50 protein-coding genes and 1 tRNA gene (1 of these 51 running past the window's edge) are annotated in these 57,671 nt (G+C 55.2%); 23 read left to right on the top strand and 28 right to left on the bottom strand.

The window, feature by feature from the left end; all coding sequences use genetic code 11:
- A protein-coding gene (locus Y017_RS08325; protein ID WP_035460286.1) for a PepSY domain-containing protein crosses the window boundary here: on the top strand, positions 1-744 show its final stretch. 879 nt of this gene lie to the left of the window's left edge; the window shows 744 of its 1,623 coding nt (coding positions 880-1,623); its start codon lies beyond the left edge, outside the window; its stop codon occupies positions 742-744.
- Positions 741-1,091 (top strand): DUF3325 domain-containing protein, encoded by a 351-nt coding sequence (locus tag Y017_RS08320; protein WP_011588838.1) that lies wholly within the window; start codon positions 741-743, stop codon positions 1,089-1,091. Before Y017_RS08325 ends, Y017_RS08320 begins: the two co-directional genes overlap by 4 nt.
- Here the strand turns inward: Y017_RS08320 and Y017_RS08315 are convergent.
- Positions 1,088-1,576, bottom strand: coding sequence for a gamma-glutamylcyclotransferase family protein (locus Y017_RS08315; RefSeq protein ID WP_011588839.1), 489 nt, complete (start codon positions 1,574-1,576; stop codon positions 1,088-1,090). The two genes, Y017_RS08320 and Y017_RS08315, sit on opposite strands and share 4 nt — an antisense overlap.
- A gap of 426 nt (positions 1,577-2,002) precedes the next feature.
- On the opposite strand from Y017_RS08315, the gene Y017_RS08310 reads away from it, so the two are divergent.
- Complete coding sequence (locus Y017_RS08310) at positions 2,003-2,689, top strand: hypothetical protein (RefSeq protein ID WP_011588840.1); 687 nt, start codon at positions 2,003-2,005, stop codon at positions 2,687-2,689.
- Between the two features lie 73 nt (positions 2,690-2,762).
- On the opposite strand, the gene tusA is transcribed toward Y017_RS08310, so the two are convergent.
- From tusA to Y017_RS08285, 5 genes are all read right to left on the bottom strand, one after another.
- Positions 2,763-3,002, bottom strand: coding sequence for a sulfurtransferase TusA (gene tusA / locus Y017_RS08305; protein WP_011588841.1), 240 nt, complete (start codon positions 3,000-3,002; stop codon positions 2,763-2,765).
- Positions 3,002-4,261, bottom strand: a complete 1,260-nt coding sequence (locus Y017_RS08300) for an MFS transporter (RefSeq protein WP_011588842.1) — start codon at positions 4,259-4,261, stop codon at positions 3,002-3,004. The genes tusA and Y017_RS08300 overlap by 1 nt, the downstream gene beginning before the upstream one ends.
- 2 nt (positions 4,262-4,263) lie before the next feature.
- The gene (gene rlmM, locus Y017_RS08295; protein WP_011588843.1) at positions 4,264-5,325 is read right to left on the bottom strand and encodes a 23S rRNA (cytidine(2498)-2'-O)-methyltransferase RlmM; all 1,062 of its coding nucleotides are present in this window, start codon (positions 5,323-5,325) and stop codon (positions 4,264-4,266) included.
- A 341-nt stretch (positions 5,326-5,666) separates the two neighbouring features.
- A complete protein-coding gene (purU, locus tag Y017_RS08290; RefSeq protein WP_011588844.1) occupies positions 5,667-6,539 on the bottom strand; it encodes a formyltetrahydrofolate deformylase in 873 nt (290 codons plus the stop codon).
- Between the two features lie 47 nt (positions 6,540-6,586).
- Positions 6,587-7,606, bottom strand: a complete 1,020-nt coding sequence (locus Y017_RS08285) for an AraC family transcriptional regulator (protein ID WP_011588845.1) — start codon at positions 7,604-7,606, stop codon at positions 6,587-6,589.
- Between the two features lie 250 nt (positions 7,607-7,856).
- Between Y017_RS08285 and Y017_RS08280 the strand changes: the two genes are divergently transcribed.
- Positions 7,857-8,249 carry a response regulator gene (locus Y017_RS08280; RefSeq protein WP_035460282.1) on the top strand — a complete coding sequence of 131 codons (393 nt, stop codon included), beginning with the start codon at positions 7,857-7,859 and terminating at the stop codon, positions 8,247-8,249.
- Positions 8,250-8,390: 141 nt separating this feature from the next.
- On the opposite strand, the gene Y017_RS08275 is transcribed toward Y017_RS08280, so the two are convergent.
- Entirely contained in the window at positions 8,391-10,556 is a 2,166-nt protein-coding gene (locus Y017_RS08275; protein ID WP_011588847.1) for a 3-hydroxyacyl-CoA dehydrogenase NAD-binding domain-containing protein, read from the bottom strand.
- 29 nt (positions 10,557-10,585) lie between these two features.
- Positions 10,586-11,797, bottom strand: a complete 1,212-nt coding sequence (locus Y017_RS08270) for an acetyl-CoA C-acetyltransferase (protein WP_011588848.1) — start codon at positions 11,795-11,797, stop codon at positions 10,586-10,588.
- 244 nt (positions 11,798-12,041) lie between these two features.
- On the opposite strand from Y017_RS08270, the gene Y017_RS08265 reads away from it, so the two are divergent.
- Together Y017_RS08265 and Y017_RS15210 are read left to right on the top strand one after the other, a co-directional pair.
- Positions 12,042-12,797, top strand: coding sequence for a glutathione S-transferase N-terminal domain-containing protein (locus Y017_RS08265; RefSeq protein WP_011588849.1), 756 nt, complete (start codon positions 12,042-12,044; stop codon positions 12,795-12,797).
- Positions 12,798-12,966: 169 nt separating this feature from the next.
- Positions 12,967-13,125 carry a hypothetical protein gene (locus Y017_RS15210; RefSeq protein WP_155849252.1) on the top strand — a complete coding sequence of 53 codons (159 nt, stop codon included), beginning with the start codon at positions 12,967-12,969 and terminating at the stop codon, positions 13,123-13,125.
- Positions 13,126-13,232: 107 nt separating this feature from the next.
- Here the strand turns inward: Y017_RS15210 and Y017_RS08260 are convergent, their stop codons facing one another.
- Complete coding sequence (locus Y017_RS08260) at positions 13,233-13,430, bottom strand: hypothetical protein (RefSeq protein ID WP_035460280.1); 198 nt, start codon at positions 13,428-13,430, stop codon at positions 13,233-13,235.
- Positions 13,431-13,647: 217 nt separating this feature from the next.
- Here Y017_RS08260 and smrA point away from each other — a divergent pair, with 217 nt between their 5' ends.
- On the top strand, positions 13,648-14,238 hold the full coding sequence (gene smrA / locus Y017_RS08255; RefSeq protein ID WP_011588850.1) for a DNA endonuclease SmrA: 591 nt from the start codon (positions 13,648-13,650) through the stop codon (positions 14,236-14,238).
- A 135-nt stretch (positions 14,239-14,373) separates the two neighbouring features.
- Here the strand turns inward: smrA and sthA are convergent, their stop codons facing one another.
- From sthA to Y017_RS08240, 3 genes are all read right to left on the bottom strand, one after another.
- On the bottom strand, positions 14,374-15,771 hold the full coding sequence (sthA, locus tag Y017_RS08250) for a Si-specific NAD(P)(+) transhydrogenase (protein ID WP_011588851.1): 1,398 nt from the start codon (positions 15,769-15,771) through the stop codon (positions 14,374-14,376).
- Positions 15,772-16,096: 325 nt separating this feature from the next.
- Complete coding sequence (gene hda, locus Y017_RS08245; protein WP_035460277.1) at positions 16,097-16,786, bottom strand: DnaA regulatory inactivator Hda; 690 nt, start codon at positions 16,784-16,786, stop codon at positions 16,097-16,099.
- A 4-nt stretch (positions 16,787-16,790) separates the two neighbouring features.
- Positions 16,791-17,801: a DUF2066 domain-containing protein gene (locus tag Y017_RS08240; RefSeq protein ID WP_081737595.1), complete on the bottom strand. Its 1,011-nt coding sequence runs from the start codon at positions 17,799-17,801 to the stop codon at positions 16,791-16,793.
- A 217-nt stretch (positions 17,802-18,018) separates the two neighbouring features.
- On the opposite strand from Y017_RS08240, the gene purM reads away from it, so the two are divergent.
- The 4 genes from purM to Y017_RS08220 are packed head-to-tail and all read left to right on the top strand — an operon-like array spanning position 18,019 to position 21,119.
- A complete protein-coding gene (gene purM, locus Y017_RS08235; protein ID WP_035460274.1) occupies positions 18,019-19,062 on the top strand; it encodes a phosphoribosylformylglycinamidine cyclo-ligase in 1,044 nt (347 codons plus the stop codon).
- Positions 19,059-19,700: a phosphoribosylglycinamide formyltransferase gene (gene purN, locus Y017_RS08230; protein ID WP_035460271.1), complete on the top strand. Its 642-nt coding sequence runs from the start codon at positions 19,059-19,061 to the stop codon at positions 19,698-19,700. Before purM ends, purN begins: the two co-directional genes overlap by 4 nt.
- Positions 19,660-20,397, top strand: a complete 738-nt coding sequence (locus Y017_RS08225) for a DUF3108 domain-containing protein (RefSeq protein WP_035460268.1) — start codon at positions 19,660-19,662, stop codon at positions 20,395-20,397. The genes purN and Y017_RS08225 overlap by 41 nt, the downstream gene beginning before the upstream one ends.
- Before the next feature lie 2 nt (positions 20,398-20,399).
- Positions 20,400-21,119 (top strand): DUF3108 domain-containing protein, encoded by a 720-nt coding sequence (locus Y017_RS08220; protein WP_011588857.1) that lies wholly within the window; start codon positions 20,400-20,402, stop codon positions 21,117-21,119.
- Here the strand turns inward: Y017_RS08220 and dcd are convergent.
- Both dcd and apbC read right to left on the bottom strand, forming a co-directional pair.
- Positions 21,116-21,685: a dCTP deaminase gene (gene dcd / locus Y017_RS08215; protein ID WP_011588858.1), complete on the bottom strand. Its 570-nt coding sequence runs from the start codon at positions 21,683-21,685 to the stop codon at positions 21,116-21,118. The two genes, Y017_RS08220 and dcd, sit on opposite strands and share 4 nt — an antisense overlap.
- 196 nt (positions 21,686-21,881) lie before the next feature.
- Positions 21,882-22,967 (bottom strand): iron-sulfur cluster carrier protein ApbC, encoded by a 1,086-nt coding sequence (gene apbC, locus Y017_RS08210; RefSeq protein WP_167521330.1) that lies wholly within the window; start codon positions 22,965-22,967, stop codon positions 21,882-21,884.
- Positions 22,968-23,167: 200 nt separating this feature from the next.
- Here apbC and Y017_RS08205 point away from each other — a divergent pair, with 200 nt between their 5' ends.
- The 3 genes from Y017_RS08205 (at position 23,168) to Y017_RS08195 (ending at position 26,501) form a co-directional block, all read left to right on the top strand.
- A complete protein-coding gene (locus Y017_RS08205; RefSeq protein WP_011588860.1) occupies positions 23,168-23,863 on the top strand; it encodes an SIMPL domain-containing protein in 696 nt (231 codons plus the stop codon).
- Between the two features lie 12 nt (positions 23,864-23,875).
- Entirely contained in the window at positions 23,876-24,913 is a 1,038-nt protein-coding gene (locus tag Y017_RS08200) for an AraC family transcriptional regulator (RefSeq protein ID WP_011588861.1), read from the top strand.
- A 118-nt stretch (positions 24,914-25,031) separates the two neighbouring features.
- Positions 25,032-26,501: a DUF3336 domain-containing protein gene (locus Y017_RS08195; RefSeq protein WP_011588862.1), complete on the top strand. Its 1,470-nt coding sequence runs from the start codon at positions 25,032-25,034 to the stop codon at positions 26,499-26,501.
- A 264-nt stretch (positions 26,502-26,765) separates the two neighbouring features.
- On the opposite strand, the gene umuC is transcribed toward Y017_RS08195, so the two are convergent.
- Positions 26,766-28,052, bottom strand: a complete 1,287-nt coding sequence (gene umuC / locus Y017_RS08190) for a translesion error-prone DNA polymerase V subunit UmuC (RefSeq protein ID WP_011588863.1) — start codon at positions 28,050-28,052, stop codon at positions 26,766-26,768.
- A gap of 5 nt (positions 28,053-28,057) precedes the next feature.
- Positions 28,058-28,549, bottom strand: coding sequence for a translesion error-prone DNA polymerase V autoproteolytic subunit (gene umuD, locus Y017_RS08185; RefSeq protein ID WP_011588864.1), 492 nt, complete (start codon positions 28,547-28,549; stop codon positions 28,058-28,060).
- Between the two features lie 117 nt (positions 28,550-28,666).
- Here umuD and Y017_RS08180 point away from each other — a divergent pair, with 117 nt between their 5' ends.
- Complete coding sequence (locus tag Y017_RS08180) at positions 28,667-28,963, top strand: hypothetical protein (RefSeq protein ID WP_011588865.1); 297 nt, start codon at positions 28,667-28,669, stop codon at positions 28,961-28,963.
- Positions 28,964-29,062: 99 nt separating this feature from the next.
- Here Y017_RS08180 and Y017_RS08175 read toward each other — a convergent pair.
- Positions 29,063-29,136, bottom strand: a tRNA-Gly gene (locus tag Y017_RS08175).
- Positions 29,137-29,329: 193 nt separating this feature from the next.
- Between Y017_RS08175 and Y017_RS08170 the strand changes: the two genes are divergently transcribed.
- Entirely contained in the window at positions 29,330-30,313 is a 984-nt protein-coding gene (locus Y017_RS08170; RefSeq protein WP_011588866.1) for an NAD-dependent epimerase/dehydratase family protein, read from the top strand.
- Positions 30,314-30,329: 16 nt separating this feature from the next.
- Here the strand turns inward: Y017_RS08170 and Y017_RS08165 are convergent, their stop codons facing one another.
- Positions 30,330-31,307 (bottom strand): methyltransferase, encoded by a 978-nt coding sequence (locus tag Y017_RS08165; RefSeq protein ID WP_011588867.1) that lies wholly within the window; start codon positions 31,305-31,307, stop codon positions 30,330-30,332.
- A gap of 194 nt (positions 31,308-31,501) precedes the next feature.
- Between Y017_RS08165 and Y017_RS08160 the strand changes: the two genes are divergently transcribed.
- Positions 31,502-33,445 (top strand): transglycosylase SLT domain-containing protein, encoded by a 1,944-nt coding sequence (locus Y017_RS08160; RefSeq protein WP_035460265.1) that lies wholly within the window; start codon positions 31,502-31,504, stop codon positions 33,443-33,445.
- Positions 33,446-33,458: 13 nt separating this feature from the next.
- Here Y017_RS08160 and Y017_RS08155 read toward each other — a convergent pair whose 3' ends face one another.
- Both Y017_RS08155 and Y017_RS08150 read right to left on the bottom strand, forming a co-directional pair.
- Positions 33,459-34,205, bottom strand: a complete 747-nt coding sequence (locus Y017_RS08155; RefSeq protein ID WP_011588869.1) for a hypothetical protein — start codon at positions 34,203-34,205, stop codon at positions 33,459-33,461.
- 3 nt (positions 34,206-34,208) lie between these two features.
- Complete coding sequence (locus Y017_RS08150; RefSeq protein ID WP_035460262.1) at positions 34,209-37,142, bottom strand: DUF748 domain-containing protein; 2,934 nt, start codon at positions 37,140-37,142, stop codon at positions 34,209-34,211.
- 130 nt (positions 37,143-37,272) lie between these two features.
- On the opposite strand from Y017_RS08150, the gene Y017_RS08145 reads away from it, so the two are divergent.
- Entirely contained in the window at positions 37,273-37,740 is a 468-nt protein-coding gene (locus Y017_RS08145; RefSeq protein WP_011588871.1) for a hotdog fold domain-containing protein, read from the top strand.
- Between the two features lie 128 nt (positions 37,741-37,868).
- Here Y017_RS08145 and Y017_RS08140 read toward each other — a convergent pair whose 3' ends face one another.
- From Y017_RS08140 to Y017_RS08110, 6 genes are all read right to left on the bottom strand, one after another.
- Positions 37,869-38,549: an alpha/beta family hydrolase gene (locus Y017_RS08140; RefSeq protein ID WP_035460259.1), complete on the bottom strand. Its 681-nt coding sequence runs from the start codon at positions 38,547-38,549 to the stop codon at positions 37,869-37,871.
- A gap of 15 nt (positions 38,550-38,564) precedes the next feature.
- Positions 38,565-39,182 carry a TetR/AcrR family transcriptional regulator gene (locus Y017_RS08135; RefSeq protein ID WP_035460256.1) on the bottom strand — a complete coding sequence of 206 codons (618 nt, stop codon included), beginning with the start codon at positions 39,180-39,182 and terminating at the stop codon, positions 38,565-38,567.
- Positions 39,183-39,595: 413 nt separating this feature from the next.
- Positions 39,596-40,639: a PA0069 family radical SAM protein gene (locus Y017_RS08125; protein WP_035460254.1), complete on the bottom strand. Its 1,044-nt coding sequence runs from the start codon at positions 40,637-40,639 to the stop codon at positions 39,596-39,598.
- Between the two features lie 91 nt (positions 40,640-40,730).
- Positions 40,731-45,572: an NAD-glutamate dehydrogenase gene (locus Y017_RS08120; protein WP_035460252.1), complete on the bottom strand. Its 4,842-nt coding sequence runs from the start codon at positions 45,570-45,572 to the stop codon at positions 40,731-40,733.
- Positions 45,573-45,921: 349 nt separating this feature from the next.
- Positions 45,922-46,236: a DUF2288 domain-containing protein gene (locus tag Y017_RS08115; protein ID WP_011588877.1), complete on the bottom strand. Its 315-nt coding sequence runs from the start codon at positions 46,234-46,236 to the stop codon at positions 45,922-45,924.
- 260 nt (positions 46,237-46,496) lie between these two features.
- Entirely contained in the window at positions 46,497-47,906 is a 1,410-nt protein-coding gene (locus tag Y017_RS08110; RefSeq protein ID WP_011588878.1) for an alkaline phosphatase D family protein, read from the bottom strand.
- Positions 47,907-47,990: 84 nt separating this feature from the next.
- Between Y017_RS08110 and Y017_RS08105 the strand changes: the two genes are divergently transcribed.
- On the top strand, positions 47,991-50,795 hold the full coding sequence (locus tag Y017_RS08105) for a hybrid sensor histidine kinase/response regulator (RefSeq protein ID WP_231483454.1): 2,805 nt from the start codon (positions 47,991-47,993) through the stop codon (positions 50,793-50,795).
- 223 nt (positions 50,796-51,018) lie between these two features.
- On the top strand, positions 51,019-53,058 hold the full coding sequence (gene metG / locus Y017_RS08100) for a methionine--tRNA ligase (protein WP_035460249.1): 2,040 nt from the start codon (positions 51,019-51,021) through the stop codon (positions 53,056-53,058).
- A gap of 202 nt (positions 53,059-53,260) precedes the next feature.
- Here metG and Y017_RS08095 read toward each other — a convergent pair whose 3' ends face one another.
- Complete coding sequence (locus Y017_RS08095) at positions 53,261-53,953, bottom strand: Crp/Fnr family transcriptional regulator (protein WP_035460245.1); 693 nt, start codon at positions 53,951-53,953, stop codon at positions 53,261-53,263.
- Positions 53,954-54,079: 126 nt separating this feature from the next.
- On the opposite strand from Y017_RS08095, the gene Y017_RS08090 reads away from it, so the two are divergent.
- From Y017_RS08090 to Y017_RS08080, 3 genes are all read left to right on the top strand, one after another.
- Positions 54,080-54,865, top strand: coding sequence for a class II aldolase/adducin family protein (locus Y017_RS08090; protein WP_011588882.1), 786 nt, complete (start codon positions 54,080-54,082; stop codon positions 54,863-54,865).
- A 19-nt stretch (positions 54,866-54,884) separates the two neighbouring features.
- Entirely contained in the window at positions 54,885-55,472 is a 588-nt protein-coding gene (locus Y017_RS08085) for an HD domain-containing protein (RefSeq protein ID WP_062810732.1), read from the top strand.
- Between the two features lie 269 nt (positions 55,473-55,741).
- Complete coding sequence (locus Y017_RS08080; RefSeq protein WP_035460233.1) at positions 55,742-57,097, top strand: oxygenase MpaB family protein; 1,356 nt, start codon at positions 55,742-55,744, stop codon at positions 57,095-57,097.
- A 147-nt stretch (positions 57,098-57,244) separates the two neighbouring features.
- On the opposite strand, the gene Y017_RS08075 is transcribed toward Y017_RS08080, so the two are convergent.
- On the bottom strand, positions 57,245-57,671 hold a 427-nt coding region (locus tag Y017_RS08075), incomplete at its 5' end, for an IS3 family transposase (RefSeq protein ID WP_035460230.1).

The following is a 57,671-nucleotide window of genomic DNA, read 5'->3' as shown; positions in this document are numbered from 1 at the left end:
GTCACCGATCGCCAGCGCGGTGGCGATCCAACGCAAGTATTCCAGGGTAATACCGGTGACCTGATCGACACGCGTATCCCCGCCAATGATCCGGTGTCACCGGGCTGGCGGATCTATAATTTCTTTACCAATGTGCACATGGCTCGCTTCGCCGACCCGCTAACCCGCTGGCTGTTCTTTCTGTTCGGGGTCGCCGGCTCCGCCATGACCGTGACCGGCATGCTGCTGTGGGTGAGCAAACGCACCCAGCAATTACGCCGGGATCAGCAGCCCGATCGGGCTCTGAAAATGGTGAGCGGACTGAACATGACCTCCATCACCGGGTTGATGCTGGCCATCGCCGCCTACTTCCTGGCCAACCGTTTGTTACCGGTCACGCTGACTGCTCGCGAAGACCGCGAGATTCAGATCTTCTTCATTGTTTGGCTGATGTCACTGGTGCATGGTCTGCTGCGTCCTAACCGCCAGGGCTGGATTGAGCAGGTCGCTGGCGCCTCGCTACTCTGGCTTGCCATACCCGTAGTCAACATCTTCACCACGGCGTCGCACCTGTTTACGCCTCTGGCCTGGCAACATGCAGCCATCGCCAGTTTCGATCTGGTCTGCCTGATCCTTGCTGCTTTGGGCGGGTATACCCTGTGGCGCTTGCAACACAAACCGCTGCCGGCAAAAGCTCGCCGTACCCGTACGCCGCGCGCCGCCAACACGGCCAGCAGTAAGCAACCTGCCGGAGACACCCCATGACGATGGTCCCGCCACTGTTTCTTGCCCTCGCTCTGGCCTATGCCGGCTTGACCAGCCTGTCTCTGGCCATGAAACGCCACCATGACCAGGTCATGGGTCGCAAGTTGCAACCGGAACGCGTGCGCTATTACCGATGGCCCGGCTGGTTGCTGTTGTCGTTATCGTTGTGGGTTACGTTGACGATCTGGCCCCTGGGATTGGCGCTTTTTATGTCCGTGGGGCTGGTGGCAATAGCCGGCCTGCCACTGGTGTTTTTACTGCCGTATCGCGCACAGTTAGCAGGACGACTGGCTATCGCCTTGCCCGTGTTGGCCATGCTGACCTGGTCGACGGCGGTGCTGGCTTAGGGCGTAGCCAGGGTGGGTGGAAAATCATCCACACAGCTTGTGGCCAGCAAGTGCCGGTAATAATCGGCACTAAGCCAGGGGCGTCCACTGAGCAGGTGATTCAGATACCAGCGCTCCGGACGAAGATCATCGGCTTGCCACTCGGTATTAGCGATATAAACCCAGGTGTGCCGCTCGCCCTCATCAGTCTGCACCAACAGTCGCTCACGGCAATAACGAGTCGGGTGGCCCTCGAACGGGTCCATACGCTCGATTTCCCGGTGGTCCCATAATTGGTACAAGACGCCCTGCACTTCCGCCCCGTCATGGTCCGCATTCACGATGTTCGCGTAGGCAATCCCTTCTTTACCATGGGCGCGCTTATTGAATGCCAGTTGCCAACCGGGTAATTGCGCCCGTAACGATTGCCGATAGCGCATGCCCCGCACCGCCATTCGTGCCGGGTTCATGTTCGAACCATAGGCAAAGTAATAATCACACTCCACACATCGCTCCTAATGATTGCTTGACGCCGGATGCCCGACGACGACGTAGCCTGCATTCAAAACCTGAAAAACTTAAACCTCGGTCGCCATGCTCTTTGCGCAAAACACATTACCCGATTACTTTCTGAATAATGGCCCTCCCTCAAAAAGAGGCACCGCACTAGCAAGATCTTCTAAGCCTAAGGGGTTTTACGTCAGACATCCGGCCCCGAGCGTTAGGCAAAATGCGGAACATGGCTGCCAGCAAATATCACCTACAGGCAGGCCCCCGCTTACCCACTACCAGCCCATTTTACCCTACGCAAACCGGTTATCTGCACCCGCTTGCATGGCACCGCATGACAGGCTAACGTGAATTAACGGGCCGTGCCGAGCGATTTACTGAGATCGCGCTCACGCCCTAAGGTAACGTACCGGGAGAAGCCCATGACTCAGGCGAACCGGCAACACCCAGGCGGAAACAATGTTGTTTCCTTCCCTCCACGCCGCAAAGCGGCCAAGCCCCCTATTTTGCGTTTATCTCCGGAATACGATGGCATCGAGCTGCTATATGCCAACGACCACCACCCCGACAAATTATTCTCTTTAAAAGTGCTCGCTTGGGCGCGACTGGCCAATGGTGACACCGTAGCCATGGTTCCCTGGCTCAAGGAGCCGGTCACCGCCATGGCGCTGGCTGATCCACTGAATGGACGCTGGGAAGGTTACCGACTACCTGGCAGCGATTATTTGTTTGTCAATGCGCCTGAACATAAGGTTAAAGAGATGGATGCCGCCCTGTCGTTTTTCGGCAAGCCCCAGCCCGGCGAGCAAGCTATTCAGGAAATCCCTGACACCATCGGCACCCATGCGGTGTTTTCCGACGATGATTTCCACACCATTAGTCTCATGGAGGTGGTCAGCTGGAAGCTGTTTGCTGATGGCACCCTGTCAGCCATGGTGGCACAAGAAAACGACCCGGTTGAGACACCGATTTTGCCCGGTGCAGAATGCCTGACCACAGCACAGTCGCTACCGGCCTTTCGCTATTTCTTCCAGCACGGCATAGCCAATAAATTGAAGGAGAGAGACCCGGAAGCGCTGGCGGCAGTGGCTATTCTGGCGAAAAGCTGAACACTGCCGCGCGGTATTCGATGAAATGATGAGCGCTAATTGAACGCGTTGCAGCTAGCGTAGCCGTGTTCAATTAGCCCTCTTTCTTCTTGATCCAATACAAGAACAACTCACCATCGCGTTGCTGATCAACCAGGCTATGACCGAGAAACTGGCAGAATTTCGGAATATCCCGTTCAGTGGAAGGGTCGGTAGCGCGCACCGCCAACACTTCGCCGGGCTGCATGTCCCGCACCTTGTTGTGCAGCATCATCACAGGCTCAGGGCATAACAGGCCGGTGGCATCGAGTTCGTGTTGGGCATCCAATGACATCAGGGCTCTCCTCGTGGTGCACCATGGGCAGCCACCGGTGGCTGCCAGAAAAAGGCAGCCATTATAACGACTGCACTGAGAATCGCAGCCAGCAGGAAATGCGACGCATAGCCCAGCCACGCCACGCTGAATCCACTGGCCAAAGTAAAGGCACCCACCGCGAACAATTGCACCGAAGCCTGCACGGTATAATCACTGCCCTCATGGCCGCTACGGCAGTAATCCATCATCACCACAAACAGGGCCACCGTGGACAAGCCATCCGCCCATTGCTCAAACAATGCCACCGCCCAGATCCACGGCTCAGCTGCAGGGTCTGGACCCCAGGCAGCCACCCACCACCAACCGATAAATGACAGCGCCTGCAAACCGGCAAAACCGAACAGCGCCACACGACGACTTAATCGCATCATCACCAGCCCCGCCAAGCCTGCCCCTGCCAAGCCGACCAATGACGTCACCAGGTCTAAGCGACCGATTTCCGCCAACGTCCAGTGACTGTCGACCAGAAAAGGTTTGATCATGCGGGTGCCGAAACCATCGCCCACCTTATAGGCCAGCAGGACCACCAGCCACACGCCCAACCCCGGCCTACGCCAGAACAGCGCCAGTTGGCGAAGCCACCATCGGGTTGTCACCGGCTTGCGCGGCCGGGCAGGCTCAAGAGGCTCGTCAAATCGCCAGGCGGTGAATGCCACTAGCAACAGCATGACAATGATCGCCAGCAGTGTGGCCTGCCACCCCAATACCCCAACCAACATCAACAGAGCGCCACTGCCCAGGATCATGCCTATTTTGTAGCCACTAACCTGCACACTGTTACCCAGGCCCCGTAGCTCTGGAGTCAGTAAGCGTGCTGCTAAGCCATCGGTGGCAATATCCTGGGTTGCGCTGAACAGGTTAAGTAAAAACAACATCACGATAAGCACCGCAAAACCGGGGCCGAACAGCCAACCTTGCGGCAGCAAGGCCGCACAGGCCAGCACCGTCACAACCCCGGTCAGGCAGGCCAGGATCCAGCGTTTACGGTGATTGGGGCGGCCACTCCCCCAGCGATCCACCCAGGGCGCCCAGATAAACTTCAAGGCCCACGGCACGGCGGGCAATGCCAGCAAGCCGATCCATTCTGGTGACAGGCCCGCATCCCTAGCCAGCGCGGGCATGGACTTGCCCAGCAAGCCAGCTGGCAAGCCTTGGGCGAAGTACAGCATACCCAGGGTAGCGAATAGCGCAGCGCCACGACCGCGCTCAGTACTCACGATCAGTAGCTCCGATGAAAGCTGGCCCAGACGGTAATCTCTTCACGATCGTAATACAGGTGCGCGGCCTTAATTACCGGCTCACCCAGGTGATCCATGCGCTCCATGGCCGCAGTCAGTTTTTCCAACAATTGCCACGTTTCTTGGAATCGGCGTTTCATCGGCAGTTTCAGATTAAACAATGCCGCGGTGGCCCAACCCTGGGTAAGCCACTTTTCCATGTGTTGCAAAGTACGGGCAGGCTTGTCCACCACATCGCACACCACCAGATCCACCTTACTGCGCGGGCGCCAAGTAAAGGCATCACCGTAGACATGCTGCACCGGGTATTCGTCCAGCAGCCGGGGGGCCATCTTGCCGTGGTCCACCGCCTGCACACGAATGCCCCGTCGGGCCAGTTGCCAGCTCCAGCCCCCCGGGGCCGCCCCCAAGTCCACCGCTGTTTTGGCGTTTAACGCATCGGCACTACCAAAGAAACGTATCAACGCCTCTTCCACTTTTAGTGCCGAACGGCTCGGCGCTTCTGCAGGTAATCGCAAGCGCAACACACCACCTTCTACAAGCGGCACAGCGCTGGGGCTGGTGCCAACCCAACCATTGTGTGAATCACTGAAAAAAAGATGTAGCCGCTGTTTCGCTTGGCGGCGCAGCAAGCCGACTTTCTTCAACCGAGGTTCCAATGCCTTGCGAAAACCACGCAAGAACCGCTGCAGCTCGCGTCCTTCATTGGTATCCGGGTGTTCAAGATATAGCTCACTAAAGGGGCCTGCGGCTTCCAACAAAGGCCACAAAGCACTGATACGGTCGTCGCCTATATCGCTAAACTCGCCCTCGCATACACTTAGCGTGCGGGCAAAGATCAAGCCGCTTTCTTGCAGGCTCGCCAACGAGCCTTGTTGGCTATGCCAGAGCACATACCCACTATTGGCGGTAGCGCGGGGATAACCGGCCACCATTTGATCTGCCGCGTGGAAATTCAATTCGGCAGCCAGGTCAGCCTCAAAGCCCGGTCGACACAGGGCCAGCAAGGTCTCGGACTGGGAATTCAACAAGTCACTGTGCATGGAGCTCTCGCGCTGATTACAATGCTGCCCATTGTCCTTATCACAGCGGCTCGATCAATAATGAAAACAGACTGCCGCTGATCCTAAGCCCTGTACGCTGGTGTCTTCTCGCCCACTCTGGATGGGATTTCTACGCTGAAGCCCAGATGAGGCGGGCGGAAAATGGCCCGAACGGGTTCGGTGCCATGGATGAGCTAAATATTAAGATGAGGCTATGGCATAGCCGGGACGCACTGAACAAAAGCCCGGATTTTGTTTGAACATCAGTTTCGCCAGTCAAGGCGACTCCCGCCATGAGCCATACGGCAGCGGGAATGCCCCTTTGCATGGAGCGCTCTACACTACTTCACAAATACCACCGTTTTGTTACCGTCCACGATTACCCGGTCTTCAAGGTGCCAACGCACCGCACGCAACATCACCTGCCGCTCCACGTCCTGCCCCAATGAACGCAACTCCGAAGCGGAATGGCGGTGGCTAACACGCTGCACGTTTTGCTCGATAATGGGCCCCTGGTCCAGGTCTTCCGTTACATAGTGGCTGGTAGCACCGATCAACTTCACCCCCTTGTCGTGGGCCTGCTGATAAGGGTTCGCCCCCACAAAGGCCGGCAGGAAAGAGTGATGAATGTTGATGACACGATGCGGGTAATGAGACACAAAGTTTGAACTAAGGATCTGCATATAACGGGCCAATACCACCACATCCACTTTACCGTCAAGCTTGGCCAAAGCCTCGGCTTCCGCTTCGGCCTTATTGTCTGCACTGACCGGGATATGGTGATACTCGATGCCAAAACGCTCGACTTCGTCGCGCAGATCATCGTGATTGCTAATCACAATAGGAATGGTGGCAGGCAAGTCGCCACGGGAGGTGCGCCAGAGCAGATCCATGAGCACATGGTCATGCCGAGACACCAACACTCCCATACGTTTTTTCTCACTGGCGTAGCTGATTTGCCACTGCATGCCATAGGGTTCAGCCACCCGATTGGCAAAGTTATTGCGAAGTGCCTCCCGAGAACAGTCCAGTTCCGGTGTCTGAAATTCCAAGCGCAAGAAGAAGGTGCCGCCGTGGGCATCGCTGGAATGCTGATCGAAATCGGTGATGTTGGCACCGTGGTTATACAAGAAGGTGCTCACCGCACTGATGATCCCGGGTTTATCCGGGCAGGTCACCAGCAGCCGTGCCGTGTCGGCATCATTAACTGTCATGGACGTCTCAGAGCTAATCGTTAGTAAGAGGAAGCATCGTGCCCTAGCTACAGATTGACGCCAAAATGCTCTCGCCGGAAATTGGACGGCGTTTTCCCGGTCCACTTCTTGAAGGCCCGGTGAAAAGAGCTTGCTTCACTAAAGCCCATCAGCAACGCGATTTCGTCGATGCTGAGATCTGGTTTGGAGAGATAATAGACCGACGCATCTTTACGGATAGCATCCTTAATCTCCTGGTAGCTAGTGTTGGCTTCTTTGAGCCGGCGCCGCAGGGTTTGCGGGGTCATGTTCAACTTGCCGCAAATTTCCGTAAAATCCGGAAAGCTATTGCCGTATTCGTTAGAAATAATCGCGCGAATCTGGGCCGGTAATCCCACATTGTGAATATTACCGTCAAACAGCTGAGCCAAAGATTCTTTTAGAAACTTGGAGAGAGAAAGATCATTTTGTACCAGTGGCAAATCGAGGAAGTCAGCCCGGAACGTCACCTCATTGGCATCGGCTTGGTACTCAATAGGGCAATCGAACAGGAATCGATGCTCCTCACCATTACGCACATCGGAGTAATCCAGCGTCACCAGTTTAGGTTCAATGGCTTTGCCCACCAACCAGCTCATAAAACGCAGCCAAATAAACAGCGACGCCTCAATAATGACTTCGCGGAAGTCCAACCTGGGATCGGCTTCCACGACTAACTTCGCCACATCGCCATCACGCTCAATACGCGACTGCAAGCTCAGTTCGAATAAGTCGTAGAAACGAATCCCCCGCTCTACCGCTGAGCCCAGGTTCGGGCAGTTGATCACCGCATGGGCCATCATGGAGAAGGTGCCGGGCTTGGATTTTCGTCCCTGGCCAAAACCCAGGAACTCATCCTGAGTCTGGGTCATGATCAGCAGCATCATGCGGATAAAGGTATCCCGCTCAATGGTTCCCTCCGGATCATCCAGCAATTGCCGTGGAATATTACACTGGTCCAAAATCTCGGGAATGCTGGCACCGGAACGAGCCGCACCCTGTAACAACTTCACCACCCGATTAATATTGATCGTTCTGCGATGGTACATCGACCTCCACCCTCACACCTTTGGCACTGCCATTAAGCGAAATCGCACCCGTCAGCATTATTATCGGCACGCCTAGTATCTGCCGGCCTGCCGCTTTGAAGAGCCCGGGAGCGTCAATCATAATGAAACTGGCCGAAATTAACATACTGTCTACCCCGTCTGGAGGGTTAAAAGCACTTCAGATCGGAAAAAGCAGCTTCACATAAACACCACACTTGTTCTCCTGCGCTGTCTGCGATAAAAATTAGTGATGAATGTTCTTGTCGTTGAAAGTAACAAGGCTGTCAGCCTTATCATCTGTCGCATCATCGAAGAACTAGGCCACCGATATGTGTTGGCCGCAGACGGTGAGGCCGCACTGCGCCTGTATCACCAGCGAGACATTGGTCTACTGATCCTCGATGTAGAACTCCCCATACTGGACGGTTTCACCGTGGCTCAAGACGTTCGCAACGGCAATGCGGCTATCCCCATTCTATTTATTTCTAAAAACAACAGTGAGGCCTGTTTACAACAATGCGTGGATGCGGGCGGCGATACTTTGATGCCCAAACCCTTACGGCCCAGCGTATTACGCGCCTGGCTTTACAGCAGGCTCACCCCTACAAACCCCAGCACTCAGCTTTCTCCCACCGCCGGCTGATCTCCTCCCGTGGTCTTTACTTCAAACATTCCTCCTCCCTCCCGATTGAGACACCAACCGGTTTTCTCTTGTGAATAAATTAACACAAAAAAAACCCGGCTGGATAAGCCGGGCTTTTTTTATGGAACGATATCTCAAGGGTTACTTGTAGATTTCGCCTTTTTTCGCTTTTTCTACCAGAGAAGCTGGCGGGGTGAAACGCTCACCGTAGAGCTTGGCCAGTTCCTCAGCCCGTGCAACAAAGCCGCTCAGGCCGCCTTCGTACTGGTTGATGTACTGCATCACACCACCAGACCAGGCCGGGAAGCCGATACCAAAGATAGAACCGATATTGGCATCCGCTACTGAGTCAATCACACCTTCGTCAAAGCATTTCACCGCTTCGATGGACTCAATGAACATCATTCGCTCTTTGATATCCTCGAACGGCATATCTTTGCTGCCACCGAAGGCATCAGCCAAACCGGACCACAGGTGCTTCTTGCCGTTTTCTGGATACTCGTAAAAGCCTTTACCTTGCAACTTGCCTGGACGGCCCAGCTCTTCGACCATCTTTTTCATGACCACTTCAGCGGGATGCTCTGGCGGCGGCTCAACCCCTTCACGCTTGGCATCATCACGGGCCGCATTACCAATCTTCAGTGCGGTTTCCATGTTGATTTCATCGATCAGGTTAAGGGTACCCACCGGATAGCCTGCCTGCATCGCCGCCTGCTCAATGGACTGGGCACTGACGCCCTCACCCAGCATAGCGATGCCTTCATTGACGAAAGTACCAATGACGCGGGTGGTGAAGAAGCCACGGGCATCGTTGACCACGATCGGGGTTTTCTTGATCTGCAAGCAGTAGTCGTAGGTCTTGGCCAACGCTTCCGGGCTAGTATCTTTACCGCAGATAATTTCCACCAGCGGCATCTTGTCCACCGGGCTGAAGAAATGAATACCAATGAAGTTATTCTGCTTCTTAACGCCCTGGGCCAAGCCAGTGATCGGCAGCGAAGAGGTGTTAGAACCCAACACCGCATCCGGATTAACCACGTCTTCGATTTCCTGGAAAACCTTGTGCTTCAGCTCAGTGTTTTCGAACACAGCTTCAATCACAAAATCCACGCCTTCCAGGTCTTTCGCATCGGCGGTGGCGGTAATACGTCCAAGGATTTCCTCTTTCTTCTCCTGGGTCATCTTGCCCTTGGAGATTTCCTTGTCGAGAAGCTTACGGGAATAGTCTTTACCCTTTTCCGCATTCTCGGCGGAAACATCCTTCAACACCACCTGCGCACCAGAGCGAGCCGTTACATAGGCCACGCCTGCGCCCATCATGCCAGCACCTAAAACCCCGACCTTCTCAGCACGGAATTTTTCAACCCCATCCGGACGGCTCGCGCCACCATTGATGGCCTGCAAGTTGAAGAAGAAGGCGGTAATCATGTTCTTGGCAACCTGACTGGTCACCAAAGAAAGGAAATAACGACCTTCAATAAGAGCGGCGCTATCAAAATCTACTGCCGCACCTTCGATGGCCGCAGACATGATTGCCAGCGGGGCCGGATAGTTAGCGCCCTTCAGTTGTTTCTTCAGGTTCGCTGGGAAAGCCGGCAAGTTAGCCGCAAACTTAGGGTTCTTCGGGTCACCACCGGGAATTTTGTAACCTTTCTGGTCCCAGGGTTGCTGGGCTTTCGGGTTGGCCTTAATCCACTCACGAGCCTTGGCCATCATTTCGTCACGATCTGCTACCAGCTCGTCGATCAGCCCGACCTTCTGCGCTTTCTCCGCTTTCATGCGCTGACCCTGCATCAGCACCTTCATCAGGCCATCCTGAATACCCAGCATGCGTACCACGCGAGTCACGCCACCGCCACCGGGCAGCAAGCCCAGGGATACTTCAGGCAGACCAAACTGCGCAGATTTATCATTGATAGCAATGCGGTGATGACAGGCCAAGGCGATTTCCAAACCACCACCCAAAGCCGTGCCATTCATGGCCGCAACCACTGGCTTGCCGAGTGTTTCCAGCGTACGCAGCTGACTTTTAAGCTGGGCCATTCCGGCCATAAACTGCGGGCCATCTTCCTTACGCGCCTTCAGTAAGTCACGCAGGTCGCCACCGGCAAAGAAAGTTTTTTTCGCAGAGGTAATGATCACCCCAGCAATTTCATCTTTTTCTTTCTCCAGACGCTCAACGACCGCTGCCATGGACTTGCCGTACAGCTCATTCATGGTGTTGGCGGACTGGTTGGGATCATCCAGGGTCAGAACGACAATATTGTCCGCGTCTTTTTCCCAACGAATAGCAGTTTGTTCACTCATATCTTTACTCCGAAATCGTTCGACGCGGTTTACAGACGCTCGATGATGGTAGCGATACCCATGCCACCGCCCACACACAGGGTGCACAATGCGAACTTCTTGTCGCGGCGCTCGAGTTCATCCAGTGCAATACCCACAATCATGGCGCCAGTAGCTCCCAACGGGTGGCCCATGGCGATGGAGCCACCATTGACGTTGGTAACGTCCGGGGTGATGTCCATGTCTTTCATAAAGCGCATGGCGACCGCCGCAAAGGCTTCGTTGATTTCCCACAGATCAATATCGCTGGCTTTCAAGCCGGCTTTCGCCAGCGCTTTCTTAGCCGCCGGACCTGGGCCCGTCAACATGATGGTGGGATCGGCACCACTGATCGCGGTGCTGACAATCCGGCCACGGGCTTTCATGCCGAAGTCCTTGCCCACTTTTTCGTTACCCAGCACCAGCAGAGAAGCACCATCCACGATACCGGAGGAGTTACCTGCGTGGTGAACGTGGTTAATCTTTTCCACCCAGTGATACTTCTGCAAAGCAACCGCATCAAAACCGCCCATTTCGCCCATCATTGCGAAAGACGGGTTCAGGCCTGCCAGCGCATCAGCAGTGGTGCCCGCGCGAACGTGCTCGTCACGATCCAGCACTGTCATGCCGTTAATGTCTTTCACCGGCACCACAGATTTATCGAAATAACCCTTTTCCCACGCATTCACAGCACGGGCCTGGGACTCAGCAGCAAATTCGTCCACATCACGGCGGCTCCAGCCTTCGAGAGTGGCAATCAGATCCGCGCCAATCCCCTGGGGAACAAAGCCAGTCTTGTAGTTGGTGATCGGGTCCATTGCCCAGGCACCACCGTCAGAGCCCATGGGGATACGGCTCATGGATTCCACACCACCGGCGAGAATCAGGTCATCCCAACCGGAGGCCACTTTCTGGGCACCGGTATTCACTGCTTCCAGGCCAGAGGCGCAGAAACGGTTCATCTGCAAACCCGCTACAGTATCTGGCAACCCAGCAGCCAGAGCTGCTGTTTTGGCAATACAGGCACCCTGGTCACCGACCGGAGTCACCACACCCAACAGCACATCATCAATGCTATTGGTATCCATATTTGGAAAACGATCTTTTACTTCATCGATCAGGCCTACTACGAGATCCAGCGGCTTAACCGTATGCAAAGAGCCATCTTTCTTACCCCGACCACGGGGAGTACGAATGGCATCATAGATATAGGCTTCGGTCATGGAACCTTCCTCTTGCCTCAGGCATGTATCAGCATTGGGCTGACGGGTTATGAAGGGCGTATTGCCCGGTATAGGTGGGCAAGAGTGCCCCAGCCACCCCGATCTCTCAATGACATGAGTTAACAAGGGCTGTGAGCGGAATGGGCAAGACCGCAAGCCGTTGGTAAATCACCCGTCACTACGGCCAATGAATGGCTTCTTGCACATGCTAATGTCGCTGCAATTCGTTTCAGGAGTACTCGCCATGTCACACAGCACAGAAGTTTTTCGTTCACTATTATCTTCCACGCTACAACAAGGGCGCGGTATAGCCACTAAAGGCCATAGCAAACATCCGCAAGAGCCGCTGGAGCTCTATGAAATGGAGGGTTGCCCTTTCTGTCGGCTGGTTCGCGAGGCGCTAACTGATTTAGATATAGACGTAATGATCCTCCCCTGCCCTAAGGGGGGCGACCGTTACCGACCGCTGGTAGAACGCTTAGGCGGCAAGCAGCAATTCCCCTATTTGATGGACCCCAATACCGGCGAAGCCCTTTATGGATCTGCCGACATTATCGAGTATCTCTATCAGCAGTATGGAGGCCGTCCTGCCCCGAAAAGTTGGCAGCTACGTCTACGCACAGCCGCCGCAATTGCCGCCTCCGCTCCCCGCGGTGGTCATGGCATTCGCACCCGGAGCAGCCGCGCCCCGGAGCAAGCTCTGGAACTGTATTCGTTCGAAGCCAGCCCCTTTGCCCGTTTGGTTCGCGAGCGATTGACTGAATTGCAGCTCCCTTACTTGCTGCGCCAGTGCGGCCGTGATCAGTGGAAGGATTGGGTGTTACCGGTGGTCCGTAAGTCTCTCGATATGGACTACTCCCCTAGTCAACGCAACCGGATAGACCTACTGGCTCGGGCTGGAAGGATTGCCGTTCCCTATCTGGTAGATCCGAATACCGGCGAAGAGCTGTTCGAATCCGAAGCTATTCTTCACTATCTGGATCAGACTTACGGCAACTAATGCCGGCACTGCCTTGCAGCCATGAGCGGGCACCGATAAATGGTGCCCTTTGCTCTTCTACACCACACTTTTTAGTGCTATATATTCCAGTCACAGGCTTCCAGCGTTAAACACGCAGCAGGCCTCCAACTAGAGAAACTTCTTTAACGCTGGAATAGAGAGTAGCAGCATGAGTCGTCGCCAATTTGATGACTACGACCCAAATGAATGGGAAGAAGAACACAAACGTGCAGAGCGTGAACGCCGCCAGCGAGAGGCGAAACGTCACAGGCACGATACAAATGAAGACAATGACCGCCCAGATCGCCAACGTCCACAGGCTTACTAATTCTTCCCCACTGGATTCACTATAGTGGCGCTATACGGTAGAGAGCTGCGATGCACAGGGCATCGCAGCTGCTGATATATTGCTATAGGCAACCGGAGCAAACTCCACTATTCCCCATAACGGCTCACCAGCGTAGTCAAAATGATAGCCGTATCATCATCCATAGTAAGACGAAATCCACTCCGCCAATGGCCGTTGTCCAAATAACGATGCCATAACGGTTCGGCCTCCACATGCAGCTCGAGCAGCCCAGAGAGTTTGAAAGGCAGCTTCAGCACAAGGGATTGTAAGGTTTTGGGCGGCATACCCTTTCCCACTAAGCAAACACCTTGATCGGTGATGTTGAGGATATGCCCTATTGGTCGCTGATCGGTACACGCTTGCACGTTCACCCGGAGCCTGGGCCGGCTAAATCGTCGACGTTCCATCTCACCCCTCCCAAAGAACCTCTCACTGCCAGTTTCCGCCCGCTTTGTGTACCATTACACATCAGTCGAAATGAAACTTATGGAGCACAGTTCCATGGCCTCCGATGATGACCTTTTCCGCCGAGAAATGGCAGATGTAACGCCGATTAAACCGGACAACCGAGTTCAGGAACGTGCGCCCCATCGCAAAGACTCTATCCGCGAACAATTACGCCGCGCCGCCGCCGTTGACGACCGTAAAGACAACAACCCACTAACGGTCCCTGAGTTAGTACCACAAATCGGTCCTCTGGACATCGTTGGGCTGAAGAAAGATGGGGTGCAGGAAGGCGTTTATCGCAAATTACGCTTGGGTAAATATGATGCTCAGGATGTACTGGACCTGCACCGAGTTCGCCTCCTGGAGGCACGCAATCAGGTCCAGGCGTTTCTAGAAAACGCCCACAACAATGGCATGCGGACCGTCTTGATCAGCCACGGCAAGGGTCTTCATAGTGAGCGCCCCGGGTTTCTGAAAAGCTATGTGATGCACTGGCTGGAAGAAAGTCGCCTAGTACTAGCCTACCACAGCACCCCAGCCAACCGTGGTGGCAGCGGCGCTACCCAAGTGCTGGTGCGCAAAAACAGTCAAGCAAGGCAGAATAACCGGGAGTTTTTTATCGAAGCCGGAAAACAGCAACGCTGACAGAAAAGTAACAAACCAACACTTACATTAAAGGTTATTGCCAGAGCTAAGCAGCCTCGCCGTTAAGTGCAAAACGCGGGATCGTCCTTGAGAAGCAGAAGAAACCATACCGCGTTTTGTCGCTTTGTAGATACGTCACCTTTTTATACGGTTTATCCCATTGATCGCCGCAACCCGATACGCTTCCGCCATAGTCGGGTAGTTAAAGGTGGTATCAATAAAGTACTCCAGCGTATTGTTTTCACCTGGCTGGCGCATGATGGCCTGCCCCACATGGACGATCTCCATGGCCTGATAACCAAAACAGTGAATACCCAGCACCGCCAATGTCTCTCGGTGAAACAGGATCTTCAGCATCCCTACCCGTTCACCGGTTATCTGCGCACGAGCCAGATTCTTGAAAAAAGCCTGCCCCACATCATAAGGCACCTTGGCCTCGGTCAGCTCCTGTTCCGTACGCCCCACACTGCTGATCCCTGGGATGGTGTAAATGCCCGTAGGCACATCCGTTACCTGGCGGACTTCATCGCCGGCGATGGCCGCCGCACAAAAGCGCCCTTGGTCATAGGATGCACTGGCCAATGACGGCCAACCCACCACATCCCCCACCGCATAGAGGTTATCTGTCTCGGTCTGGTAGCGTTCGTTAACCTTAAGCTGTCCACGGTCATTGGCTTTGACGTCCACATTTTCCAGACCAATATTCTGTGTATTACCGGAACGACCGTTGCACCATAGCAAGGCATCCGCACGCAGCTTTTTGCCGGATTCCAGCTCCAGGGTTACACCATCGTCATCGGCCGTCACCCGCTTATAGTGTTCTCCTTGGCGAATGGTACAGCCTTGCTCACGCAGGTGATAACTGAGTGCATCGGAAATTTCTGTATCCAAAAAATCCAGCAAGTGCTCGCGAGAGTTCACCAAGTCCACCCGGATACCCAGCCCTGTAAAGATGCAGGCATATTCCGAACCGATCACCCCAGCACCATAAATTAGGATATGCCGTGGCGTATGGTCCATGGTCAAAATGGTGTCCGAGTCATAGATACGCGGATGGGAAAAATCCACATCCTCCGGGTGATAAGGTCGAGAACCGGTAGCCACCAAAATATTATCCGTTTTGAGTAAGTGCTGGCGGCCCTCGTGATCGTCTACCCGAACCTCATTTGGTGAAAGAATTTCTCCGCGACCGGCAAACACGGTGACTCGGTTACGCACGTAAAAGTCTGTTCTAACTTGAACCTGTGAATCAATCACTTCCCGGGTACGGGCAATCAAGTCCTGCCAGCGAATTTCTCGGGGCTTGAGAATCCCCCGCAGCAAAGGGTTACGCTGGGTACGAATCACCTGCCGCACCTGATGACGCAGAGCCTTGGAGGGAATAGTGCCCCAATGGGTACAATTCCCACCCAGTGACGACTGCTCTTCAATAATGGCTACTTTCAAATCTTTTTTGGCGGCCTGCATGGCAGCCGCCTCTCCCGCAGGGCCACTACCAATGACAACAAGGCCCCAACCAGCACTGATATCCATTCACCTCTCCTTAACGGCTTGCCCCCGAGTATAAATGATTACAGACCGTTAGCGGTCAGCAAGCACAAGGCACCGGAGTGGGTCTAAAACCGAAGTATAGTAAGAAGATAAGGCATAAATAAAATAAGCGCGAAAGCCATCATTGGAGCCCGCAGGGGCCGCCAATGCAGGCACGGGTTATTACCGTTCGCTGTAGGGATACACCTCGACGGGCAACCGGAATGCCCTCAAAAGAGCCCCCTCTTCACCTCGTCGTAGGGGTCGAAACCCGCCGCTCAAAATCAAGTAAGGAAGGAATTCTTTACAAGCGCCTTAAGCCATCGTTTCACCAGCCCAACGCATACTTAACAAAAGGAATAGTGACAGGGCGCTGCTGCGCCAAAGCCAAGCGATCGAGTTTTGCCAGCAGAGCCATTAAAGCACCTGCAGAGCGCTCGCTACGCAATACAATATAATGAGCAACTTCCGGCTCTAGTCGCAATCCCCTCGCCTTGGCCCTCTCCTGTAATAACGCCTGCAAATCATCATCTTCAAGAGACATCAACCGATAAACAGGCCCTGCCGCCAAGCGAGTGGCCAGATCGGGCAACATTAGCCCCATGGCTGCAGGCGACGCATTGGCGGTAACCAACAGCCGCCCCCCCAAGGACATCAACCGATTATAAAGATGAAACAGAGCCTCCTCCCAGGCAGGCAGGCCGGCGAACAACTGGCAATCATCAATGGCCAGTAGCCCAAACTGCTCCATGGATTCCAGCACCTCAGGCACTAGTGGAATAATCTCACGGGCGGGCAACAGGCAGGCATCCAAGCCATTGTGTTGAGCCAGACGCACCGCGCCTTCTAGCAAATGGCTTTTCCCCTGCCCGTCACCCGCCCAGAAAAAGGCCTGCCGATCAGCCCCCTGCACCGCCTCATATAATCCGGCCACGGCAGCGCCGTTCGGGCCCGACTGGAAATTATCCAGAGCGTTACCCTCACGGAGCTGCAGGGCCAAAGGAAGTTGCGCGCTCATGGGTTCAACGCCAGCAATAATGCCATTGGGGGCCAGACACGACAGCATCTGGACAGGCCTGCAACCGAGGAGACAGCTCGAGCAAATTGCGTAGCTGCTCATCACTGGCACTGAAATCCAGCCTAAAGGTCAGCGTAGTCGCAGACACTTGCTCCAGTGAGGCGCGGCGCATCCCGCTCAGGCCTCCCAGAAATTGCTGCAGCGCAAACCAGTCCTGGAGCTGATCAACCTCATCCACCACCAGCAACGTGCGCAGATCCGTCATCTCTCCTTTCACGCCATAGCGCTCGGCCAACTGGTCGGTGACGTTATCGATCAAAGCCGTCACCGCATCCTCGCTGTTCGCGGTCTTTTCCCTGCCCTCTTCTAGGACCGTCTTGTCCTTCAATACCCGCCAATTCACTGTGGCCGGTTCCCCCTGATAAAGCACCGCAGCGGCAATTAATTCATGGGGATAACGACTGGAGGCATCATGTAACTGCTGATCGAAACGGCCACGGACGTCAGCCACATTCAGGCGCTCCTGATCTTGATTGTCCCACTCGGGGATAACCAGAGTCAGCCCACGGCGCTGGGCTTCAGCGATTAGATGTGCGTACAGCGGATGGTCTTCCACCACCATTTCACCACGGCCTGCGCTCTGATCCACCAGCCAGAGCAGCACCCGTGAGCGGGGCATGCTCCATACCGAAGCCCCCCTGTCTGCCATGAAGGCCATCAGGCCATTCACATCGTAGCGGGCCTGCAAGGCACTGCGACCGTCCTCTAGAGTACTGTAATCGTAGCGAGTCACCCAACGATCCAACTGCGTCGCTGCCTCGCTAGCTACGCTCTCATCGAGCACATCACGCTGCCCGCTCAGCCGCACCAACATCTGCTCCAGACCCTGCGCCAACGCATCCTGCCGTTGTGCTTCGCCACGGCCATCCACCGGTACCTGCACCGTGTCCAGTGATTGCGCCTGCGCGAGCACGCTCCACCCCAACAACACAGCCAACAATCCAATCCAACGCATGGGCGCTCATTCCAACCGAAAATTCAAGCGCGCTATTATCACCTATTCATCAAACCCACGCGAATCCGTTTACGGTCAATTACAAGGTAAATTGAGGAACAATAGAGCTTTGGACCCTGATGAAAACGTGCTTTACCCACCCAAGCTGCAAAGCAGAGGTTCCCCAGTAGGCTGACCGGTTGCTAGAATACGCGCCTTCACCAATCCGGAGCTCCCCATGACCGAACAGAAACGGCCACTGACGTACCGTGACGCAGGCGTCGACATCGACGCCGGTAACGAGCTGGTTAAACGCATCGCCCCTGTTGCCAAGCGGACCCGTCGCCCGGAAGTCCTCGGCGGTCTTGGTGGTTTCGGCGCCTTGTGCGAGCTACCCACCAGGTACAAAAACCCCGTTCTGGTTGCTGGCACCGATGGCGTCGGCACCAAACTGCGACTGGCCATCGATCACAATCGCCACGAGAAAGTCGGCGTCGACCTAGTCGCCATGTGCGTCAATGACCTCATCGTAGGCGGAGCAGAACCCCTGTTCTTCCTGGATTACTACGCCACCGGCAAACTGGATGTAGAGATTGCCACCAGCGTAGTAACCGGTATTGGCGAGGGCTGCGAGCTGGCAGGCTGTGCCTTGATCGGCGGCGAAACCGCGGAAATGCCCGGCATGTATGAAGGCGAGGACTATGACTTGGCGGGCTTCTGTGTCGGCGTGGTGGAAAAGGATGGCGTGCTGGATGGCAGCAAGGTAGAAGCCGGCGACAAGCTGATTGGTCTTGGCGCCTCTGGCCCTCATTCCAACGGCTACTCTCTGATTCGTCGGATCATGGCTCAGGCTGAAACTGACATCGATCTGGACGGCAAGCCACTGATTGAACACCTGCTCGAACCCACACGGATTTACGTTAAATCCTTGCTCAAATTGATTGAGCAAGTACCGGTCCATGCCATGGCTCACATTACCGGCGGCGGCCTGCCAGAAAACCTCCCCCGAGTTCTGCCGGACAACACCCGTGCTGTAATCGACACTAAAAGCTGGGAGTTCCCCGCAGTGTTCCAGTGGCTTCAGCAGGAAGGGCAAGTGCCCGCCTTCGAAATGTACCGGACCTTTAACTGCGGCGTGGGCATGGTTATTGCGGTACCAGCCAGCCACGTTGATGACGCTCTCGCCCTGCTGGAAGCAGAAGGTGAAAGCGCCTTCTTGATCGGTGAAATTCAGGCAGGCGACGGCCAGCCCGACGTCGTTCTGGACGGGCTGTCAGCGTGACTCACCGGCTAGCGGTATTGATTAGCGGCTCAGGCACCAACCTGCAAGCAATCATGGATGCCCGTGAACACGGCAGTCTCGATGTCGAGATTGCCGTGGTATTCTCCAATCGAGCCAACGCGGCAGGCTTGGAGCGAGCGTCCCAGGCGGGAATTCCCACCGCCACTCTGGATCACCGTGACTACCCGAGCAGGGAAGAGTTCGACCAGGCCATGATCGACCTGCTCACCCCGTATGCTCCAGACACCGTAGTGCTGGCCGGCTTTATGCGTATTCTCTCCAGTGTTTTTGTACGCCATTACGCCGGGCGCTTAATCAACATCCATCCCTCGCTGCTGCCCAAGTATCGGGGGTTAAATACGCATGCTCGTGCCCTGGAAGCCGGCGATAGCGAACATGGCTGCTCCATTCATTTTGTCACCGAAGAACTGGATGGCGGCCCTCTGATTGCACAGGCCCCCATTTCGGTACAAACGAACGATACCGTTGATTCCCTGTCCAAACGTGTACAACAACGCGAACACCGGCTCTATCCTCAGGTGTTGCAATGGCGTGCACAGAATAGACTGGAACTGACCGACAACGGAGTGTTACTGGATGGCAAGCCCCTCCCTACACAGGGTTATATCCTCACTTAACCCACTTATTCTCGCCAGTATTATGCTGGTGAGCCTGACGTTCTCTTCCGTCGCCAGCGCAGAGCAAACGCCGTCCCCCTTTAATCTGGATTACCGCCTGAAAAGCGAAGGGATACCCTTCAGCATTGAGGCTCATCGCTCTCTCAGACAAATGCAGAACGGACTCTGGAAAATGGAAGTCCACGCCAAAAACTGGCTCGGCGAAATCCGCGAAACCGCCCTGTTTAACTGGCAGGGGTGTACCCCGCTAAGCAATTATTATGGCTATAAGCGCAGAGGCTTGGGCAAAGTAAAAGAAGCCAAACTGCATATCGACCGCCAAACCGGCGTGGTCGCCAGCGAGCGCACCGACAAACCCATGCGTAGCTACGATGTGAGCAACAACGCCACCGACGAGCTTTCTGTCTCCCTCGCCCTGCAATGTGAACTGCGCGACGGCGCCAACGAGGTAGAACTGCAGGTGGCCGACGAGCGCGCCCAAAAGACCCACCACTACACCGTAGTCGGCCGGGAGACTCTCACCATTGATGGTGGCCGAGTGGAAACCCTAAAAGTACAACGACAACGGGGCAAGAACAGCGAGCGACAAACTTACATGTGGTTCGCGCCAGATCATGACTATACGCTGGTGCAACTAATGCAGAAGAACGACGATGGCGAACACCTGATGACCCTGCAATCATTGGAAGGACTCTGAACGTGCGGTTAATCTCCGTCCTACTGATGCTCGTTAGTAGCCTGGCTATAGCGAACGAGCCTCTTGCTCCATTTTCTGCTGAATTTCGCATTTATGTGAACAAGTTACCCACGCCCGTAAAAGCCGAGCTAGTACTTGAGCCCGCAGAAGGCGACGATTATTACCATATGCAGCTCAAGGCAAAATCGTTTCTGCTCAGTAATACAGAAGAAAGTTACTTTCACTGGCGGGACTGCCAGCCTCGTACTACCCGATACGTGCATGAATTCAAGGGCTTTGGTCAAAAGCGCTTTCATCACATGGATTTCCAGTGGAACCCACCAAGGGTGCACAATGAATCGGAAGACGATAAGGAAAGCCAAGACATCCCCGCCGATACCCTAGACGAGCTAACCATCTTGTTACGAGGACGCTGCGTGTTCGCCACCGGCGACAAATCCTATTCGGTAACCAGCGCCTACGGCGATAAGGTTCGCGAACATCATTTCGAAGTGATCGACCGAGAAATGCTGAAAACGCCGCTGGGCAAGCTGGACACCCTACTCGTGGAAAAGAAACGCACCGGAGACAGCAAAGAGAAACGGCGCACCCTATTCTGGGTAGCACCGCAGCTCGATTATATGGTCGTCCAGGCGAAACACATTGAAAGTACCCTGTTGAAAGCCGACATGATCATGATCGACTACAACGGCCCGAAGCCGCAATCAGCACTCGCTGATTAAGCGCGCGGCAGGGTAACGCCACGTTGTCCCTGGTATTTACCCCCTCGGTCCATATAAGAGGTTTCACACACCTCATCGGATTCGAAAAACAGCATCTGCGCCACCCCTTCGTGGGCATAGATTTTTGCGGGCAGCGTCGTGGTGTTGGAGAATTCCAGTGTTACGTGCCCTTCCCACTCAGGCTCCAGCGGAGTGACGTTAACGATAATGCCGCATCGGGCATAGGTGGATTTTCCCAAGCAAATGGTCAACACATTGCGAGGGATACGGAAATACTCCACCGTGCGTGCCAACGCAAAAGAGTTCGGCGGAATAATGCAATACTCCCCTTTCACATCCACAAAGCTGCGCTCATCAAACGCTTTGGGGTCCACCGTGGCCGAATGGATATTGGTAAACACTTTGAACTCATCGGCACAGCGCACGTCGTAGCCATAGCTGGACACGCCATAAGAGATCAGTTTTTCACCGTTCTCATCCGCACGAACCTGCCCAGGCTGAAATGGCTCAATCATGCCTTTCTCTGCGGCCATGCGGGAAATCCAGCGATCCGATTTAATAGTCATTTACGCCTCAATGTTCCAGAGTAGTTAGCGTTCAAGCGGCCAATGGTATAGGTGGCACGCTACAAGCGACAAGCAACAACGGGCAAGAAGTTGCGCGACGGTCAGTTAGGCTGCACGTGCAGAACCCTATCGCTCACATTGCAGCTTGGCCCCTATGCCTACGATTGACCACGGTCTTGCGTTGCGCCTTGCCTTCTCAATGCTGCACGATATTTGGAAACGCTCGGTTTCCCGCCTCAGTCAGTGACAAGCGAGCCGCCAGGCGCCGCGCCGCCACACGGTAAAGCGCCGCTTCCTCACTGTCGGGAAAGGCATGCACCACCGGCTCGCCTTTGTCCGCTTGTTCGCGGATGCGTAGCGACAACGGCAGTGCGGCCAGTAATTCAGTACCGTACTGCGCCGCCATTTTGCTGCCACCGCCCTCACCAAAGATGGCCTCCTGGTGCCCGCACTGGCTACACACATGCATTGCCATATTTTCAACAATCCCCAACACCCGGATATCCACCTTGCGGAACATTTCCACCCCCTTAATGGCATCCAGTAAAGCAATGTCCTGGGGCGTGGTAATCACCACAGCACCGGCCACAGGAATTTTTTGCGCCAGGGTCAGCTGAATATCCCCGGTACCCGGAGGCAAATCCACTAACAAATAGTCTAGTTCATGCCAGCGGGTCTGCTCCATCATCTGCACCAACGCGCCGCTGGCTTTCGGCCCACGCCACACCACTGGCGTCTGCTGGGTCGTCAGGTAGCCCATAGACATGGTTTGCAAACCGTAGGCATCCACCGGCACAAAGAATTTACCTTCCAGCAGTTGCGGTCGAGTACCGTCGGGCAACCCCAACATCAACGGCTGACTAGGCCCAAACACATCCGCATCAAGCAAGCCCACCCGGGCTCCCTCTGCCTGCAAAGCTAACGCCAGATTCACCGCCGAAGTGGATTTGCCCACCCCGCCCTTACCGGACGCCACCGCAATAATATTAGCAACCTGATCCCGAGCCGGCAGGCTACTTTGTGCCCGGTGCGGCACAATATGGCTTTTCACGTTCAATGACAGCGAGCGCGTCTCAAGCACCGGCGCCATATGCGCATGAAGGGCATCAATCAAGGCCCCGCGAATACTCTCGCAAGGGAACCCCAACGTCACCGTGGCCGACACCGACACATCGCTCACCTGAAACGCACTAACAGCACTCACATGATCCAAGCTGACACCCAGATCATCGGGGATAAAATCGCCCAGCTGTTGTCGAATGCGTTGTTCCTTTTCATTCATGGCTGTACTCATGACCGTACTCACCGATTGCCTCTGCTTCACGAGCTGCGATGATAGGGGCTAACGGACTAACAACCAAGGGTGCCCTTTTTTAAAGAGGGAACCATTAATTCAAGCGGTTTGCGCAGCATAAGTTGCGTAAACTTGACCGATAAGCAAAATAGAGCTTTGCCGCTTGCACGGCAGCACAAGGAGATGTCATGAAAGCTATATCCGCTGCGACCCTATTGATCGCCGGCACACTGGCCTTGTCTGGTTGTGATAACACCACCGTCAATAGCGCCCGCGACAGTATTACCGTATCCGGTAACGGCGCAATCAGTGCCCAACCCGATCGTTTCATGGTCATTGCCACCGCCAGCCAGAATGGCGATGACATGGCCGAGATGAAAGACCAGGTGGATGATGCAGTCAGCAATATGCTGGACTTGGCAGACGACCTGGATATTGAAGAAAAGTCCGTCACTGCAAGCACCATGCGCATCACTCCCCAGTGGCAGTACCAACCCGAGCGCAAATTAGTCGGCCACCAGATCAGCCGCGAGGTGAGTTTCCAGGTAGATGGCCTTGAAACCTATGCCGAACTGCTGGAAGGATTGGCCGAGCAAGGGGTGCGCAACATCCGGCCCGCTGGCGCTCAAGTGAGCAACCGCGACAAACTGGCTAAAAAAGCGTTGGAAAAAGCGGTGGAGGATGCTCGCGAGCGGGCAGAAATCATTGCCGAAGCTGCGGACCGCGATCTGGGCGAAGCCTTTCAAATTCAGGCCCAGGGTATTAACTCTCCGCAGCCTGTAATGATGATGGCGCGGGCCAAGGATAGCGGCGCAGCGGAAAGTTACCGCCCAGGCGAAACGGAAATTTCCGCTCAGGTACAAATCACTTTTGAACTAGACTGATCAGGCATCGTCATGGACGCATTGGGCCAGATTTGTAGCGCTGCACTGCAACAATACCTGGCCCACGCAGACGCCCGTGGGCTGGATACGATTGCCGCACTGCAACACGCCAATCTGGACCCAGCGCATATCCAGAAGCCGGATACCCGCATCCATGGTCAGCATTTCCAGACCTTACTGCACGCTCTTATCGAGCAATCCGGCGACCCGCTGTTCGGTTTACATACCTCCGAATTCGTGCAACCTGGCTCTTATAATGTCATGGGCTACATTGCCATGAGCGCCAGCACACTCCAGCAAGCCCTGTCGAAAGTCAGTTTGTATGAAAAGCTGGTAGGCGACATGGGCACCACGCAAACCACCCTTGATGCCCATCAGGCCGCGATTCGCTGGGATTGCCTGTACCGAGAACAACCAGCGCGCCAACACCTGATTGATAACGTGCTTGGCTCCTGGGTGCGTTATGCCCGCTGGCTCACTGGCAACGACCAGTTGGCACCGGATCAAGTCTGGCTGGAACACCCCACGCCCCCGGCCGCCCAAGTGGACGAATACCGGCGCGTATTTCTTTGTGATGTGCTGTTCGAACAACCCTGTTCTGCTTTGGTGGGGCCGCCACAGTTACTCCAGCAACCCATCCGCCAACCAGACCCGCTGTTGCTCTCCACTCTGGAAGCCCACGCCATCCAGCAGCTGAATCAGCTAGGCGTAGATACCAACCTCAGCCAACGAGTGAAGCAATGCATCCAAGACGCCATTGGCCACTCCCTGCCGCGCAAGGAAACCGTCGCCGAACGGTTAGGCATGAACGTTCGTACCCTGCACCGCCGGCTAGCCGACGAACAGCAAAGCTGGCAAAAGCTGCTTGATTCCGTGCGCCTGCAACAGGCACGGCACCTGCTCACCACCACCAGCTTGCCCCAGGCCGACATTGCCGCAGCCCTAGGTTATTCCGATATTCGTTCTTTTCAGCGCAGCTTCAAACGCCATACCACCATGACCCCAGGGCAGTATCGAAACACGCCCAAAGATACGCAAATAAACTCATAGTTGCGGGCGTTATTATGTACCCCTCAGTACTTTTTATCCTACAAGCCCTTAAATCTTGCCCCCACCCCTGTCTATACTGACATCAGTCAATGACAACAACTCATGGTGGAGAGCCTCAATGAAAGGCACCCTCAAACAGCTCGAACGCGCCATCGACAAGGCGACTACCTACGATGAATGGTATGAAGCCAGCCAGGAACACGACCGCCTTTCCGGCGCGGACAGATGGAAAGAAGTAGACCGCTCGCCCTACTACGACTATGAATTAATTCGTAATCGGCTCTGGCAGATTCGTCAGGCCCGCGAGCGAAACGATGTGAATAAGCTGGTTTTCCATTTGCACGAAGGCCTGCATGGCAACTTAGGCAACATTTCCAACCCTCGCCTTTATCAACACAGCCGCGTGGGTACTAAACGCCTCATCGAAAACTATCTGAGCGAAGTTTCCACCGCGCTGAATTACCTGTGTGATAGCAACTTCAAGGAATTCGGGCTGAAAGAAAAACTCGATTTCTTTGAAACCACCGGCCAAGCCTTCGGACAAAGCTGCCTGATGTTATCCGGCGGTGCCGCGCTGGGCCTATTCCATATTGGTGTGGCCCGCTGCCTGTGGAAACAAAATTTGCTGCCCTCAGTAATATCCGGTTCCAGTGCTGGCAGCATCATTGCTTCGGTTGTCGGCACCCATAATGATGAAGAGTTAAAAGTAAAACTGGAGCCGGAAAACATCTATCTGGAAGCGTTCAAGGTGCTGGGCTGGAAGGGCCTGGTGCGCGGCACGCCGGTACTCGATGGCGACCACCTGGAAGCCTGCCTGGAAGAAAATATCTCCGACATGACCTTTGAAGAGGCCTATCGGCACACCGGGCGCGAAATCAATATTACCGTCAGCCCCTATGATCGTAACCAACGTGCGCGCCTGCTGAACTGGCGCACCTCCCCCAACGTGCTGATCCGCAAGGCCTCGCTGGCTTCCTGCGCTATTCCCAGCATCTACCCGCCGGTTTCCCTGTGGGCGAAGAACATCGATGGTGAGCGCGTACCCTACATTCCTGGGCGCAAATTCGTCGATGGCTCCATTGTTGACGATCTTCCCATCCGCCGGCTGGCACGCCTCTATGGCGTCAACCACTCCATCGTCAGCCAAACCAACCCCCACATCGTGCCCTTCCTGTCGCGCAACGAAAACACCGACAGCTCCCTGAGCACACTGGGCGATTGGGCTTTGCGCAACGTATCCATGAACCTGCGCTATGGCCTACAACTGGTACAGCACCAGGTAGCCTCCAACGACCTTGGGCTAATTATCGACAAGGCAAAAAGTATGGTGACGCAGAAATACATTGGTGACATCAACATGATCCCTCCCCGCCAACCACTCAATGCCCTGCGGATTCTGAACAACCCCACACTGCAAGATGTGCAAACCTATATCCGCAAAGGTGAACAAGCGACCTGGCCAAAACTCGACATGGTTGCCAACACCACATGCATAAGCCGCACCTTCCGCGACTGCCGCGCACGCCTGGACCGCATTGAAGAACGCATGCTGGACCGAGTAAACATGACCTCGATAGCTAACCAGTGAGCCTCAGCACGGCAGCAACAACTAGAAGCCGTGCTTATTTCACCGTGTGCGCCATTATTAATAACAACCCCGCTGGCCCTGAACGTGGCCAGCGGGGGGCAGCTAGTCAGCAAGGTGATTTTTAGAGCGCGCATGCCATCGTCGCATGGAGCGCACCGAACAAAGCCCGCCATCGCCAGATCAAACCGGTTCACCGTGCGGCGCTCTTACCCTGCTTATCCGAACTGAACTCAAACGCCAATCACAAGGCACAAGGCACAAGGCCTAACGCACCACCGGCAAATCAGACCAGCGGCTAGTATAGGCCGGAGACAGATGCGCCCTGCGCATGGCCCAGGTACTGTGCTGATTCCCCTGCATTCCTCGCCCCGCCAACCACACCTTGCCCACGCCACTCTGGTTGATGCTATCCATGACGGCCATTAACGCTTCCCCGCGCCGGCCAGTCTCCTGCTCTGCGGGTTTCTGCTCGGCAAATAATCCGCACTGCACCTGATCACGCCCGCGCAGATCCGTGAGGATCACGCCCGCCTTGCCATAGCGATAGCCCGGCCACCATAACTGCGCTAGCAACGCCTGCGCCTGACGCACCACCAAGCGGGTATCTGCCGTGGCTGGCGACAACACGGCACTGAGCGTATCCGGGAACAACTGCTGTGGTTTGCCCATGGGGGCGGTGCGCAAATACACCGTCACCCGGCCGGCATATAGCCCCTCCTTACGCAGAGACTCCATGGCCCGGGAAACAAAATCACTCAGTGCCTGGCGCAACGGCGGCAATGCCGCCACCGGCTCACCAAAAGAACGGGAATAAATCACTTGCTGACGGGGCGAAGGCTGGGTGTCTAAAGACAAGCAAGGCTCCCCGTTCAGCTCCCGCACCAACCGTTCCTGCACCACGGAAAAACGCTGGCGGATCATCCCGACATCGGCCCGGGCCAGATCCAGCGCCGTGTTGATGCCCAGCGCCTCAAAGCGCCCACGTAACCGCCGCCCGACCCCCCATACCTGGGAAATCGGGGTTAACGACAACAATTTGTCGCGCCGCAAGGGATCGCTGAGCACCACCACGCCGCCCGTGGCCGGATAACGCTTGGCCGCATGGTTGGCTAACTTGGCCAACACCTTAGTGGGCGCAACCCCCACACACACCGGCACGCCCACCCAGCGATCAATACGTGCGCGAATCTGCAGGGCCAGGGGCTGTAGTTCAGCCGTTTTCATCAACGACACATCCAGAAACGCCTCATCAATGGAATAGGCTTCTACCCGAGGTGCCAGGGTTTCCAAGGTCGCCATCACCCGCTGGGAAATATCCCCATACAGGGCATAGTTGGAAGAAAACACCGCCACTTTGTGCCCACGGATCAAGTCGTGGGCCTGGAACAGCGGCATCCCGGTTTTCACCCCCAACGCTTTGGCTTCCGCAGACCCAGCCACAATGCAGCCATCATTATTCGACAGCACCACCACCGGCCTGCCCTGCAGGTCCGGGCGAAACAGACGCTCACAAGCGGCATAGAAGCTATTGCAATCAACCAGCGCAAACATAACCGTTACTCACCCGCGGGCAAACGCCTACCACCGCGTAAGGTGTGCAGGGAAAACGTGACCACGCCGAACAAATCCAGCCCTTCCTCTCCAATCAGAATCGGCGCATAAGCCGCATTTCTCGGTTTGAGCATGGGCACCGGAAGCAACTGCAACTCCTTTACTGTGAACTCGCCTTCCAGCGACGCCACCACCACGTCGCCCGCCACCGCCTCCAGAGAGCGATCCACAATTAGGATGTCACCGGAATAAATACCGGCATCCACCATGGAGTCGCCCTCTACCCGTAACAAGAACGTGGACGCCGGATGGCGAATACACAATCGGTTCAGATCAAGATGCTCATCCAGATATCCCTGGGCCGGGGACGGAAATCCGGCAGAAACAGGTTCACTGAAAAAAGGCAGGGAAGACATGGCAATACACCGCAAACAAGCAATCGGTAAAGCATAACAAATACTGCCTATATGTACAGTATAAGGAAAAGCAAACCGCATTCAGCGTTACATCACACAGCAATGGCTCACAAAAACCGACAAAAATACCAAACAACTACTATCCACCCTCTGCAACGGCTGGCGTAACGTGTTGGGAAAATACTAGAGAACCAATCGATGCATACCGATAATCATCACCGCTGGATGTACGATTTTCTGGATGAAATGGGCCTTCCCCTCAGAGCCGAACTCTTAGGCTATGTGTTGTACGAACCGCAGCAAAATGCCTTTATCGCCGGCAACAACACCGTAACCGCCCCCTCATCACCCCAGCCACTGGTGAAACCCTGTGCCTGGGCGCACTGCTACCCTTGTATCGTGCAGGCGAGCAATGCCGCTAATACATTGGGAGCAGAATACGAAATCCATGCGCTTTTCCAGCTCGACAGCCGCTATCTGTCCTGCCCGCTATAATGATAATTACTTCACCGGATCGCGAGCGAGAGCTCGCCCAGAATCAACCAAGAATGCTCCAGACAAAAAAAACCGCCTGAAGGCGGTTTTTTTTATGTCTGGAGCGGGTGAAGAGAATCGAACTCTCGTATGCAGCTTGGGAAGCTGCCGTTCTACCATTGAACTACACCCGCAAAGGCGAAACGGCAATATAGTCAAAAGCCGCTGGCTTGACCAGCACTGAAGAACAATCTTGTGTTTTGCGCAAACAGCGCTTTCAAAAGCATGAAAGCAGACAAACAAAGCAGTTGCCAGCGTTCACGTCTATGCGTATAGAAGAACAAAGACAAAACAACAAATGTACATCAGCAAAAGAAGGATATTGACATGCCCGTGGCATTTATCAGTGGGGGCCGAGGATTCCTCGGTGGGCATATTATCGACCAGCTTCTCGACAAACAGTGGGAAGTGGTTGCCCTAGTGCGTCCCAACAGTGATGCCAGTGCCTTGCAAGCCAAAAAGGGGGTATCCGTCGTTCAGGCACCGCTAGACAATGCCACCGAACTGGCTCTGGTCATGCCCGCTGCACCCGATGCGGTTTTTCACGTGGCGGGCAACACCAGCCTGTGGCGCCGAGGTAATGCACAACAATACAGGGACAACGTCGTCGGCACCCAAGCCATGGTTAGCGCCGCCCTGAAAAATGTGGCCGGTCGCTTTATTCATACCTCCTCCATTTCCGCCTGGGGCATTCAAGACACCCCCATCAACGAGCAGACCCCTTCCAATGCCGCCAATGACTGGATCGGCTACAACCGCACCAAGTTTCTGGCTGAAAAGGAGGTGGAAAATGGCATTCGCCAAGGGCTGGACGCTGTAATTATGAACCCCTGCGGCATCATTGGCGCCGGCGACACCCACAACTGGTCGCAGATGATTCGCATGATTAACGACGGCAAACTCCCCGGGGTTCCGCCTGGCGGTGGAAACTTCTGTGCAGTGGAAGAAGTGGCGCGGGCCCACATTGCAGCCCTGAAGCATGGCGTCTGTAGCGAACGCTATATTCTTGCCGGAGTGGAAGCCAGCTTCCTGACCTTAGTACAGACCATTGCTGAGCAACTGGGGCGCAAGGCTCCACGGCGCACCGTCCCCCCGGCACTACTCAAACTGGCGGGCCAGCTCTACCCCATCGGCAGCCTGTTCACCGGTAACGAACCCAGCCTGACCCCGGAAAAAGTCGCACTGGTTACCAGCCGGGTCCACGCCGATGGAAGAAAAGCCGTAGCGCAACTGGGGTTTGATGATCAGGTCCCCTTGGCCACCATGCTGGAAAACTGCATCGCCTGGATGGCCCAGGAACGCATGCTGTAACTGCCAGCGTGTAATCTCACGACAATACCGCCCGGTAGACACGGAAACGGGTGGTCTCGCTGGCTACCTGCACATGACTGAAAGCATCATCCAACCACTGCACATAGGGCAGCTCACGATTAGCAACCAACCACAGCACGCCACCCGGCTTGAGATAGGTGGGCGCCTCAGCAATTAGCCGGCGGGTAATATCGGTAGTACGCTGACGGCGATCGTGGAATGGTGGGTTGGTGACCACCATATCTACCCGCCCCTGAATGGGGGAAAACAAATCCCCCCCCATGATCCGGCCTTGCAGGCCATTGCGTGCCAAGCTTTCAGTGCTGGCTGTTACGGCACTGGCGCTCACATCCACACCCTGAACCTGCCAGCCATGACGAGCCAACCAAACGCTGATAACCCCTGCCCCACACCCCATATCAATAACTTTGCCGGGCTTACCCAGGTTGTGTCCCTCCATGGCTTGCAGCAGCAGAGCACTGCCCTCATCCAAACGGCCATGGCTGAACACCCCCGGATAACTCACCGCTTCCTGATCCGCCACCTCAAGCACGGTTCCCCAGGCGTTCAAGGACTGCTTTTCGCCAGGTTGTAATAAACCGCTATAGAGTTTGCAGTGCCGGGCACTGTCCTCCAGCATAGTCCCATCCACATGAGCCTCCAGATACTTCAACGCCCCCCTAATCCCCCCTTTTGTCGGGCCAATTAACCACAGCTCCGTGGGTTCGGCGATCTCGCCGGCTAACCAGTTGAGCAGAAATCGTAACCGATCAAGCGACTTCGACAACGGCAGCACCAGCAGGTCAGTGCCTGCGGGCACAGTGGGTGCTGGCGCCCACTGTTGCGCCCCGATGGTGTAGTCATCCGCATGCACATGCACCGTGGCATCCACCGATAGGGTTTTCAGTGCGGGGTCATTAGCGTCAACCACCAGCACATTACGCCCGGCAAGGGCATCGGACTGTCGCAGCAATAATTGTGTTGTGTTTTCCATGGGCTCCGGCTCAAGTCAACTGCGGCGGCAGTATAGAGCATATCGCACAGCGGCGGATAAGGGGGCGGCCAACAACATCTTCCCCACGCTGCGCCATAACGAGAATTCTCCTCAAGTTTTACATAATCACCACGCCAAGCGCACAGTCAGCCCGGTAGAATTGCCCCATTCATTCCAACGATGTGGAGGCACAAATGGGTCGCACTGCGCCATTAACTCGCGTTGCACTGTTTGCCTGCTGTCTGTTTTCTTCGTTGGTTGTTGGCGCTACGGATAGCGGCAACTTCCATCAAGCTCTGGACGCAGCACGCAACGATGACTGGGAAACGCTTTCCCGGCAGCAACAGGCTCTGGGTGATCAGCACCCTCTGCAGGCCTACCTGGACTTCCACAAACTGCGCGCAGCTTTGCCCCAACTCAGCGCGGACAAAGTAATCCAGTACGCTGAACAATACCCGGATTCGCCGCTACCCAAGGATATTCGGCAACTAGCCATTGTCGCTTACGGCAAGGCAGAAAAATGGCAAGCGCTGCTAGCCATTAGCGACAAAGCTCCCAGTGGCATAGCCCTGCGTTGCTATTACCATCAAGCACAATGGCAAACCGGTGACAAAACCGCCCTGCAAGCCGCCAAAGATCTGTGGGCCACCGGCCAGTCCCGGCCTAACAATTGCGACCCGCTGTTCAACGCCGCTCGAGAGGCCGGAGTCATCGGTGGCCGACAGATCTGGGAACGTCAACAGCTTGCCTTTGATGCTAATAATCCCGGACTAATGCGCTACTTAGACAAAATGCTAGCAGACAGCGACTACACCAGCGCCAGCCAATGGCTGCAAAAGCTCTACCAAAGCCCCCACAACGTGACCGAGGTGCCTCGCAGCCTTCCTGACACTCAACGCCAGACACTGCTGTCCGCCGGCTTACGGCGCTGGGCGTATAAAGATACTCAAGCGGCGCGCAAATGGTTCGATACCCAAAGCCGTCAACAGGGCCTAACAGACAAAACACTACGGGAGCGGGCTGGCAGCCGGATAGCCTGGTACTCCACTATCCGCGGAGTGGAAAGCAACCGCCAATGGTTGGATAACTGGTTAGCCAATCATCCCGACACCTCGCTGGTGACACAGCGGGCTCGTCGCACTGTAATTGAACAAGACTGGGACGCGCTAGATGAATGGGTTATGCGCCTACCCGAGGAAGATCGTAATGATTCGCGCTGGTTATACTGGCGTGCCCGTGCGTTAGAAAGCACCGATCGGCCAGATCAAGCCCGTGAGCTGTATCAACAAGCCGCCCAGCAACGCAATTTCTTTGCCTTCCTGGCCGCAGACCGGCTGGGTGAACCGTATCGCTTCTCCGAACAGGAGCACCGCTCCTCAGCCACTTTCACCCCACCGCCTGCCATCACCCGTATCCGCATGCTACGGGAGCTGAATGAGCCTTACCTGGCGCACAAAGAGTGGATGTGGTTGATGTGGCATAGCAATAAGGCACAAATTGCCGATCTGGCAGACTACGCATTGGCTCAAAAATGGTACGGCCTGTCTGTGCAGGCCTCTATCCAGGCCAAGGCCTGGAATACACTGGCCTGGCGCTTCCCACCCGCGTATCTGTCATTATTTGAAGAGCAAGCCAAACCCCACGGCTTGGATCCCTGGCTCTCTATGGCCGTGGCCCGTCGCGAGAGCGCCTTCAATCCTCAGGCCCGCTCACCGGTGGGCGCCATGGGGCTCATGCAATTGATGCCGGCCACCGCCCGCAAGGTGGCAAAAGACGCCGAGATGGGCACGCCCACCAGCAAAACCCTGCAAGACAAACACACCAATATCGCCCTTGGTAGCCGTTACTTAGCGGAACTCCTTGACGATTTCAGCGATAACCGTGTGTTGGCTCTAGCGGCTTATAATGCAGGCCCCAGCCGGGTGAACCGCTGGTTGGAAAATGCGGAAGACGGCGTGCCCGCCGATGTATGGATCGAGTCCATTCCTTTCCGCGAAACCCGGGATTATGTCCAGGCAGTGCTCACCTATCGTGCTTTATTTGTGGGTATGCACGATGACCAAGCACGCAGTAAACAGCTGCTAACCAGTGACGAGAATGACGAGCTCTATTCCTTGAGCATGCTGGACCAGGACTGATCGTAAAGCCGAATCAGTCCAGTTGGCGGATGTGGTAATCCAGCCGCGCCGCCGCTTTCGCATGGCTCAGCGCCGGGGTTACCGCAATGCGCCGCCGCAGGTGAATACTGCGTGCGGGCTCACGAGTGAAAGCAATCACCGCATTGTGGCAATCACTGCAGGATAAGCGAAAGCGGCTGGCGAAACTTTTCATGGCACGACGGCCCGAGGCTGAACTGTCACGGTATTCCTGCCAGTCACCAAAATTCATGACCAAAGTGCCATGCTCCGACAGATTGTTGCGCAGACACGCCTGCCAGCCCGCATCGGCGGGCACCGCCCGGCTCACCTGTTCATTGCTCGGGGCAAACAGATCTTCAATAATTAGATCGAAAGGCTCGCCCTGATACTCCCGTAACCACTGCTGCGCATCCCCCTGCCAAGTCTCCACCCCAAATGCGTCGATGCCGAACACCTCGCGAGCCACTTGAAGGTGGACACCGTCCAATTCCACCGCCATCAACACATCCGGATTCAGCAGTTTGCGGATCGGTGGGATCAATGAACCGCCACCAAGCCCCAATACCAGCACCCGACGAAACCGGGCAGGTTCGTGTAACAGCGCCGGCAGCCACAACAAATCCCACACACTGCCTGTCAGCAGACGCTTAGGATGAAACTCCGAATGCTGGACGCCGTTAGCAAACAGCCGCAAAGTCTGCCCGGCACGGCGTACTTCGTAGCGCACCTCGTCCTGTTCTGTTTCCCAGATTAATGCCACCGATTATTTTTCCAGCGTCAGCGTCAAGCCAGACACCGCACCGTCAACTTTAGCGTCGCTCAGGTACAGGCGAGACGGCTCAATATTAAACTGTTTCACCAGCCTCGCCTTAGCGTTTTGCGAACGTAACCGCGCCAGCGCTATCAATTGCTCCTGGTCCACTAACTCAATCTCTGTAGCGAGCATGGCATCCCAGGCACTGCGCGCCAGCAAGCTATCGCGCTGTTCGTCATCTTCAGGCAAAGGGGCACTGATCAAGGTTTCCACATCGCGATCAGAGCCAGACTCGTAACGGCGAATCAGCTTACGGCGCCATTTCTTTTCCTGCACGGCCGCATCAATACCCAGCCAATCATCACCCGCCACATCCTCAGCAATGGCCCGCCCGGCAATAGCGGCACGGTCTTCTGCATTGGTGGTCCCAACCAGCCCAATATGTAAATGCGGCTTCTCCGTTAGCACCTTGGCCAGTGCCTGCAAAGAACCGGTTGTTTGCACACCGGCCTGCGCACTGCCCGGCTCAAAGGCGATGGTTTCCAAATTCTCGCCACCGGCCAAGCCGGCCAGTACAGAAAACGGTGCCGTAGCCGCTTTGACCACAATATTAGTCAGCACCTTCAAGATCATGCCACTGACACTAAAACTGGGATCATCCAGATCCCCGGACATTTTCACCGGCAGGGTAATTTCACCGGAACGACTGCGCAGAACAGACAAGCCCAGTTTCACCGGCGCTCTCACCGCGTTCTCACTGGCGACTTTTTCACCCAAATAAAACTGATCCGCAAGAATATCGGCAGCGCTATTGAGGTGATTTTTCTCAACGCTGACCTCGGTATCCACCCCCAACTGCCCCTTCTCTACCAAGTATCCCAAGTACAGGCCGGTGTAAGGCGAAAGGCTCGTCATTTCATAGTTATGCAGAGACACCTGCATGTCCGTGGAGAACGGCTCCGAAGACAGCCGGCCCTTAACAGAGAAGGGCGCATACCGATCAACTTGCGCACTCAGATTCACGTTGGCAGTGCGCCCAGAACGGGTATCCAAGTTACTCACCGTGCCCGCCAGTTGATATAGCCCAATGCGAAAATGGGGGCTCAGCGATAAATCTTCATGGCGTACTTGGCTGCCCACTAAACGGAGTTTATCTACCGTTACCTGCCAGGGCTTGGACGATGACGATGCAGAAGGAGAACCGCCCGAGGACGCCGGCGCCGGCATACCGGCCTGGATGCGCGATGCCACATCGCGGCCTTGAGCATCCACCCGGTGCAGCATATCTATACCGGTGAGCAGGATCTCTCCCACGCGAACCTGCTGGGTTGCGGTCGCCAATGACACATTTTTAACCTGCCCTTTATTCACCTTAATCAAGGGACGGCCGCCCTCCTGCAGGTTAAGGTTAATCACGCCAGCACTGCCATTCACCGTAATATCTGGCGTGTCACCTTTCACCGTGGACTGCAAATCCACGCTAAGCTGCCCACTGGTCATTTTCAGTGGTGCCTCGCGCTCCAGCCACGGGGACAACGGCGCCAAGGGCAAAGCAGTCAACGCCCCCTTCGCACTGATCGACAACGGCGCCAATTGACCCTCACCGGAATGAGTCAACGAGCCTTGCTCCTGAAGGGTTGCCTTGCCTTGCCAGGTAAACGTGGCCTCTTCACCTATAATAAGGTTGCTCAGGGTCAGGCCACCGTCGGTAAGCGTCATTGTTTGCGCCGGGTTCAGGGTCCGGTCCGTGAGGCGCAAGGCATTCCCTTCTATTGCCAAATTATCCAGCCGGGTAACCCAGACCGTCTCAGCCTCGGCAATACGCTCAGCCGCCTCTTGGGCCTTTTCTTTCACATCTTGCTTGCGTTGCTCCGCCTCTTGCGGATCCACTGGCAGGAACAATGTGGCGAGATCCAACCCATCTTCCGCCAGTACCGCATTCACTTGAGGCTGCTCCAAGGCAACGTTAGGCAGCTGTATCTCTTTCTTGGCGCTATCCACGGAAATACCTGTCACGGTCAACGCTGGCACCTCAACGCTCGGCGCTTGCTCACCAGGCTTCTGGATCTGCAAATCCCGCAATGTGAGCTTACCATTATTGACCATCACCCGCGGCCCCTGTTCAGTACTGAACAGGTAGTCCGTTTGCAAATCCAGTTCGCCGGAGGGCACCGTGAATCTCACCTCGCCCTCGGCCAGTTTAGCCAGCGACACCAGGTCAACTTTTTCTATGCTTAGATGGCCATGGGCCAGAAACGGTGAAAACGCAAAATGGCCATTCCAATCAAAAGCGCCACCCTCTGGCCCCTCTAAATGAATAGCGTAACCATTCTGGTCTTCCCCTTTTGCAACCGTGGAAAAGTTTGTCACCGTGAACGCCACAGGCAAAATTAGCTGGTGGGGTTCCTTGCCCGTAGCTTCGGTATAACGCAGTTCTCCGTGACTGAGCGACAACTCATCTACGGAGATGTTCGGCAACGACGACTCCGCATCAGAGACGGGTTCCACTTTTGGGTCACTGTCTGCCTGTTGCGTTTCCATATGGGCGATGATGTCGTCGAAATTAAAAACCGACCCAGGGTTACGCTGAGCTCTAACGTTCAGCCCCTCAACACCGATTTGCTTGAAATGCCAGCGCCAACGGAACAACGACGAAACCTCGAAATTCACATAAAGCTGGTTAAAACCCAATAAGACTTGCGTTTGCTCATCGTTGATAGCGAAACCGTTCACCGTGGCACTCAACGCCAGCGGATTAATTTTTACCTCGCTAATCACCACCTCACGGCCAGTCAATTCAGCAAGGGCATCTCGGGCGTTATCGCGCACCAAGCCGGGAGCAACAAAAAAGCCCAGCAACACGTACAATAAATAGAAGCCAGCCAGAATCACCAACGCTTTGGTCTTCCAGCTGCTGCCCTTCAACGCCTGTATAACTTTCACGCCGTTCTCTCCGCTGAGATTAAAATTTTGACACTATGGTAACAGTTGGGCCGAGCAATGGCGCCCCAAACCCATTGCTACACCGCCGCGGCTGTGGAGAATGAGCTCATTGATTTCAGGAGCCCGTCCCATGAGTAATAACTACCTGCTAAACCTGTACGAAAAAGCCTTAAAACTGCCGGCCGGGCGCAAGATTTTCTCTATGGTATTCAGCCGAAAAGCCCCTTACTTCGCGACCATCACCCCGACCATCGCTGAACTGCGCCCTAATTTCTGCAAGGTCACATTCAAGAAGCGTAAAGGGGTGGAAAACCACATCCAAACCGTTCACGTCATCGCTATCTGCAATGCGATGGAGTGCGCCATGGGCGCCATGGCGGAAGCCTCTGTACCCAAGCATTTACGGTGGATTCCCAAAGGCATGGACGTGACCTACACCGCCAAAGCCACCACCGACATCACCGCCACCGCCGAAGCCAACCCGGAAGACTGGAAACCCGGCAACCTGCCTGTCACGGTTAAAGCCACACGGGACGATGGCACCGTAGTGGTAGAAGGCACCATTAATCTGTGGATCAGTGAAAAATCACAGAAGTAAAACCGCCCAGAGAACCGCTGAATACAGCGCAGGAAAAAGAGAAAACCCCGATAGTCATGGTACAACCAGGCCGGCAAACGCATCACCTGCCTGACACAACATCAGGTTTAGGGCGGGCCGCCTAACGCTTAATGGGCAGGCACGCCCTTCAGCATAAACGCCGCCGACGCCCTCGCGGATTCTTGAATCAAATCCTGCTGTTTTAACCCACTGCGTTTAAGCGGTTTAAAATCATGATCCCCAACCGGCAGCCAGTGCATGTGCACCTGCTCTGGCAAACCATAACCTGCCACCTCATCCGGCTTACCAAAGGGGTCCCGCTCGCCCTGGCAAATCAACATAGGCACCGCCAGATCTGGCAGATGGGCAATCCGTGTTTTCTCGGGTTTGCCAACCGGATGAAAAGGATACCCCAGCGCAACCACGCCATCGATATCCGCACCCTCGGCTGCCAGCATAGAAGCCATTCGCCCCCCCATGGACTTGCCACCGATCCACAGTGGTAGTGATTCATTAACCGCACCACACAACTCACCGGCCAAGGAGTGTGCTTGCTCAACGCGCGCGGCAAAAGCGCTCAGCAGTTTGGGTGCTCGGTCCGGTGGAAATTGGCGCTGTTCGTAGCGCCGCCGTTGCATATACGGGAATTCAAAACGCAGCACGGCCACGGACTGTGAAGCCAACGCCGCAGCCATAGCATTCATAAAATCACTGTCCATGGCGGCCCCAGCCCCATGTGCCAGCAGCAGCAATGCTAGCGGCTCCTGCGCCGCGTCATACAAACAACCCGTGCCCAACCACTCACTCATAAGCAGGCCTTACCGTCATAGCGCAGCCTGCAACGCACGTAACTGGCTTCGTAGGGCATCAGCGAACACCACCTGAAATACATCCAGCGGTGGAGCGTTAATCACGGCAGCTACCACCGGCGCAGGCTGACTCACCGCCCAACAACCGATTACCGACTGTTGGGTTTGCATCAGGAAACGAATTGCTTGATCCCCCTCCAAACCAAATTCATTCTCTAACCGTCCGGCTAAATGGACAAACTGGGCCAATAAGGCCTGCTTGAACTCCCGTGCCTGGGGTTCATCCAAATTGTGCTCCAACACGGTATGCAGAATAGAGGTTAAGCGGCAAAATAAAGGCCGCCCGATTAACAACTCACTGATTGCCGCCCACAGCGGCTCCCCCTGAGCTAATGGCGCCACCACCATATCATCCAGCTCATTTAGATAGAGCGCCAAAAAAAGGGCTTCTTTGGAGGGGAAATACCGGTATAGCGCAGCTTTGGTAACACCGGACTGGCGAGCAATCGCCGCCAAACTAATGGCGTCGAACCGTTGTTCAGCAAAGAACATCGCCGCCGCCTCAAGAATTTGTGCACGCCGCTCCGCTTTCTGTTCCGGGGAGCGGGCACGTTGAAAGGGACAAGAATTCACGCCTGTAACAATCCAGCCAGTCGGTGCTTAATCATACGGCGTGCGAGCTTGCCGAGCCAGACCATCAGCACGTTGCTTAACCGGGGAAGCATGATGGTGCGATAGCGCCCGGCCAACGCCTTACTAACCCCGCATCGGTTCGCATGGTATACGCCTTGAAGAGCAAGGAATGAGCCGCTCTGGAACGCCGTAATAGACGCCACATTGATGAGGAAAACACCCCTCCCTGCCGACTTCCACACCTTGATTAACCGCATTCAATTGCGGCACCAACCGCCAAGTCAAATCCATCAACACAGTCACCGTTACCTGAACCATATCGAGCAGTACTACAGCGCCGGCTCGCAAAATTTACCAATCGCTGAAATACGCCTTTTGACTAAACCCATCGGAAAATAAAGAACCCTAGCCAACTAAACCGTGCCCCACAGGCTCAACTGCCCATGGGGCCCCGGCGGCACAAACCCACTGGTATCCAGCGACAGCGATTCGCGCGCGGCCAGCCCAGCACTGCGACAGGCGGAATCAAAACGCTGACGGAGTAAGTGTGACCAAGCACCTTGCCCACTCTGACGGTGATGCCAACGGCTATCGTAAATCGCTCCGCCGTGTAGATCCCGCATCACGGACATGACCTTATCCGCACGGTCTGGATAGTGCTCCTCTAGCCATTGCTGCCACAACGGCCCCACTTCGTGGGGCAAGCGCAGCACCACATAGCTCGCCTGCTGGGCACCGGCCATGGCCACCTGATGAACAATATCTTCCAGTTCGTGATCATTAATAAAAGGAATCACCGGCGCCACCAATACCGTCACCGGTACGCCGGCTCGGCTCAGTTCGCGCACCACTTTAAGTCGTTCCTTTCCCCCGCTGGCGCGAGGCTCCAGCTGGCCCTTAAGGCGGTTATCCAACGTGGTAACCGAGACAGCGACGCAAGCACGCCCTGCCCGCGCCATGGGCGCAATCAAGTCTAAATCTCGCAGCACTAAGGTGCTTTTGGTAATCAGGCTGAAAGGGTGCTGACAATCCACCAGCACCTGCATCAACTCGCGCGTAATGCGTCGCTCACGCTCAATGGGCTGGTAAGGGTCGGTCACGGTACCCAGTACAATCGGCCGGCAACGGTAGCTTGCTTTACGCAAACTATCGCGCAGCACTTCGGGGGCATTGTCCTTACAGAAAATTTCGCTCTCAAAATCCTGGCCGGGGGATAGGTCCACATAGGCATGATTGGGACGCGCATAGCAGTAGATGCAACCGTGCTCACACCCCCGATAAGGGTTGATACTCTGCTCAAAAGGCAGGTCCGGGCTGCGGTTGGTCATGATAATGCTGCTGGCTTTCTCACGGTGATAGCGAGTGGGCCGATTCACAGGCGGACTATTAGATTCAGAATGACTGACGGCAAAACGCCCTGGTCGCTGGCTGAGGGTTCCCCTATTCATTGCACGCATACACTTCACCTCTGCATGTACTGTCTTTTTGTACAGTATATGCAGAGGCCTACCAACTCAAGTGCAATCCGTGCGTTCCTCGACAAAAGGCCTACAAACTGCGCAACTTACGCAGCTCGCGCACACCCACCGCCAGCGTCATAAAGTCGTAGGGGCCTTCCGCTTGCAGGCTTTGCAAGCGATTTACGCCAAAGGCTACTTTTTGGCGCGACTTCTCCTCCCAAGCAGCAAATCTTGCCGCCGCTGTCTCGCCTGCGCACTCCAGTACTTTAGCGGCCACTTGCCGATGCAAACGGTAAGAGTCTTCTCGTAGATTAGCCCGGGCCAAGGCTTGCCAGCGATCCTGAACAGACAGATCGATAATCGATGACAATAGCCACAAAATATGCAGTTTATCGCCGACGAAGAAGTACACTTGCGCTGCCAGTTTCAACGGCACCTGAGCCTGAGAGGCAAGCTCTACAATATCCAGAGCACAGCCTAGCACCATGGTATTGGCTAGCATTTTCGCTTCTTTCTCGGGAACGCCATCGTCTTTCATGCCCTCCACAGCCTGATCCCATTCCTGCCGGTAACTGCCCGGCAGCACCTCGGGCAACATACTTTCCAGTTCAGCAATGGCCTGCCGGTAACGGGCCACAGCTTCCGCCACCGGACGGCGCCCCCACTTGTAATGAATCAGCCAAGTGGTCACGTGCTTCATCAGCCCGATTACGCGACCATAAAGCCGTAATTGCACCTGACTATCCACCCGCCCATCCAGCTCATCCACCGGCGCCCAATAAAGGTCCCCGTCAAAAACGGCATGAGCCATGACATAGGCCTTCACCAGCCGATGCAATGACAAACCATGCTCATCTGCGTAACGATGAACAAAAGCAAAGCCCACGCGATTAACCACTGCATTAGCCAGCACGGTGGCGATCAACTCCCGGCGCAAACCGTGATTAAGAAGATCATCACCAAACGACTCCACCAGTTCCCGCGGGAAGTAATGCAGCACATCTTGATCAAAAAAGGCATCGTCAGGCACATCCGATGCTAGCAAGGCATCGAACAAGGCATTCTTCGTATAGGACAACAGCACCGACAGCTCCGGGCGAGTCAGCCCTTTACCTCGGGTACGGCGCTCACTTAACCCTTCATCATCTGGCAAAAATTCCACCGCACGCACCAGCATCACCTGGCGCTCTAGTGTCCGCAGATGGTTAGCATGTTCATCCAGCCGCGACGCAGCGTTATATTCCAACAGGCTGAGCGCCAAGCTTTGCACGTAATTGTCACGCAATACGGCATCGGCTACATCGTCGGTCATGCGCACCAGTAAAGGGTCGCGGGTATCCCGATCCAGGCGCCCATCGCGCAGACGCTGGTTCAATGGAATCTTGATATTCACTTCCCGATCCGAGCTGTGCACGCCGGCGGAATTATCGATGGCGTCGGTATTAATGCGGCCACCTTTGAGAGCAAACTCAATACGGCCCAGCTGCGTGAGCCCCAGGTTGCCACCCTCACCCACAACCTGGCAGCGTAGATCCTTGCCGTTTATACGAATGGCATCGTTGGCTCTGTCGCCCACTTGGCCATGGCTTTCATTACTACCCTTCACATAAGTGCCGATACCGCCATTCCAGAGCAGCTCCACCGGCGCCTTGAGAATCGCCGTAATCAATTCCGCAGGCGTCAGCGTGCGCTCAGTAATCCCCAACGCCTCGCAAGCCCGCTCACTGAGCTCAATACTCTTGGCACGGCGCGACCAGACGCCCCCCCCTTCAGACATAGCCTCGCGATCGAAGTCATCCCAAGTGGCACCTTTGGTTGTAAACAGGCGTTGTCGTTCGACAAAAGTAGCGGCCGGGTCCGGGCTTGGGTCGATGAAAATATGCAGGTGATTGAACGCGGCAACTAGCTGAATCTGGTCTGATAGCAACATACCGTTGCCGAACACGTCCCCACCCATGTCACCAATGCCAACCACAGTGAAAGGCTCAGCCTGAATATCCTTGCCCTGTTCGCGAAAGTGGCGTTTTACGCTTTCCCAGGCACCGCGAGCAGTAATACCCATTTGCTTGTGGTCGTAACCCGCACTGCCACCTGAAGCAAACGCATCGCCCAGCCAGAAACCGTAATCGTCAGCCAGGCCATTGGCGATATCCGAGAACGTCGCAGTGCCTTTATCTGCGGCCACCACCAAATAGGGGTCATCTACGTCATGACGAACCACCTGATCCGGCGCCACGATCGTATCGCCCTCGCGGTTGTCGGTGATATCCAGAAGCCCGCGAATGAAATCTTTGTAACAGGCGATGCCTTGCTGCTGCCACGCCTCCCGGTCACTGGGCGTGCCGCCTTTCACTACAAAGCCACCCTTGGCACCCACCGGCACGATAATAGCGTTCTTAACCATCTGAGCTTTGACTAGGCCCAGCACTTCGGTGCGGAAATCCTCACGGCGGTCGGACCAACGCAGGCCGCCACGGGCCACAGGCCCACCACGCAAATGAATACCTTCCATGGTGGGCGAATAGACAAAGGTTTCGTACATAGGCAGCGGTGGCGGCAACTCGGAAACTTTCGTTGGGTCGAGCTTGAGGCTGACATAAGATTTGTCGTTGCCTCCTGCCGTTCGCTGATAGAAGTTAGTACGCAGCCCTGCTCTCACCACGCTCAAAAACGCCCGCAATACTCGGTCTGCATCCAGTGAAGCTACGCTGTCCAGTTCTTGGGCCAAGCTCTGTGACAGTTTCACTCCTTCATGCTCACGGCGACTATCGCTTAACTGCGGGTCAAAACGGTTCTCAAAAAGCTGCACCAATAAATGGGCAATGCGTGCATGTTCCGCCAGTAACTCCTCCATGTAATTTTGAGAGAAGGGTAATCCTGTTTGAATCAGGTATTTTGTCAGCGTACGCAAACACACCACTTGGCGGGCATTTAGCCCTGCCAGCAACACCAGTCGATTAAGACCGTCATTTTCGGTATCGCCATTCCAACATTGCAGAAAAGCCTGTTCGAAATAACGTTTCTGTTGCACCGGCCCCAAACAGCAGTCCCCGTTGACTTGCACATCAAAAACCTGAATCCAGCGGGGCTCACCGCCGCGAGGAGTCACCTGGGTGGGGTTCTGGCGCACGACTCGCAGGCCAAAATTCTCCAGCGCCGGCAGCACAGCGGATAACTCAATGGGATTATTCAAACTGTACAGGCGCAAACTGGTTGGACACGCCGCACCATCCGCATCGGAAACAGTCAAACAGGGCAACACAGGCTGGTCCGCTCTCAGCTGAATCAAGTACTGCAAGTCTGCGGCAGCTTCCACAGCGCTGTAGGCTTCCCGATAACTTAAAGGAAAGGCTTCTCTATACTGCAACGCCAACGTAGCACCGTCACCGGCCCGGGGGCCCATCTCCTCGCACTCGTCATTCTGGTCACTGGTTTTGCGTAACACTTCCCCTAGCTGATCAGACCAAGAGCGGGTGATCTCGATCAACCGCTCCTCTACCTGGTTATCGTTCATTGCCAGCTGCATACCCTGGGGGATGCGAACAATACAATGAATCCGAGCCAGCCCTTCACGGAGAAAATCCACCGTACGTTCCACCGAGCGGCCATTACACAATGTCATCAGCTCAGCCGTCACCTTGTCGCGCAGTTCCGGGGAATAACGCTCGCGGCTTAGGTAAATCATGCAGGAATAAAAACGTCCGTAACGGTCTCGACGCACGAAAACCCGCAAATGGTGACGATCACGCAGGGCACGAATACCCATGCAAATGTCATACAGCTCTTGCTCGCTACACTGAAATAATTCATCACGGGGCAGTTGGTAAATAATGTCGCGCAGGTGCTTGCCGGAGTGCGAGCGACCTGGCAAACGAGAACGCTCCAGCACGTAATTCACCTTGCGGCGAATCAATGGAATATCCCGGGGCCGGTTGATATAGGCATCAAGGGAAAGCAAACCGATATAGCGGTCGGTGCCTTCAACGCAACCGTCTGCAGCCAAACGTTTTACCGAAACCACATCCATGTAGTGAGGATGATGAATATGCGAACGCACATTGGCTTTGGTGACAACCACTAGGCGACCATGGCGGATGTATTTGGCCATTTCTTCATTCGGTGCAATAAATTCATCCGCATTGGCATAGGGGCTATTCGGGCGGGCCAGACCAAGCCCTGCAGCATTATCCAGGTGCAACTGGATGCCCCCCTCCATATCTTTTGCTTCAGAGCGGGCATAACCAAGAAAGGTAAAGTGCTCTTCAGACAACCATTCAATAAACTCTTTTGCTTCCTGTAGCTCCTGTTGGTCTCGATTAGGATAACTGGCCGATAAATTAGCCTGGGTCGCGCTAAGGTTATTGAGCATGGGCTCGAAATCTTCCACCACCACACGCAAGTCATCGAGCACACGTTCAAGAATAGCCTGCAAGTTGGCGTAATCCTTATCCTCGCCCAGCGGTTCGAATTCCACATAGATCATGGATTCAGCGGGCTGCTCACCGTCACCGACACCAACCACCTGGGTGAGATGCCCATGGGCATCGCGGCGCATCTGAATCACCGGATGCACAGTCCAGTCAATAGCCGTACCCGCATCACGCACGGCCATAGCTACGGAATCCACCAAGAACGGCACATCATCGGTAACAGTGCGTAGTGCAGCAAGCCCACCGGGGTGGCAAGGGGGTTTCAAGTGGATAAGGGTTTCGCCGGGGTGGCGTTGGAGTGTCATCAACCAGTGCTGCTGGGCGATTTGAAAAAGCGCCTCAGGGGAGCGAGCGGTCAGTGCAGCAAGGCTGCTCATTTCATAATAGGCAGTGAGAAAACTGCGAAAAAGAGACTGTTGATCAGCGCCGATGTGAGCCGTCACCAGCCCTTCCAGCTGGGCCTGCAATAGCGCTTCGCGTTGAGCGACCTCATACTGCATCAAAACCTCCGGCGTCCTTATACTACGAAACGTATCGAGTAAAACCGAAGCACGTGGCCAACCACGACCTTCAAGCTCTCCTAGGCCCGCCGGGCACACGCACAGGCCTTTTCGCTCACTCTATACCCCCGGTAGCAATGAATGCCAGCCTGGCTTTTCATGTCGTAGAACCACGCTCAAGCTCTCCGCTCATTCTTTAAGGAATGCCAATCTGAGAGCGCCGTCATACTCGACAAACGCCCCGGCCTAATTAAACGAAACGGCGTGGCCGCCCGCTAATAGCGGCCACAGGGGCAGACGGCAAGGCCTAAAAGACCCTAGAAGAAAGGAGGAGAAAAGAGGCGAGAAACTACTGCATCGATTCCTGCTGCACTAACACCCATGGCGGCAGCACCACGGTCCACAGAGCTTTGTCTTCGGCGAACCAGGCTTGTGCCTGCTCATCGCTCACCTTGTCAACCTGCGTCTTGTCACGCCACAGAGCAATCAGTTCTGCCTGATCTTCTGAAAATGCCAGCGCGACCTCAATCAGATCTAACTCTGGCGCCACATAGATCGTCTGGCCACGGGCAAAGAAGGGCTGCAGCTCTTTCCAGCTAGCTTTTGCGGTTTCGTGGTTGAGTTTAGCTTTGAGGATTTCCCGCTGTTCTACTTGCTCAGACATGACCGACTCCTGCAATGAAGCGATGCATTATCGAGGTTCTGCTGCGGGCAATCAAAGGGAGAAAAAAAGACGCCCGCCATTTGGGGGTGGCGGACGTAAGCTGTACCGGGTCGAAATCGAACATCCGTGTTCCATCGCGTCCTTGCGAGATCCACTTTAGGCAAATCAGCCAACGCTAATAAGGTAAAAAAACGCCAATCCCTGTAAGCTTTTCGCCATATAACGCAAAGGGCAGGTATTTCTGCCCAACACAGCCTGCGTTACCACTCGATAGTTCGACTTGCCTCCGGTACTGCCCGGTTTCGGCGATCGAACAGAGCAAACTGAGCCCCCTTGTCATCAAATGACACCACCGAAAACGCATTGTTGCTGAAAACCTCCCCCGGCACGCTGACATGCCCTAAGGGCCGTCCCCAACCGCTATACAGCAACCCCGGCACCCGAATCATTGGACGATACCAACGAAACGCGAATAGCGCGGTGGGCCAAAACAACCCCGAACAGGTCCAACTGTGCACCTTCTTGCCCCCATTCAAGGTCAGGCTAGCGTACAGAGAGGCATGCACATCACCGCTGAGCACCACCAGTTTTTGGCTCGCGCTTTTTGCCATGGCCGACAACAAGCGCTGGCGCTGATGACGAAAGCCTTCCCAGGCATCCTTACCCTGAAAGGGACGGCGTTGTTCAGGAAACATAACAACGGAGGTCACCAAAACCTTGATGCGATCAGGATCACGATCCAGCCATTCGACAAACGCCTGCTCCTGCACCTCGCTGATCATCTTGCGCTGCCAGGGCCAGCGGCTTAGAACCCGCTCGGTACGCACATCCATCACAAAGAAATCCGCCGGGCCACGGGAAAAGGTATACCAGAATTTATCGGGATCGCGGTCCAAATAGGTGCCGGCCTGATTCAAGGGAGCAGCCGGAGAATGGGACGCTTGGTAAATCTGATAGGCCTTGATCGCAGCCGGATACTTGTTGGTCCACCGATCGGCATCCGCCTTGGCTGGCCAGTTATTCTCGATTTCATGATCATCAAGGATCATGTAGCTATTGGTTTCCCTTAGCAGTTTCGCCAAATGTGGCTGAGAAAAACTGGTCCGATAGAGAGAATCGAAATCATCAGGGGTGGTAGCGGCACCAATGCTATACAGGGCATCGGCATAGACCTGATCGCCACCGAAGAGCACAAAATCCAGATTGTGTTGCTCCGCCTGGGCCGACATTTCTGCAAAAATTTTGTCCGCGCGATCATCCTGAATAATGCCATCCAGCCCTACAAACCGGTAACAACAGGAACCGAACAGGAAGGTAGTCTGATTCGCCGTTGGCTGATGGGTAGAAAAGCGCCCCGTATCCACACCATGCCAATCCAACGGTGTCTGTTCTTCCGAGCGCACCCAACCTGCCTGATATTGATAGCAGGCCCCCGGTTTTAGCTTATTGATTACCACGACCCCGGACCCGTCAAAATTACCATTGAGGCGGAATCGTCGGGGTTCAGACCAACGTTCTTCGCCCAGCTCACGCCAACGCACCCGCCCCCACATGAATTTGTTCCCGGCTCCTAGCTCTCCTTTGGGCAATGCCCCGAAAAGACGCACATGAGACTCCCCGGACTCACCGGTAATAGGGCCAACCGAAAAACGGTTTACTATTGCTACCATGGGTTATTCTCCCGCTGCATTGAGCCCCCCGGCTCACGCTGCTAGCATCACTGAAAAGAGGTGAGATCCCCCCTTCATCCACTGATGGATATAGACACTTTGTTCAACGACTCGAAAGCCACCCTGTTGTTGCTTGTCGCTTTTTTATCAGTCTGTCTGTCCACACTGGCATCCGCCAATGGACCGGACACCCAGATTATTGGCGAACAACAAGAGCACCTACACCCTTATAAGGGCCTGTATTCCTTTTGTACGCCTGCGGATCAATCACCAGACATTACTGACATTCTTCAACGCCCAGACCTACCATGGCAACCTACCGGTGCCGGCGTACCGAATTTAGGCTTTATCAGGGATCATTGCTGGTTCCGTTTCTCAGTTCGCAACCTTAATCAGTTCCATAGTGCCTGGCAGCTGGAAATCGACTACGCCATGCTCGGCGAAATCGATGTTTACCAAATTGATGCCGGCGGTAATCTGGTTGCCCATTTCCAGGCAGGCATGGACCGTGACTTTTCAGTGCGCCCAGGCACCGCCCCCAAGCCAGCCTTCCCGCTTACCCTACCGGCCGGCACCGACAGCGACATCCTGCTCAAAGTTTCCTCTGCACACAGCATTCAGTTACCGCTGGAGTTGATGACGCAAGAAAACTACAACGCCTCCACGCAAACACAAAGCATAGTGCAAGGCATTTTCTTCGGCGGCATGCTGGTGATGATTCTTTATAACCTGTCGCTGTTCTTTTCCATCCGCGAAAAAGTCTACCTGCTATATGTATGCTGGTCCGCCGTTGTCACCCTGTTCATGGCAGTCCTGCATGGCTATGCCCAGCGTTATTTGTGGCCGCACTCTATCCTGATCAGCCAGTACATCATTCATTACCTGCTACCCTTAGTGGCACTGCTACCGCCTCTGCTTGCCCTGCATTTTTTATCATTACAGGAAAAATCCCCTCGCCTTGCCGTGTGGCTGCGGATCTTGATCGGCATAGGCACGATACTATTTCTAGCGACCCCCTTTACCAGCCGCACTTTCCTAATACCGATTTCCGCTAGTGCTATTTTGCTGATGGATTTCAGCATTTTTCTCGTCGGCCTAATTCGCACCCGAGCCGGCGATCCGGACGCGCGTATTTTCACCCTGGCTTGGTTCTGCTTTATTGTCGGTGCGGCGACTATTGCGCTGAATAAATATGGCCTAATCCCGCGCAACATACTGACCGAAAACCTAATGCAAATCGGTGTTTTCTTGGAGGTCGTGCTGCTTTCACTGGCCTTAGCCCGGCGCATCAATCGCTTGAAAGAGGCCCACTCCAACTCCGTTCGCGACCGCGCCATCGCAGAAATGGAAGCGTTTAAGGCTGGGGCCAGAAACCACGCTAAAAGTGAATTTCTAGCGACGATGAGTCATGAAATTCGTACCCCCATGAACGGAATTATGGGCATGACTGATCTGTTGCGTCGCACCGACATGACCCAACAACAGGAGCAATATGTCGGCACCATCTACCAATCGACCCAGTCGCTGCTAAGAGTCATCAACGACATTCTTGATTACTCTAAAATTGAGTCCGGCAAACTCGAACTGGACTACCGCTCTATCGCGTTAGAAAACATCGTCGATGACTGTGTTCGCTTGTTTGCACTGCACTCCAGTGAAAAGGGCCTACCGCTCTATATCCACATTGATAGCCGCGTCCCTGAGCGCATCAAAACCGACCCCATTCGCCTCAAGCAAATCATTACTAATCTGCTCAGCAATGCCTTCAAGTGCACCGATCGGGGCCACATTGCCCTGCATGTAAACTTGAAACAACCCCCCAATAACAAGGGGGTATGCATGCTGATGATCGAAGTAGTCGATACAGGGATAGGTTTGGATGAAGGGCAGCAATCATCGCTGTTCCAAGCATTTACGGACCTGTCAGCCAAAACTAAACACAATGGTGCCGGCCTTGGGCTGGTAATCTGCAAACGGTTGATCGAACTACTAGGCGGGGAAATTGGTGTCTCCAGCTCCCTAGGCCGCGGCGCCACGTTCTGGATATCACTGCCCGTAGAGGTGGAAACTAATCAAAGAAAACCGGTTTTGGAAAATCGCAAGGCCGTCATTATTTCTAGTTCCGCACCACAACTACTCAGCCTGTCTCAGATGCTTAGCCGCTGGGGGGCTAAAACGTTGGAATATCGCAACGTCGCTGCGGCGCTGAACCCTGCCAACCCTAGCCAAGCCGTGGATTATCTTATCGCTGAATTGCCGGTCCTAGAAAACCCGCAAAACGTTGAGCAACTTCGTGCCCAATTCGATAACCCCGCGCTGATATTGCTGCACCCTACAGGTCAGCCTCTCAGTGACAATCTACCGGAAAATCTGCTGCTGATAGAAACGCCGTTTTCCTGCCAGGCACTCAAACGAAGCCTGCTAACTGGTCCCGACGAAAACAGGGCCTTTACAGAAAAACGCGCGCCCTTAATCTGCCTGGACCAAGCCAATATACTCAAAGTAATCGTGGCGGAAGACAATGCGGTGAACCAGCTGGTGATCGACAGCATTCTCAAATCACTGGGTATTCATGCCACCCTGGTTAGTGATGGAGAGCAAGCCCTCGAGCTGGTGCGCAACCGGCCAAATCACTGGGATATCATATTCATGGATTGTGAAATGCCCATCATGGATGGCTATCAAGCCAGCCGGGAAATTCGAGCACTCGAAGCCGAACATGAAGCACAGCCCCATTGCTGGATCATCGCCCTGTCAGCCCATGCCACCGGGGACTATGTGCAAAAAGCCCGTGATGCCGGGGTAGACGATTACCTCAGTAAACCGGTTTCCCAGCAACAGGTGCGTGACGCCCTAAAACGCGGGCAGGTCCCCAAGGGCACCCGCTAATTGCCATACCTGCCTGAGAGACGAAAAGCTAACCACAAGCGGTTCTCTCAGGCACGGTGATTCCCCCCACGCACACGAAACATACCTGCGATTGCCTGCCTTAAATGCCCACCGGCGCCCCTGTTCCCAGGGCCCAGGTTTCACCGCGAATATCACAGGATGAAAAACCCCGGCAGCACCCGTATCATAGGCCACCCATTTTTTGGAAATTGATGCCGTTCCCATGAGTGACACTCCCCGCAAGATACTGGTCACCAGTGCCCTTCCCTACGCCAATGGCCCTATTCATCTCGGCCATTTGCTGGAATACATTCAAACGGACATCTGGGTTCGCTTCCAGAAACTCCGTGGCCAGCAATGCATCTATGTGTGTGCTGACGACGCCCATGGCACCGCCATCATGCTCAAGGCCGAGGAAAACGGCGTCACCCCGGAACAGCAAATCGCCCAGGTGAAAGCCGACCACGAGCGTGATTTCGCCGATTTCCAAGTAAGCTTCGACAACTACTACAGCACCCACAGCCCCGAAAACCGGGCGCTGTCGGAAATGGTATTCCAGCGCAACAAAGATGCGGGCTACATTCTGGAAAAAACCATCACCCAGCTGTATGACCCGCAGAAAGGCATGTTCCTGGCCGATCGCTTCGTTAAGGGCACCTGCCCCAAATGCAAAAGCGAAGACCAGTACGGCGATAACTGCGAAGTGTGCGGCGCCACCTATACCCCTGCGGAGCTGATTGAGCCCTATTCTTCCGTCAGTGGCGCCACCCCGGTGGAAAAAGAAACCACCCAACTGTTCTTCGACCTGCCCAAGTTCGAAGCCCTGCTGCGCGAGTGGACCCGCTCCGGCGCCCTGCAGGAACAGGTCGCCAACAAACTGCAGGAATGGATTGAAGACCTGCAGCCCTGGGATATTTCCCGTGAAGCGCCTTACTTCGGCTTCGAGATCCCCGGCTACCCGGGCAAGTATTTCTATGTGTGGCTCGATGCCCCCATTGGCTACATGGCCAGCTTCCAGAATTACTGCGACCGTGAAGGGCTCAGCTTCGACGATTACTGGGGCAAAGAATCCACCGCCGAGCTGTACCACTTTATCGGCAAGGACATCATCAATTTCCACGGTTTGTTCTGGCCCGCCATGCTAGACGGCGCCGGCTTGCGCAAGCCCACTGCCATCTACAGCCACGGCTTCGTCACCGTGAACGGCGCCAAGATGTCCAAGTCCCGTGGCACCTTTATCAAGGCCCGCACCTATCTGGATCACCTGAGCCCGGAATACCTGCGTTACTATTTCGCCGCCAAGCTCTCCAGCCGCGTGGACGATTTCGACCTGAACCTGGAAGACTTTGCCCAGCGAGTGAATTCCGACCTGGTGGGCAAACTGGTCAATATCGCCAGCCGAACCGGCAACTTCGTCAAGAAGTTCGGCGGCACACTCAGCACCGAGCTAGACAACATGATGCTGGTGCGCGAAGTGCAGGAAGCAGGCCCGCGCATTGCCGATTTCTACGAGAAGCGCGAATTCGGCAAAGCCATGCGTGAAATTATGGCCCTGGCCGATCACGCCAACGTCTACATCGCCGACAAGGCTCCCTGGAGCCTCTCTAAGGAAGAAGGCAAAGAGCAGGAAGTGTTGGCTATATGCAGCACCGCCATTAACGTCTTCCGGCTGCTGGTGATCTACCTGAAACCGGTTTTGCCCGCGTTGGCCGAACGCGCCGAAGCCTTCATGCAGGTGGAGCCGCTCACCTGGGCGGATTCGGAGCAACTGTTACTCGGCCATGAGATTGCCAAGTTCAAGCCTCTGCTCAGCCGTGTGGATATGGCACAGGTAGAATCCATGCTCGAAGATTCCAAAGAAAGCACACCGGCCCCCGCTGCCGCCAAGCCTAAAAAGGCCGCCACGCAAAAAGCAGACGCAGGCGACAATGACGAAACCATCAGCATCGATGATTTCCTCAAGGTGAAATTGCGCGTGGCCCGCGTGGCCAAGGCCGCGCACGTAGACGGTGCCGACAAGTTGTTGCAGCTAACGCTGGACGTAGGCGAGCTGGGTGAACGCAATGTGTTTGCCGGCATCAAGGCCCGTTACGCACCGGAGGAGCTGGAAGGCAAGCTGGTCGTATTGGTGGCCAACCTGGCACCACGGAAAATGAAATTCGGCATTTCCGAAGGCATGGTGCTGGCCGCCGGCCCCGGCGGAGATGATATTCATATTCTCAGCCCCGACAGCGGCGCCGAACCCGGCATGGAAGTGCGTTAAATAGACGTGCGCTAATTGGCGACATAAAAAAACCGGCCACCGCCGGTTTTTTTATGTCTATCTAAAATCAAATCACCGCAGAATGTTGGGCAGAGTGTCGGGTTACGGCTGCGCCTAACACGACCTACCAGTGCACGCGGGGAATATCGTGTAAGTAGGTCGAATTAGCCTGAAAGGCGTAATCCGGCATTAAGCTTCAAACTCAATTCAACGTCGCCAAGTGCTCCCGCAGCGTCGCCTCATTTTCAATGGTAATCCGCCCGTAACCCAGCGTAATCAGCCCCTGTGCCTCAAAGTTTTTTAGCGTCCGGTGCACACCCTGGCGGGTCATGCCCATCATATTGGCAATGTGTTCGCGGGTCAGGCGCACCGTCACCGGTCCGCCCTCCGGCTTGCCGCCACGCTGCATTTGCGACAGAAACAACAGACGCTGCCCTATTCGCGCCTGGGTGCCACGCAAGGCGTCTTCTTCAATCATGGAAATGGCAGACCACAGGCGTTGGCTAATCAGATCCAGCACCACCGGATAGCTTTGCGGGTAACGTTGCAGCAAGTCACGGAAATAAGGGCCCGGCACCTCCACCAGCACGGCGGCCTCCTGTGCCGTGGCCCCATAGACGCGCCCAGCCCCCGGGGAAAACACCGCGTCGCCAAACCAGGTGCCGCGGTCAAATATAATTAACACCGCTTCCTGGCCCTGTGCATTCACTGAACTAATCCGCACCTGGCCCTCGGCAATCACACACAGATTGGACTGAGGTTCGCCCTTTTCATAAATCGGCTGATGGGCTTGAAACGCCCGCACACGTGCATGCCGCGCCGCTTCATGCAGCGCCTCGTCCGGGAAACCCGCCAATAAGGGGCAGTGCCGCAGCACCGTATACGCATCCGTCATGGCCCAATTGTAAACCAGTTGACAGTTTTCCCCCTAACCCCCGGCCTACACTCGAGGGAGTAAAAAACAGACCACATCATAAGGGGCACACCCCAAGATAAGCCCTACATAACGGGAGAGCGCTACATGAACAGCCAGGTCACTCTTAACCCAGCTACCATCCCCTCCAAAAAAAGCGCCGTCAGCGCCGAAGAATGGCAGCTGCGCGTGGATCTCGCCGCCGCCTACCGGCTCATTGCCCTGCACGGCTGGGATGATCTTATCTTTACCCACCTATCCGCCCGCCTACCCGGCGACGAGCACCATTTCCTGATCAACCCCTACGGCATGATGTTCGACGAGATCACCGCATCCAGCCTGGTGCGGGTAGATCAGGAAGGAAACAAGCTCGACGACAGCGATTACGACATCAACCCGGCCGGTTTTACCATCCACAGCGCTATCCATGCAGTGCGCGATGATGCTGCCTGCGTCATGCACACCCACACCACCGCTGGCGTCGCCGTATCCGCCCAGCAGGAAGGGTTGCTGGCCCTATCGCAACAAAGCCTGTTTCCGCTGGCCAGCCTCGCCTACCACGACTACGAAGGCGTAGCCCTGCGCGACGATGAGAAAGCCCGCCTGCAAGCCGACTTGGGCGACGCCAACTTCATGATCCTGCGTAACCATGGCCTGCTCACCGTGGGCAGCACCATCGCCGATACCTTTCTGAGCATGTTCATCTTGCAGCGGGCCTGTGAAATCCAGGTGCAAGCCCTGTCTGGCAACCGCCCGCTGACCCCGATCCCCGCCGGCATCGTCGACACCATCAAGCAACAGGCGGCACAGGTCACCAAGGGCATGGGCGGCAACCTGGCGTGGCCCGGCCTGCTGCGCAAGCTGGATCGCAACAACCCCGGTTATGCAGAATAAGGAGCGCACCGTGGATGACATGACCGCACCCCGCGCCGACTTTACTCACATGAAGGAGGGCACCGGCGAGGACTGGCAGATCATTGCCAAATCCTTCGGTGAATTCAGCAAAGGCCTGCCCGATCGCATCATCACTCACCTGCGCCTGCTGGAAGGCGACTTCGGCGGCTTCAAGATCGACCGCTTCCAGCACTGCCTGCAAACCGCCACCTTGGCCCATCGCGACGGCAAAGATGACGAATATGTGGTCTGCGCATTGCTGCACGACATCGGCGATACTCTCGGCACCTTCAACCACGCGGACGTGGCCGCCGTGCTGTTAGAGCCTTTCGTCAGCGAGGCCAACCACTGGATGGTGAAACACCACGCCATCTTCCAAGGCTACTATTTCTTCCACTACCTGGGCATGAATCGCGACATGCGCGAGAACTTCAAAGATCACCCGCACTATCGGCAAACCCTGGAGTTCGTCAGCAAATACGATTCGCCGGCATTCGACCCGGAGGGAGAAACCCTGCCACTGGATTACTTTGAACCCATGCTGCGCAAGGTTTTTGCCGAGCCGCGCAAGTCACTCTATAAAGAAGCCATGGCGGAGCAAGGCTAGCCAGAACCTAACCACCCTCTTTGCCGTTTACCCCACCGTTTAACGGCAAAGAGGGATATCTTCACGAAACACCAACCAAACAAACCTTTCTTCAGGAAAACATACCCTTACCCGTTATTTACTCTAATCACCGTGCATCACCTCTGCGCCTGTCCCCCTTCAGGCCAAAAAAATCCGCATGTTCTATCCTCGTTCTTTCTTGCCATTGCCAGCAGTACGCTATAACCCCAATGTATACAGATAATTAAATGTCTTTTTAGAGGTGCGAAATGGCGCGGTCACTAGAGGCACTTTGGGAAAAAGTTCACGCCCAAAAAAGTCGGATTCCCTCTCTCTATGGTGATATTGATTTCGATGTCACACCGGAGCGCTTTACCGATGACATCAAAACCCGCAGCGCCTTGCCGGAATCTTTTTCTCGCAAATACCGCGCCGGCATTCTTGCGGACAAAGAAAAAGTCGAACGGGCACGGGCCTACACCCTGCTCGGCGACACCGTGTCTGATGCTTATGCCGCGTTGATGCCGCAATACGGGTTTCGCCACCTGATCACCATGCTCAAAAAAGCCTGCGATGAAGGGCTGGAAGCCGTGGATGATGCACCCCAGGAATTAACCGATTTTATCTCTGCCATGGAATCCACCCCGCACTGGGTAGACATGGACCTTGTCCGTGAAGGGGCGCGCCTGAGCCGCAATCAAATGGCCAACTTGGCGCCCTACGTGATTCGCGGTGCCTTTGTGGCCACCTTCATGAACAAATACTCCGGCCTGCCCATGGCCATCACCGGCACCTTAGCCAACGAATCGGTAAACCAGCGCATCAACGAAACCGCCAGCTTCTTCACCACCGCCACCCTCCCCGGCTCACTGGAACGGTTCGGCCCCGGCTTCAAAGCCGCGGCCATGGTCCGTCTGATGCATTCCATGGTGCGCTTCAACATCATCAAACGCGCCACCATCGACAAGGGCGGCCCTTGGGACCCGGCGGTATATGGCATTCCTATTCCCCAAGTAGACCAAATGCCCGCCGGCACCATGCCCGCCTACCTCACGGCCTTCAGAGCACTGCGTAAAGGCCGTAAACAGTTCACCGCCAACGAGCGAGCCATTGTCGAACTGTCACGCTACCAGTGCTTTTTACTTGGCTTGCCCGAAGAACTGCTGCCCGCCGAAGCACCAGAGATCATCAACACCATGCTCACCTACTCCGGCACCCTGCGCGAAGGCTACGATGACGAAACCTGCGGCGAACTCACCCGCGCCACCATGTCCGTTTACCGAGGCAAAAACAAAAAACTTCTCAGCAAAGCGCACAACCTGGTTGAGCGCAGCTTTTCTAAAGTCTTCTTCACCCAGGCCTTTCTGGGCCGTAAAGACAAATCAAAAGCGCAAGAAATGGGCGTGGAACCCCACCTGATCGACTATGCCCTGTTTACTGTGGGCAACCTGCTAGTACTCCCCCGCCTCATCACCTACCGAACCCTGCAAGACATACCGGTAGCCAACAAGATAGCGGATAAAATACTGGTAAAGAGAATCAAGGAATTACTGGTGGAATACGGCCACGCGGAATACACCACCGACGCCAATCAGTACGCCCCAACAACACAGGAAATCACATAAAAAAGCGCGGCCTGAAAGCTGCGCAGGTGCCGGGTTACGGCTACGCCTAACTCGGCCTACACATTCTCAACAGGCCGTAATTCACCCAAGGGCTCAGAGAGCCAGAAAGGCGNCCCCCCATTTTTAACCGCCCGAATGAGTAGAGGGTTAACCTGCTTTTAGCCGTTGGGCCGGAGGCACTCCGCCGATAGCCGAGTTAGGCCGCTCGTTATTGTATTGCCACAGCCACTGAGTGGCTAATAGCTGGGCATGCGCAACGCTGGTGAACTCGTGGAGATCAAGCCATTCGTGCCTGGCCGTCCGGTTAAATCGTTCAATGTAAGCGTTCTGGGTCGGCTTGCCGGGCTGGATATAGATCAGGGTTATCCGCTTCTCTGTTGCCCATTCCACCAGTGCTTGCGATATGTACTCCGGGCCGTTATCACAGCGAAGGGCGGCGGGCTTGCCCCGCCACTCGATGATCTGATCCAGAGCCCGTATCACCCGTGCTGATGGTAGCGACAAGTCGACCTCGATGCCCAACCCTTCGCGGTTGTAGTCGTCGATTACGTTGAACGTTCGCAACGATTTGCCA

The organism is Alcanivorax sp. 97CO-5 (genome assembly GCF_000524665.1).
In the GTDB taxonomy this organism is placed as follows: Bacteria; Pseudomonadota; Gammaproteobacteria; order Pseudomonadales; family Alcanivoracaceae; genus Alcanivorax; species Alcanivorax borkumensis.
The sequence above is the reverse complement of the archived record's forward strand: the minus strand, read 5'-3'. Positions and strand labels throughout refer to the sequence as shown.

Coding starts and splice junctions, on each gene's coding strand:
- Y017_RS08320 (WP_011588838.1), top strand. CDS start 741: ATGACGATGGTCCCGCCACTGTTTCTTGCCCTCGCTCTGGCCTATGCC.
- Y017_RS08310 (WP_011588840.1), top strand. CDS start 2,003: ATGACTCAGGCGAACCGGCAACACCCAGGCGGAAACAATGTTGTTTCC.
- tusA (WP_011588841.1), bottom strand. CDS start 3,002: ATGTCATTGGATGCCCAACACGAACTCGATGCCACCGGCCTGTTATGC.
- rlmM (WP_011588843.1), bottom strand. CDS start 5,325: ATGCACAGTGACTTGTTGAATTCCCAGTCCGAGACCTTGCTGGCCCTG.
- purU (WP_011588844.1), bottom strand. CDS start 6,539: ATGACAGTTAATGATGCCGACACGGCACGGCTGCTGGTGACCTGCCCG.
- Y017_RS08285 (WP_011588845.1), bottom strand. CDS start 7,606: ATGTACCATCGCAGAACGATCAATATTAATCGGGTGGTGAAGTTGTTA.
- Y017_RS08280 (WP_035460282.1), top strand. CDS start 7,857: ATGAATGTTCTTGTCGTTGAAAGTAACAAGGCTGTCAGCCTTATCATC.
- Y017_RS08275 (WP_011588847.1), bottom strand. CDS start 10,556: ATGAGTGAACAAACTGCTATTCGTTGGGAAAAAGACGCGGACAATATT.
- Y017_RS08270 (WP_011588848.1), bottom strand. CDS start 11,797: ATGACCGAAGCCTATATCTATGATGCCATTCGTACTCCCCGTGGTCGG.
- Y017_RS08265 (WP_011588849.1), top strand. CDS start 12,042: ATGTCACACAGCACAGAAGTTTTTCGTTCACTATTATCTTCCACGCTA.
- Y017_RS15210 (WP_155849252.1), top strand. CDS start 12,967: ATGAGTCGTCGCCAATTTGATGACTACGACCCAAATGAATGGGAAGAA.
- Y017_RS08260 (WP_035460280.1), bottom strand. CDS start 13,430: ATGCCGCCCAAAACCTTACAATCCCTTGTGCTGAAGCTGCCTTTCAAA.
- smrA (WP_011588850.1), top strand. CDS start 13,648: ATGGCCTCCGATGATGACCTTTTCCGCCGAGAAATGGCAGATGTAACG.
- sthA (WP_011588851.1), bottom strand. CDS start 15,771: ATGGATATCAGTGCTGGTTGGGGCCTTGTTGTCATTGGTAGTGGCCCT.
- hda (WP_035460277.1), bottom strand. CDS start 16,786: ATGAGCGCGCAACTTCCTTTGGCCCTGCAGCTCCGTGAGGGTAACGCT.
- Y017_RS08240 (WP_081737595.1), bottom strand. CDS start 17,801: ATGCGTTGGATTGGATTGTTGGCTGTGTTGTTGGGGTGGAGCGTGCTC.
- purM (WP_035460274.1), top strand. CDS start 18,019: ATGACCGAACAGAAACGGCCACTGACGTACCGTGACGCAGGCGTCGAC.
- Y017_RS08225 (WP_035460268.1), top strand. CDS start 19,660: ATGGCAAGCCCCTCCCTACACAGGGTTATATCCTCACTTAACCCACTT.
- dcd (WP_011588858.1), bottom strand. CDS start 21,685: ATGACTATTAAATCGGATCGCTGGATTTCCCGCATGGCCGCAGAGAAA.
- apbC (WP_167521330.1), bottom strand. CDS start 22,967: ATGAATGAAAAGGAACAACGCATTCGACAACAGCTGGGCGATTTTATC.
- Y017_RS08205 (WP_011588860.1), top strand. CDS start 23,168: ATGAAAGCTATATCCGCTGCGACCCTATTGATCGCCGGCACACTGGCC.
- Y017_RS08200 (WP_011588861.1), top strand. CDS start 23,876: ATGGACGCATTGGGCCAGATTTGTAGCGCTGCACTGCAACAATACCTG.
- Y017_RS08195 (WP_011588862.1), top strand. CDS start 25,032: ATGAAAGGCACCCTCAAACAGCTCGAACGCGCCATCGACAAGGCGACT.
- umuC (WP_011588863.1), bottom strand. CDS start 28,052: ATGTTTGCGCTGGTTGATTGCAATAGCTTCTATGCCGCTTGTGAGCGT.
- umuD (WP_011588864.1), bottom strand. CDS start 28,549: ATGCGGTTTGCTTTTCCTTATACTGTACATATAGGCAGTATTTGTTAT.
- Y017_RS08180 (WP_011588865.1), top strand. CDS start 28,667: ATGCATACCGATAATCATCACCGCTGGATGTACGATTTTCTGGATGAA.
- Y017_RS08170 (WP_011588866.1), top strand. CDS start 29,330: ATGCCCGTGGCATTTATCAGTGGGGGCCGAGGATTCCTCGGTGGGCAT.
- Y017_RS08165 (WP_011588867.1), bottom strand. CDS start 31,307: ATGGAAAACACAACACAATTATTGCTGCGACAGTCCGATGCCCTTGCC.
- Y017_RS08160 (WP_035460265.1), top strand. CDS start 31,502: ATGGGTCGCACTGCGCCATTAACTCGCGTTGCACTGTTTGCCTGCTGT.
- Y017_RS08145 (WP_011588871.1), top strand. CDS start 37,273: ATGAGTAATAACTACCTGCTAAACCTGTACGAAAAAGCCTTAAAACTG.
- Y017_RS08140 (WP_035460259.1), bottom strand. CDS start 38,549: ATGAGTGAGTGGTTGGGCACGGGTTGTTTGTATGACGCGGCGCAGGAG.
- Y017_RS08125 (WP_035460254.1), bottom strand. CDS start 40,639: ATGCGTGCAATGAATAGGGGAACCCTCAGCCAGCGACCAGGGCGTTTT.
- Y017_RS08120 (WP_035460252.1), bottom strand. CDS start 45,572: ATGCAGTATGAGGTCGCTCAACGCGAAGCGCTATTGCAGGCCCAGCTG.
- Y017_RS08115 (WP_011588877.1), bottom strand. CDS start 46,236: ATGTCTGAGCAAGTAGAACAGCGGGAAATCCTCAAAGCTAAACTCAAC.
- Y017_RS08110 (WP_011588878.1), bottom strand. CDS start 47,906: ATGGTAGCAATAGTAAACCGTTTTTCGGTTGGCCCTATTACCGGTGAG.
- Y017_RS08105 (WP_231483454.1), top strand. CDS start 47,991: ATGGATATAGACACTTTGTTCAACGACTCGAAAGCCACCCTGTTGTTG.
- metG (WP_035460249.1), top strand. CDS start 51,019: ATGAGTGACACTCCCCGCAAGATACTGGTCACCAGTGCCCTTCCCTAC.
- Y017_RS08095 (WP_035460245.1), bottom strand. CDS start 53,953: ATGACGGATGCGTATACGGTGCTGCGGCACTGCCCCTTATTGGCGGGT.
- Y017_RS08090 (WP_011588882.1), top strand. CDS start 54,080: ATGAACAGCCAGGTCACTCTTAACCCAGCTACCATCCCCTCCAAAAAA.
- Y017_RS08085 (WP_062810732.1), top strand. CDS start 54,885: ATGACCGCACCCCGCGCCGACTTTACTCACATGAAGGAGGGCACCGGC.
- Y017_RS08080 (WP_035460233.1), top strand. CDS start 55,742: ATGGCGCGGTCACTAGAGGCACTTTGGGAAAAAGTTCACGCCCAAAAA.